Origin of the sequence: Bacillus yunxiaonensis (assembly GCF_037104695.1) — a bacterium.
GTDB classification, from domain to species: Bacteria; Bacillota; Bacilli; order Bacillales; family Bacillaceae_G; genus Bacillus_A; species Bacillus_A yunxiaonensis.
This window is the reverse complement of the sequence record NZ_JBAWSV010000014.1, coordinates 1-56,535: the sequence shown is the minus strand read 5'-3', so window position 1 is coordinate 56,535 and position 56,535 is coordinate 1. Positions and strand designations below refer to the sequence as shown.

General features: G+C 39.3%; 71 protein-coding genes, 1 rRNA gene and 2 other annotated features (1 of these 74 only partly in view). Of the genes, 1 reads left to right on the top strand and 71 read right to left on the bottom strand.

Features of this window, described 5'->3' with window-relative positions; all coding sequences use genetic code 11:
- Window positions 1-52: the 5' portion of a KinB-signaling pathway activation protein gene (locus tag WAX78_RS24395; protein WP_336484585.1), read on the bottom strand. It extends 551 nt beyond the left edge of the window; the window shows 52 of its 603 coding nt (coding positions 1-52); it begins with the start codon at window positions 50-52; the stop codon falls past the left edge of the window.
- 137 nt (window positions 53-189) lie between these two features.
- Here WAX78_RS24395 and gerD point away from each other — a divergent pair, with 137 nt between their 5' ends.
- A complete protein-coding gene (gene gerD, locus WAX78_RS24390; RefSeq protein ID WP_336484584.1) occupies window positions 190-798 on the top strand; it encodes a spore germination lipoprotein GerD in 609 nt (202 codons plus the stop codon).
- A 15-nt stretch (window positions 799-813) separates the two neighbouring features.
- Here the strand turns inward: gerD and WAX78_RS24385 are convergent, their stop codons facing one another.
- The 70 genes from WAX78_RS24385 to rrf all read right to left on the bottom strand — a co-directional run bounded on the left by WAX78_RS24385 (window position 814) and on the right by rrf (window position 56,492).
- Window positions 814-1,875, bottom strand: a complete 1,062-nt coding sequence (locus WAX78_RS24385) for an Mrp/NBP35 family ATP-binding protein (RefSeq protein WP_336484583.1) — start codon at window positions 1,873-1,875, stop codon at window positions 814-816.
- A 150-nt stretch (window positions 1,876-2,025) separates the two neighbouring features.
- Window positions 2,026-2,739: an N-acetylmuramoyl-L-alanine amidase CwlD gene (gene cwlD / locus WAX78_RS24380; RefSeq protein WP_336484582.1), complete on the bottom strand. Its 714-nt coding sequence runs from the start codon at window positions 2,737-2,739 to the stop codon at window positions 2,026-2,028.
- A 66-nt stretch (window positions 2,740-2,805) separates the two neighbouring features.
- On the bottom strand, window positions 2,806-3,234 hold the full coding sequence (locus tag WAX78_RS24375) for a DUF2521 family protein (RefSeq protein WP_336484581.1): 429 nt from the start codon (window positions 3,232-3,234) through the stop codon (window positions 2,806-2,808).
- Between the two features lie 164 nt (window positions 3,235-3,398).
- On the bottom strand, window positions 3,399-3,791 hold the full coding sequence (gene rpsI / locus WAX78_RS24370; RefSeq protein WP_020063209.1) for a 30S ribosomal protein S9: 393 nt from the start codon (window positions 3,789-3,791) through the stop codon (window positions 3,399-3,401).
- 21 nt (window positions 3,792-3,812) lie between these two features.
- Window positions 3,813-4,250, bottom strand: a complete 438-nt coding sequence (gene rplM / locus WAX78_RS24365; protein WP_336484580.1) for a 50S ribosomal protein L13 — start codon at window positions 4,248-4,250, stop codon at window positions 3,813-3,815.
- Between the two features lie 156 nt (window positions 4,251-4,406).
- Entirely contained in the window at window positions 4,407-5,150 is a 744-nt protein-coding gene (gene truA, locus WAX78_RS24360) for a tRNA pseudouridine(38-40) synthase TruA (protein ID WP_336484579.1), read from the bottom strand.
- A gap of 14 nt (window positions 5,151-5,164) precedes the next feature.
- Window positions 5,165-5,959 carry an energy-coupling factor transporter transmembrane component T family protein gene (locus WAX78_RS24355; RefSeq protein WP_336484578.1) on the bottom strand — a complete coding sequence of 265 codons (795 nt, stop codon included), beginning with the start codon at window positions 5,957-5,959 and terminating at the stop codon, window positions 5,165-5,167.
- Window positions 5,947-6,828: an energy-coupling factor ABC transporter ATP-binding protein gene (locus tag WAX78_RS24350; RefSeq protein WP_336484577.1), complete on the bottom strand. Its 882-nt coding sequence runs from the start codon at window positions 6,826-6,828 to the stop codon at window positions 5,947-5,949. Before WAX78_RS24350 ends, WAX78_RS24355 begins: the two co-directional genes overlap by 13 nt.
- On the bottom strand, window positions 6,804-7,646 hold the full coding sequence (locus tag WAX78_RS24345; RefSeq protein WP_336484576.1) for an energy-coupling factor ABC transporter ATP-binding protein: 843 nt from the start codon (window positions 7,644-7,646) through the stop codon (window positions 6,804-6,806). Before WAX78_RS24345 ends, WAX78_RS24350 begins: the two co-directional genes overlap by 25 nt.
- A gap of 261 nt (window positions 7,647-7,907) precedes the next feature.
- Window positions 7,908-8,270 carry a 50S ribosomal protein L17 gene (gene rplQ / locus WAX78_RS24340; protein ID WP_098310011.1) on the bottom strand — a complete coding sequence of 121 codons (363 nt, stop codon included), beginning with the start codon at window positions 8,268-8,270 and terminating at the stop codon, window positions 7,908-7,910.
- 35 nt (window positions 8,271-8,305) lie between these two features.
- Complete coding sequence (locus tag WAX78_RS24335; RefSeq protein WP_000569645.1) at window positions 8,306-9,250, bottom strand: DNA-directed RNA polymerase subunit alpha; 945 nt, start codon at window positions 9,248-9,250, stop codon at window positions 8,306-8,308.
- 181 nt (window positions 9,251-9,431) lie between these two features.
- On the bottom strand, window positions 9,432-9,821 hold the full coding sequence (gene rpsK, locus WAX78_RS24330) for a 30S ribosomal protein S11 (protein ID WP_336484575.1): 390 nt from the start codon (window positions 9,819-9,821) through the stop codon (window positions 9,432-9,434).
- A 24-nt stretch (window positions 9,822-9,845) separates the two neighbouring features.
- Window positions 9,846-10,211, bottom strand: a complete 366-nt coding sequence (rpsM, locus tag WAX78_RS24325; RefSeq protein WP_035433696.1) for a 30S ribosomal protein S13 — start codon at window positions 10,209-10,211, stop codon at window positions 9,846-9,848.
- Between the two features lie 21 nt (window positions 10,212-10,232).
- Complete coding sequence (rpmJ, locus tag WAX78_RS24320; protein WP_000868344.1) at window positions 10,233-10,346, bottom strand: 50S ribosomal protein L36; 114 nt, start codon at window positions 10,344-10,346, stop codon at window positions 10,233-10,235.
- Between the two features lie 35 nt (window positions 10,347-10,381).
- Complete coding sequence (gene infA, locus WAX78_RS24315; RefSeq protein WP_020062312.1) at window positions 10,382-10,600, bottom strand: translation initiation factor IF-1; 219 nt, start codon at window positions 10,598-10,600, stop codon at window positions 10,382-10,384.
- Between the two features lie 67 nt (window positions 10,601-10,667).
- Window positions 10,668-11,414 (bottom strand): type I methionyl aminopeptidase, encoded by a 747-nt coding sequence (gene map / locus WAX78_RS24310; RefSeq protein ID WP_336484574.1) that lies wholly within the window; start codon window positions 11,412-11,414, stop codon window positions 10,668-10,670.
- Window positions 11,414-12,064, bottom strand: coding sequence for an adenylate kinase (locus WAX78_RS24305; protein WP_098310009.1), 651 nt, complete (start codon window positions 12,062-12,064; stop codon window positions 11,414-11,416). Before WAX78_RS24305 ends, map begins: the two co-directional genes overlap by 1 nt.
- A gap of 53 nt (window positions 12,065-12,117) precedes the next feature.
- Entirely contained in the window at window positions 12,118-13,416 is a 1,299-nt protein-coding gene (secY, locus tag WAX78_RS24300; protein WP_336484573.1) for a preprotein translocase subunit SecY, read from the bottom strand.
- Window positions 13,416-13,856 carry a 50S ribosomal protein L15 gene (gene rplO, locus WAX78_RS24295; protein ID WP_098310007.1) on the bottom strand — a complete coding sequence of 147 codons (441 nt, stop codon included), beginning with the start codon at window positions 13,854-13,856 and terminating at the stop codon, window positions 13,416-13,418. Before rplO ends, secY begins: the two co-directional genes overlap by 1 nt.
- A gap of 33 nt (window positions 13,857-13,889) precedes the next feature.
- Window positions 13,890-14,072 (bottom strand): 50S ribosomal protein L30, encoded by a 183-nt coding sequence (gene rpmD, locus WAX78_RS24290; RefSeq protein ID WP_020062307.1) that lies wholly within the window; start codon window positions 14,070-14,072, stop codon window positions 13,890-13,892.
- Window positions 14,073-14,089: 17 nt separating this feature from the next.
- On the bottom strand, window positions 14,090-14,590 hold the full coding sequence (gene rpsE / locus WAX78_RS24285) for a 30S ribosomal protein S5 (protein WP_336484572.1): 501 nt from the start codon (window positions 14,588-14,590) through the stop codon (window positions 14,090-14,092).
- Between the two features lie 21 nt (window positions 14,591-14,611).
- A complete protein-coding gene (gene rplR, locus WAX78_RS24280) occupies window positions 14,612-14,974 on the bottom strand; it encodes a 50S ribosomal protein L18 (protein ID WP_336484571.1) in 363 nt (120 codons plus the stop codon).
- 31 nt (window positions 14,975-15,005) lie between these two features.
- On the bottom strand, window positions 15,006-15,545 hold the full coding sequence (gene rplF, locus WAX78_RS24275) for a 50S ribosomal protein L6 (protein ID WP_336484570.1): 540 nt from the start codon (window positions 15,543-15,545) through the stop codon (window positions 15,006-15,008).
- Window positions 15,546-15,576: 31 nt separating this feature from the next.
- Window positions 15,577-15,975: a 30S ribosomal protein S8 gene (gene rpsH / locus WAX78_RS24270; RefSeq protein ID WP_020062303.1), complete on the bottom strand. Its 399-nt coding sequence runs from the start codon at window positions 15,973-15,975 to the stop codon at window positions 15,577-15,579.
- Window positions 15,976-16,004: 29 nt separating this feature from the next.
- Entirely contained in the window at window positions 16,005-16,190 is a 186-nt protein-coding gene (rpsN, locus tag WAX78_RS24265; protein WP_020062302.1) for a 30S ribosomal protein S14, read from the bottom strand.
- Between the two features lie 33 nt (window positions 16,191-16,223).
- Entirely contained in the window at window positions 16,224-16,763 is a 540-nt protein-coding gene (gene rplE / locus WAX78_RS24260) for a 50S ribosomal protein L5 (protein ID WP_098917215.1), read from the bottom strand.
- Between the two features lie 26 nt (window positions 16,764-16,789).
- The gene (rplX, locus tag WAX78_RS24255) at window positions 16,790-17,101 is read right to left on the bottom strand and encodes a 50S ribosomal protein L24 (protein WP_090918562.1); all 312 of its coding nucleotides are present in this window, start codon (window positions 17,099-17,101) and stop codon (window positions 16,790-16,792) included.
- Window positions 17,102-17,139: 38 nt separating this feature from the next.
- Complete coding sequence (gene rplN / locus WAX78_RS24250; protein WP_035433708.1) at window positions 17,140-17,508, bottom strand: 50S ribosomal protein L14; 369 nt, start codon at window positions 17,506-17,508, stop codon at window positions 17,140-17,142.
- A 43-nt stretch (window positions 17,509-17,551) separates the two neighbouring features.
- On the bottom strand, window positions 17,552-17,815 hold the full coding sequence (gene rpsQ, locus WAX78_RS24245; RefSeq protein WP_011983253.1) for a 30S ribosomal protein S17: 264 nt from the start codon (window positions 17,813-17,815) through the stop codon (window positions 17,552-17,554).
- A gap of 20 nt (window positions 17,816-17,835) precedes the next feature.
- Window positions 17,836-18,036, bottom strand: a complete 201-nt coding sequence (gene rpmC, locus WAX78_RS24240; protein ID WP_000855718.1) for a 50S ribosomal protein L29 — start codon at window positions 18,034-18,036, stop codon at window positions 17,836-17,838.
- Complete coding sequence (gene rplP, locus WAX78_RS24235) at window positions 18,026-18,460, bottom strand: 50S ribosomal protein L16 (protein ID WP_020062298.1); 435 nt, start codon at window positions 18,458-18,460, stop codon at window positions 18,026-18,028. The genes rpmC and rplP overlap by 11 nt, the downstream gene beginning before the upstream one ends.
- Before the next feature lies 1 nt (window position 18,461).
- Window positions 18,462-19,121 (bottom strand): 30S ribosomal protein S3, encoded by a 660-nt coding sequence (gene rpsC / locus WAX78_RS24230; protein ID WP_020062297.1) that lies wholly within the window; start codon window positions 19,119-19,121, stop codon window positions 18,462-18,464.
- A 3-nt stretch (window positions 19,122-19,124) separates the two neighbouring features.
- Window positions 19,125-19,466: a 50S ribosomal protein L22 gene (gene rplV / locus WAX78_RS24225; protein ID WP_011983250.1), complete on the bottom strand. Its 342-nt coding sequence runs from the start codon at window positions 19,464-19,466 to the stop codon at window positions 19,125-19,127.
- 17 nt (window positions 19,467-19,483) lie between these two features.
- Window positions 19,484-19,762 (bottom strand): 30S ribosomal protein S19, encoded by a 279-nt coding sequence (gene rpsS, locus WAX78_RS24220; protein ID WP_020062296.1) that lies wholly within the window; start codon window positions 19,760-19,762, stop codon window positions 19,484-19,486.
- Window positions 19,763-19,822: 60 nt separating this feature from the next.
- Window positions 19,823-20,653: a 50S ribosomal protein L2 gene (gene rplB, locus WAX78_RS24215; protein ID WP_098310002.1), complete on the bottom strand. Its 831-nt coding sequence runs from the start codon at window positions 20,651-20,653 to the stop codon at window positions 19,823-19,825.
- A 28-nt stretch (window positions 20,654-20,681) separates the two neighbouring features.
- Window positions 20,682-20,972: a 50S ribosomal protein L23 gene (gene rplW / locus WAX78_RS24210; RefSeq protein WP_098310001.1), complete on the bottom strand. Its 291-nt coding sequence runs from the start codon at window positions 20,970-20,972 to the stop codon at window positions 20,682-20,684.
- Complete coding sequence (rplD, locus tag WAX78_RS24205; RefSeq protein WP_154710857.1) at window positions 20,972-21,595, bottom strand: 50S ribosomal protein L4; 624 nt, start codon at window positions 21,593-21,595, stop codon at window positions 20,972-20,974. The genes rplW and rplD overlap by 1 nt, the downstream gene beginning before the upstream one ends.
- A 26-nt stretch (window positions 21,596-21,621) precedes the next feature.
- Window positions 21,622-22,254 (bottom strand): 50S ribosomal protein L3, encoded by a 633-nt coding sequence (gene rplC / locus WAX78_RS24200; RefSeq protein WP_253628363.1) that lies wholly within the window; start codon window positions 22,252-22,254, stop codon window positions 21,622-21,624.
- A gap of 33 nt (window positions 22,255-22,287) precedes the next feature.
- Window positions 22,288-22,596 (bottom strand): 30S ribosomal protein S10, encoded by a 309-nt coding sequence (gene rpsJ / locus WAX78_RS24195; protein ID WP_001040596.1) that lies wholly within the window; start codon window positions 22,594-22,596, stop codon window positions 22,288-22,290.
- Between the two features lie 487 nt (window positions 22,597-23,083).
- Window positions 23,084-24,271, bottom strand: coding sequence for an elongation factor Tu (gene tuf / locus WAX78_RS24190; protein WP_336484569.1), 1,188 nt, complete (start codon window positions 24,269-24,271; stop codon window positions 23,084-23,086).
- A gap of 121 nt (window positions 24,272-24,392) precedes the next feature.
- Window positions 24,393-26,471, bottom strand: a complete 2,079-nt coding sequence (fusA, locus tag WAX78_RS24185; protein WP_336484568.1) for an elongation factor G — start codon at window positions 26,469-26,471, stop codon at window positions 24,393-24,395.
- Window positions 26,472-26,679: 208 nt separating this feature from the next.
- A complete protein-coding gene (rpsG, locus tag WAX78_RS24180) occupies window positions 26,680-27,150 on the bottom strand; it encodes a 30S ribosomal protein S7 (RefSeq protein ID WP_035433720.1) in 471 nt (156 codons plus the stop codon).
- 29 nt (window positions 27,151-27,179) lie between these two features.
- Window positions 27,180-27,602 carry a 30S ribosomal protein S12 gene (rpsL, locus tag WAX78_RS24175; RefSeq protein ID WP_098309996.1) on the bottom strand — a complete coding sequence of 141 codons (423 nt, stop codon included), beginning with the start codon at window positions 27,600-27,602 and terminating at the stop codon, window positions 27,180-27,182.
- Between the two features lie 352 nt (window positions 27,603-27,954).
- Window positions 27,955-31,566, bottom strand: coding sequence for a DNA-directed RNA polymerase subunit beta' (gene rpoC, locus WAX78_RS24170; RefSeq protein ID WP_336484567.1), 3,612 nt, complete (start codon window positions 31,564-31,566; stop codon window positions 27,955-27,957).
- Window positions 31,567-31,603: 37 nt separating this feature from the next.
- Window positions 31,604-35,137, bottom strand: coding sequence for a DNA-directed RNA polymerase subunit beta (gene rpoB, locus WAX78_RS24165; protein WP_336484566.1), 3,534 nt, complete (start codon window positions 35,135-35,137; stop codon window positions 31,604-31,606).
- Window positions 35,138-35,429: 292 nt separating this feature from the next.
- Window positions 35,430-36,029 (bottom strand): class I SAM-dependent methyltransferase, encoded by a 600-nt coding sequence (locus tag WAX78_RS24160; protein WP_336484565.1) that lies wholly within the window; start codon window positions 36,027-36,029, stop codon window positions 35,430-35,432.
- A gap of 76 nt (window positions 36,030-36,105) precedes the next feature.
- The gene (gene rplL, locus WAX78_RS24155; protein ID WP_336484564.1) at window positions 36,106-36,465 is read right to left on the bottom strand and encodes a 50S ribosomal protein L7/L12; all 360 of its coding nucleotides are present in this window, start codon (window positions 36,463-36,465) and stop codon (window positions 36,106-36,108) included.
- 67 nt (window positions 36,466-36,532) lie between these two features.
- Entirely contained in the window at window positions 36,533-37,033 is a 501-nt protein-coding gene (gene rplJ / locus WAX78_RS24150; RefSeq protein WP_336484563.1) for a 50S ribosomal protein L10, read from the bottom strand.
- A gap of 40 nt (window positions 37,034-37,073) precedes the next feature.
- Window positions 37,074-37,216, bottom strand: a sequence feature (ribosomal protein L10 leader region).
- Window positions 37,217-37,265: 49 nt separating this feature from the next.
- Window positions 37,266-37,958: a 50S ribosomal protein L1 gene (gene rplA, locus WAX78_RS24145; protein ID WP_098309990.1), complete on the bottom strand. Its 693-nt coding sequence runs from the start codon at window positions 37,956-37,958 to the stop codon at window positions 37,266-37,268.
- A gap of 183 nt (window positions 37,959-38,141) precedes the next feature.
- Window positions 38,142-38,567 carry a 50S ribosomal protein L11 gene (gene rplK, locus WAX78_RS24140; RefSeq protein ID WP_001085872.1) on the bottom strand — a complete coding sequence of 142 codons (426 nt, stop codon included), beginning with the start codon at window positions 38,565-38,567 and terminating at the stop codon, window positions 38,142-38,144.
- Window positions 38,568-38,737: 170 nt separating this feature from the next.
- Window positions 38,738-39,271, bottom strand: a complete 534-nt coding sequence (gene nusG / locus WAX78_RS24135; protein ID WP_336484562.1) for a transcription termination/antitermination protein NusG — start codon at window positions 39,269-39,271, stop codon at window positions 38,738-38,740.
- Between the two features lie 132 nt (window positions 39,272-39,403).
- On the bottom strand, window positions 39,404-39,583 hold the full coding sequence (gene secE, locus WAX78_RS24130; protein WP_098309988.1) for a preprotein translocase subunit SecE: 180 nt from the start codon (window positions 39,581-39,583) through the stop codon (window positions 39,404-39,406).
- A 32-nt stretch (window positions 39,584-39,615) separates the two neighbouring features.
- Window positions 39,616-39,762: a 50S ribosomal protein L33 gene (gene rpmG / locus WAX78_RS24125; RefSeq protein ID WP_336484561.1), complete on the bottom strand. Its 147-nt coding sequence runs from the start codon at window positions 39,760-39,762 to the stop codon at window positions 39,616-39,618.
- 167 nt (window positions 39,763-39,929) lie between these two features.
- The gene (locus WAX78_RS24120; RefSeq protein WP_336484560.1) at window positions 39,930-40,604 is read right to left on the bottom strand and encodes an RNA polymerase factor sigma-70; all 675 of its coding nucleotides are present in this window, start codon (window positions 40,602-40,604) and stop codon (window positions 39,930-39,932) included.
- Window positions 40,605-40,671: 67 nt separating this feature from the next.
- Window positions 40,672-41,184, bottom strand: coding sequence for an NYN domain-containing protein (locus WAX78_RS24115; RefSeq protein ID WP_336484559.1), 513 nt, complete (start codon window positions 41,182-41,184; stop codon window positions 40,672-40,674).
- Between the two features lie 2 nt (window positions 41,185-41,186).
- On the bottom strand, window positions 41,187-41,930 hold the full coding sequence (rlmB, locus tag WAX78_RS24110) for a 23S rRNA (guanosine(2251)-2'-O)-methyltransferase RlmB (RefSeq protein WP_336484558.1): 744 nt from the start codon (window positions 41,928-41,930) through the stop codon (window positions 41,187-41,189).
- A gap of 2 nt (window positions 41,931-41,932) precedes the next feature.
- On the bottom strand, window positions 41,933-42,334 hold the full coding sequence (locus WAX78_RS24105; RefSeq protein ID WP_336484557.1) for a Mini-ribonuclease 3: 402 nt from the start codon (window positions 42,332-42,334) through the stop codon (window positions 41,933-41,935).
- A gap of 2 nt (window positions 42,335-42,336) precedes the next feature.
- Window positions 42,337-43,734: a cysteine--tRNA ligase gene (cysS, locus tag WAX78_RS24100; protein ID WP_336484556.1), complete on the bottom strand. Its 1,398-nt coding sequence runs from the start codon at window positions 43,732-43,734 to the stop codon at window positions 42,337-42,339.
- The gene (gene cysE, locus WAX78_RS24095) at window positions 43,715-44,380 is read right to left on the bottom strand and encodes a serine O-acetyltransferase (RefSeq protein ID WP_336484555.1); all 666 of its coding nucleotides are present in this window, start codon (window positions 44,378-44,380) and stop codon (window positions 43,715-43,717) included. The genes cysS and cysE overlap by 20 nt, the downstream gene beginning before the upstream one ends.
- A 178-nt stretch (window positions 44,381-44,558) precedes the next feature.
- Window positions 44,559-44,808: a binding site (T-box leader), on the bottom strand.
- 48 nt (window positions 44,809-44,856) lie between these two features.
- Window positions 44,857-46,314 (bottom strand): glutamate--tRNA ligase, encoded by a 1,458-nt coding sequence (gene gltX, locus WAX78_RS24090; protein WP_336484554.1) that lies wholly within the window; start codon window positions 46,312-46,314, stop codon window positions 44,857-44,859.
- Between the two features lie 89 nt (window positions 46,315-46,403).
- The gene (gene ispF, locus WAX78_RS24085; protein WP_336484553.1) at window positions 46,404-46,880 is read right to left on the bottom strand and encodes a 2-C-methyl-D-erythritol 2,4-cyclodiphosphate synthase; all 477 of its coding nucleotides are present in this window, start codon (window positions 46,878-46,880) and stop codon (window positions 46,404-46,406) included.
- 134 nt (window positions 46,881-47,014) lie between these two features.
- Window positions 47,015-47,698 (bottom strand): 2-C-methyl-D-erythritol 4-phosphate cytidylyltransferase, encoded by a 684-nt coding sequence (ispD, locus tag WAX78_RS24080; RefSeq protein WP_336484552.1) that lies wholly within the window; start codon window positions 47,696-47,698, stop codon window positions 47,015-47,017.
- 16 nt (window positions 47,699-47,714) lie between these two features.
- Entirely contained in the window at window positions 47,715-48,815 is a 1,101-nt protein-coding gene (locus tag WAX78_RS24075) for a PIN/TRAM domain-containing protein (RefSeq protein WP_336484551.1), read from the bottom strand.
- Between the two features lie 160 nt (window positions 48,816-48,975).
- Entirely contained in the window at window positions 48,976-50,049 is a 1,074-nt protein-coding gene (gene disA / locus WAX78_RS24070) for a DNA integrity scanning diadenylate cyclase DisA (protein ID WP_336484550.1), read from the bottom strand.
- A gap of 3 nt (window positions 50,050-50,052) precedes the next feature.
- On the bottom strand, window positions 50,053-51,429 hold the full coding sequence (radA, locus tag WAX78_RS24065; protein ID WP_336484549.1) for a DNA repair protein RadA: 1,377 nt from the start codon (window positions 51,427-51,429) through the stop codon (window positions 50,053-50,055).
- 99 nt (window positions 51,430-51,528) lie between these two features.
- Complete coding sequence (clpC, locus tag WAX78_RS24060) at window positions 51,529-53,964, bottom strand: ATP-dependent protease ATP-binding subunit ClpC (protein WP_336484588.1); 2,436 nt, start codon at window positions 53,962-53,964, stop codon at window positions 51,529-51,531.
- Window positions 53,965-53,977: 13 nt separating this feature from the next.
- Complete coding sequence (locus WAX78_RS24055; protein ID WP_336484548.1) at window positions 53,978-55,051, bottom strand: protein arginine kinase; 1,074 nt, start codon at window positions 55,049-55,051, stop codon at window positions 53,978-53,980.
- A 4-nt stretch (window positions 55,052-55,055) separates the two neighbouring features.
- Window positions 55,056-55,604, bottom strand: a complete 549-nt coding sequence (locus tag WAX78_RS24050; RefSeq protein WP_336484547.1) for a UvrB/UvrC motif-containing protein — start codon at window positions 55,602-55,604, stop codon at window positions 55,056-55,058.
- A gap of 101 nt (window positions 55,605-55,705) precedes the next feature.
- Window positions 55,706-56,167, bottom strand: coding sequence for a CtsR family transcriptional regulator (locus WAX78_RS24045; protein WP_336484546.1), 462 nt, complete (start codon window positions 56,165-56,167; stop codon window positions 55,706-55,708).
- A 209-nt stretch (window positions 56,168-56,376) separates the two neighbouring features.
- A 5S ribosomal RNA gene (gene rrf, locus WAX78_RS24040) occupies window positions 56,377-56,492 on the bottom strand.
- Between the last annotated feature and the right edge of the window lie 43 nt (window positions 56,493-56,535).

Sequence of the window (56,535 nt, the reverse complement as noted above, 5' to 3'; positions counted from 1 at the left end):
CCCCAAGAACCAATGTCGTCAAAAAGAGTCGTACCCATTTTCGGCTATTCACAGACATATCCCCCATTATCTATATATTTCTACTTAAATTGTAACAATCTCATTTTTAAAAAGCTAGCCATCAATATGTATAAATTCCTTCAAGATATTTATATTAAAAAGAGAAATATGCGAAAGGAGCCCCGGCTGATGAAACGGAATCTGCTCATTTTGGTCTCTTTCATCCTTTTTATCGGAATAGTTGCATGTGCACCACAAAAAGAAGCAAAATCCCAATTAGACTATGATCAAACGAAAAAAATGATTATTGATATTTTAAAAACGGATCAGGGCAAAAAAGCAATCCAAGATGTACTAACCGATGAAAAAATGAAACAAGCTCTTATTTTAGATGAATCTGTAGTAAAAAAAACGATCGAAGATACTATGGTATCAGACAAAGGGCAACAATTTTGGGAAAAAGCATTTAAAGATCCTGAGTTCGCCGCTAAATTTGCAAAAAGCATTGAGAAAGAGCAAACAAATTTAATGAAAACATTATTAAAAGATCCTGAGTATCAAGCAGGTGTTATAGAAATCATGAAGAATCCAGAAGTTGGGAAAATCATGATGCAAACAATGAAAAGTAAAGAGTATCGTCAATATTTACAGCAAGTCATAACTGAAACTGCCGAAAGCCCACTATTTCAAACAAAAATGATTGATATTATTAGTAAAGGTGTTGAAAAGGCTCAGAAAAGTGGCGGTGAGCAGAAAAAAGAAGGCGGAGCAGGAGAAGGAAAAAAAGCACAAAAATAACCCTCGTACTGAGGGTTATTTTTGTTCAATCGCTGCTCTCTCAATTACTTGCTTAGCAATTTGTTTATAAATTACTCCAACTCGATGCTCCTCATCGTATACAGATGGAGCAAATTCTTCTGTATTCCAATCTGGCTGCTGGAGAGGAATTTGTCCAAGTACTACTGTACGAAGTTCTTCTGCTAGCTTTTCTCCTCCACCTTTTCCAAAAACATATTCTTTTTCACCAGTTACTTTACTTTCGAAATAAGACATATTTTCCACAACACCAATGATCTCATGCTCTGTGCGAAGTGCCATTGCACCAGCTCTAGCTGCTACAAAAGCTGCTGTTGGATGAGGCGTTGTCACAATGATTTCCTTACAAGATGGAAGCATAGAATGTACATCTAATGCTACATCACCTGTACCAGGAGGTAAGTCCAATACTAAGTAATCTAAATCACCCCACTCTACTTCTGTGAAGAAATGATTTAACATTTTCCCAAGCATTGGTCCTCTCCAAATAACAGGCGCATTGTCTTCTACGAAAAAGCCCATAGAAATAACCTTCACTCCCAAACGCTCCACTGGGATAATTTTATCACCTCGTACAATAGGACGTTTTTCAATTCCCATCATATCCGGTACACTAAATCCATATATGTCAGCATCAACGATTCCAACTTTTTTCCCTAATCTAGCAAGAGAAACCGCTAAGTTTACAGAAACCGTCGATTTTCCAACGCCGCCTTTTCCACTTGCTACTGCTAGGAAAGTTGTTTTTGAATGCGGTGATAACAAAGATTCACCCTGCTCTTCTTGCGGAGCAAATTGTAATTGTTCTTCTTCCGTAAATTCTGTAAAACGCAGACCAACTGTTGCTGCTCCTAATTCTTTCACTAATTTCACAATTGTTCCTTGCAACTGCATTTGTTCCGCTGTTCCTGTTTTCACAATCGCAATCTTAATGCTCACATGTTCTTTCTCCGGTTTCACAGCGACTTCTTTAATAGCATTTGTCTCTTTTAATGTTTTATTTAGAAAAGGATCTACAATCCCTTCAAGTGCTCCCACTACTTGTTCTTTCGTTACCATAATCTGTCCCGCCCCCTGTACAAAAATAAGATGAAATAATTCAAACTAAGTTCTTACTAGCATGTAATAACTCAGCCGAACGAAATAAATGCGTTTTCATTGTAAGTATAGCATATTTTCGGAAAACTCCGTTACAAAGAAGAACCCTCCTTAATCGGGAGGGTTTCCTTTCTCAGTAAAATATCGCAGGACCCCGCGATATATAGCAGCAGCAACTTTTTGCTGATATTTCTCTGAGTTTAATAAATATCTTTCATTTACATTAGATAAAAAGCCAGCTTCAACTAACGCACCAGGTGTTTTTGCATGCTTCAATAAATAAACATGAGAAATTGTCTTTGCAGAACGTTTCGTATTCTCGAGACTTGTTCGTAGTTCAGCTTGAATAAATTTTGCTGCCCGCTCGTTTTCTACTAAAGAACGATAATAAAATGTTTGTGCCCCTTTCGAATCGCCACTTGGGAGGGCATTCAAATGCACACTAACAAAAAAGTCAATATCAGACTTATTAATGATATCAACACGTTTTTTTAAGTCCTCTGCTTTGCGGCGACTATATCCCTTTGTACTTTTGTCTGCTAAATCATAATCTCCATTGCGCGTTAAAATAACGAGCGCTCCTTGTTCTTGTAAATAATCTCGTACTTTTTTTGTAATTTCCAATGTAATATCTTTTTCAACAATATCTTCTCCGCCAACCGCTCCTCCATCCGGGCCGCCATGACCAGCATCTAGTACAATAATTTTTCCAGACAAAGGCAAATTCCAAGCTCTCCATGATTTTGTAATTTGAAAATCCTGCTTCGCCAAGAAAAAGAGTACAACCGCCGCTAACATAAAAGAAATAATCCGAATTCTTTTCATACCTTTCCCCCTCTAGCTAGTCCCTCTACTTACTTATATGGGACAAGAGGAAAGTTTATGATTTTCTTAATGCAGCTTCATGCGATATCTTTTCTCACCCTTTTCATATCCTTGTTGCCACCAAGCACTAATAAAGTGCTGACATAACGTATATAAGTGATCATCTTCGTTTTCTTCTAAAGTATGCAAAGGAACACTCGTCAAAAAATGAAATAGCATTTCTGTTAATTGAATTTCCTCATGAGACGCTCTGCTTTTCACATCTAAAAGTGATTCTCCATAATAGCCAAACTTACTATACCTAGCTCCTAATAAATAAGATTCAATACCTAACTCTATACAATAATCTTCATAATGACGATGGAATGTATCCATACAAAAGCAATCACGAATATTTTCTCTGAGTTTTTGTAATGATAACTCACGCAGTATGTTACGTTCATACTTCAGCTGCTTTTCTCTTTGTTTTTCTTTCAGGCTCACAATAACATTCATAGTACTTAAAACCTCCCTATGTACGTATTAGTCTAAACTTCTCAGTAGGAAGCATACACAAGAAGACAGCACTAAAATATTCCAAAGAAGGGGATGCTAACAGAAGATGTTTAAGAACATAAAAAAACCCCAGCCCAAAGGCTGAGGTTTGAAGTTCGCAAAAATTAACGTTTTGAGAACTGAGGTGCACGACGAGCACCTTTAAGACCGTATTTTTTACGCTCTTTCATACGTGCGTCACGAGTTAATAGACCTGCACGTTTTAATGTTAAACGGTATTCTGGATCAGCTTTTAATAAAGCGCGAGAAATACCGTGACGGATAGCACCAGCTTGACCAGTGTATCCACCGCCATGTACATTTACAAGTACATCGTAGTTACCTAAAGTTTCTGTTGCAACTAGAGGTTGTTTCACTACTTCACGTAATGCAGCAAATGGGATATAGTTTTCAAAATCACGACCGTTAATGATAACGCGTCCTTCGCCTGGAACTAGGCGTACGCGTGCTACTGAACTCTTACGACGTCCAGTACCATTGTATTGTACCTGTGCCAAAGTAAGCCCTCCTTTAATTAATTATCCGCGAAGTTCGTAAACTTCTGGTTTTTGTGCTTGGTGTGGATGCTCAGATCCAGCATACACATTTAATTTTTTAGACATTTGACGTCCTAAACGTCCTTTTGGAAGCATGCCTTTAATAGCAAGCTCTAACATTTGTACAGGGTAGTTTGTACGCATTTCTAGAGCTGTTCTTTGCTTAAGTCCACCTGGGTGGTTAGTGTGACGGTAGTAAATTTTATCGTTTAATTTATTACCTGTTAAGTGAACTTTCTCAGCGTTAATAATAATTACATGATCACCAGTATCAATATGTGGTGTAAATGTTGGTTTGTTTTTACCACGTAAAATGGATGCTACTTCAGTAGCAAGGCGACCTAAAGTTTTACCTTCAGCATCAACCACATACCATTTACGCTCAACTTCGTTAGCTTTTGCCATAAAAGTCGTACGCATTTGTTTCCCTCCTACTCAATATCTTTTCCATAGAAAAAATTCTATTGTTTATCTTAAACACGATTTCCTTCCGGGGCTAATCGCGGTTTTAGAAACAATACCATATGTTATGATATCCTTTTGAGTTTCTAATGTCAAGCAAATGTTACACCAGGATTAGTTGTTATAGTTTACCTCCCATAAATACAGGCCTTGCCCCGGTACCATCTTCCCAGCAAAACGACGGTCTTGTTTTTTTAAAATATCTGGAATACTTTCAGGAGAAATTTTTCCTTGACCGACGCTAAGCAGCGTACCGACAATAATTCGAACCATGTTATATAAAAAACCATTTCCAACAAAGCGAAAGATTAGCTCATCACCTTGTTCTATTAAATCTAGTTCATAAATTGTTCGCACTTTATCCTTTTTATCAGTTTTTGCCGAACAAAATGAAGTAAAATCATGCGTTCCAATAAAATAAGGAATCGCTTTTCGAATGGATTCTATTTGTAATGCATATGGGTATTGATATACATAATGTCTACGAAATACATCAGCTTTTTTAGATAATAATACACGATAGCGATATTCTTTTTTTACAACACCGTATCGTGCATGAAAGTCTAAAGTTTTTTTCTCGGCCTGCTGCACAACAATATCATCTGGAAGCATTGTATTTAAAGCTGCCATCCATTGCTCTCCTGTTAATGATAACGGTGTATCAAAATGAATGACTTGGCCTTTGGCATGGACAGTGGAATCCGTTCTTCCTGATGCTTGTACACGAACAGGCTCTCCTTTATGCACCTTTTGCAAGGCTTTCTCTATTTCTTGTTGAACAGTACGTTGATTCGGTTGAATTTGGTATCCACAAAAATTCATTCCATCATACGCGACTGTGCATTTTATTCTTTGCATATTCATACTCTCCATTACGATCGAACTAAAATTAAAATACAAGCTAAACCACATAGACTCAAGAGTGTTAATGTATCAAGCCATTTCCATTCTAATTGCCGGAATTTCGTACGGTATCCATTACTTTGATAACCTCGTGCTTCCATAGCAATCGCTAAGTCCTCTGCACGTTTAAACGCACTAATAAATAGTGGTACAAGTAACGAGATAATCGCTTTCAACCTGTCTTTTATTGGACCACCTGCAAAGTCTATACCACGAGAAGCTTGTGCTTTCATAATTTTACTCGTTTCATCCATCAAAGTCGGAATAAAGCGCAACGAAATAGACATCATAAGTGCAATTTCATGAACAGGGACTTTTAAACGTTTTAAAGGATGCAATAGTGTCTCCATGCCATCTGTAATTTCAATTGGTGTTGTTGTTAACGTTAAGAGAGTGGTCATTAAAATAATGACCAAAAAACGAATGGAAATATAAATTCCCTGCTGAAGCCCTTTCTCATATATAGAAAACCATCCAAATTGAACGAGCACAGCACCCTCTTTTGTTGTAAAAATATGCAGAAAGAACGTGAATAAAAAAATCCATAAAATAGGCTTTAATCCTGACAGAATATAACGAATCGGCACTTTTGCAAAAAACAAAGCAATGAGTGCATACAAAAATAGCAAGCCATATGAAATTGCATTATTTGCTAAAAATACAACAAATACATATAAAAAAACAATTAACAGTTTTGTACGAGGATCCAGTCTATGAATAGCAGATTCTCCCGGAATATATCTTCCGATAATTAGCTGCTGCATAATGAATCCCCACCTTTTCTAAACAGTTGTATGACTTCATCTGCTAAATCTTCTAAAGACAAGGTGGCTTTCGGTATAGAAATGCCTAATTTCTCTTCAATTTCCCGCTTATACTTCAGCGACATCGGAAGAGACACACCAATTTGTTCAAGTTCGTCTGCATGCGTAAAGACTTCCTCTGATGTTCCTTGCAAAAAGACCGTTCCTTTATGCATGACAACAATGCTTTCTGCGTATTTTGCAGCATCCTCCATATTATGTGTCACAAGAATCACCGTAAGGTCTTTTTGCTGGTGAAGATGATAAAACATCTCCATAAGCTCATTCTGGCCCTTTGGATCAAGTCCTGCTGTTGGTTCATCTAATACTAATACCTCAGGCTCCATCGCTAATACACCCGCTATAGCAACACGTCTCATTTGCCCTCCGCTTAATTCAAATGGAGATCGTTCTAATAGTTCTTCTGATAGCCCAACCAATCGAATAGCATCTTTTGCCTTTTGTTTCGCTTCATGCTCAGACACACCAAAATTTAAAGGACCAAAACAGATATCTTTTTCCACTGTTTCTTCAAATAACTGATGTTCTGGAAATTGAAAAACAACCCCAACTTTTTTTCGAAGAGGTTTTAATTTTTTTACTTTCTTTTGAGAAGATATTGTATACTCTCCAATGCGAACAGTTCCACTCGTTGGTTGTAATAAACCATTTAAATGTTGGATCATCGTTGACTTACCCGAACCCGTATGACCAATAATCGCATAATATCCGCCACTAGGAAACGCAATATCTATGTCGTAAAGGGCTCGTTTTTCAAATGGGGTTTTATATTGATAACGATGCTCTACTTTTTGGAATGTAATCTCCAAAGTTCGTTCACCAAACTTTCCATTGTAAGATGCATTGATTGTAAAGGAATTTCATTGCTTTTCAACAATTCTGCCATTTTCACAGAAAATGGTACGTCTAAACCGATTTCTTTCAGCATTTTCGGTGATCGAAAAATATGCTCAGGCGTTCCTTCTTCTAATATTTCTCCACGATTTAAAATAATAATACGATCCGACTGCGCTGCTTCCTCTAAATCGTGAGTAATCGAAAGAACTGTAACCCCTTTTGTACGAACAAGATCTCTTACTGTTTCTACCACTTCTCTACGGCCTTGTGGGTCAAGCATAGATGTTGCTTCATCTAGTACTAAAATAGAAGGCTGAAGTGCCAATACACCCGCAATTGCAACGCGTTGCTTTTGCCCACCTGATAAATAATGAGGTTCTTCATTTTGAAACTCTTCCATTCGAACGAGCTCCAAAGCGTGCTTCATACGCTCTATCATCAGTTCCCTGGGCATTCCTATATTTTCAAGTCCAAAGACAACGTCATCCTGTACAGTTGTTCCAACAAATTGATTATCTGGATTTTGAAAGACCATTCCAATCTGTTTCCGAATATCCCATACAGTTTCTTCAGATAAAACAAGAGTTTCATTTACAGTAATTGTTCCTGCTGATGGTAAGAACAAGCCATTTAATAACTTTGCAAGCGTGGATTTTCCTGACCCGTTTTGCCCAATAACAGATACCCATTCTCCTTCATATAAAGAGAATGAAACGTCACGCAGGGCGTAAGAAGCAGCTTGAGGATATTGAAATGATATGTTCTCAGCACGGAGCTTCTCTTTTTTCACTCGTGGGCACCCTCTTCCATTATTCAGCCAAATAAAATAAAACTTCCATCAGTGTTTTTTCATCCCGCACTGATGGAAAGCTCTCACCAATCGGACTTTTACGGGCAGTTATCTCCCACCTAACTTCCCCGCTTCTCTCTGAATCTTGAAGTGTGGGTCTTACTGCCCGCAAATAGCGGGATAAACGTTTTCTTCTATACTTAAAAAAAAAGGGCCATGACCAGTTACTTAAAAAGTACTGTCCTGCCCTTTTGCTTGTCATTATACTAACTCGATAATTACCATTGGTGCAGCGTCACCGCGACGTGGACCAATTTTTGCAATACGAGTGTATCCGCCTTGACGCTCAGCATAGCGTGGAGCTACATCAGCGAATAATTTTTGTAATGCATCTTGACCAGTCTCAGCATTAGCAACTTCATTACGAATGTAAGAAGCTGCTTGACGACGAGCATGAAGATCTCCGCGTTTACCTAAAGTGATCATTTTTTCCACTACAGAACGAAGTTCTTTTGCACGAGTTTCTGTCGTTTGGATGCGCTCGTTGATAATTAAATCAGTAGCTAAGTCACGTAACATAGCTTTACGTTGCGCACTTGTACGGCCTAATTTTCTGTATGCCATTCGTAGTTCCCTCCTTTGTTGATGAGTTTAAATCCTCAGTCGTCTTTACGTAAGCCTAAACCTAGTTCTTCTAGCTTATGCTTAACTTCTTCTAAGGATTTACGTCCTAAGTTACGAACTTTCATCATATCTTCTTCTGTTTTGTTCGCAAGCTCTTGTACAGTGTTAATACCTGCACGTTTTAAGCAATTATAAGAACGAACAGAAAGATCAAGTTCTTCAATTGTCATTTCTAGAACTTTTTCTTTTTGATCTTCTTCCTTTTCGACCATAATCTCAGCATTTTGCGCTTCGTCAGTTAAACCAACAAAGATGTTTAAATGCTCTGTTAAGATTTTGGCACCTAAAGAGATAGCTTCTTTTGGCCCGATGCTTCCATCCGTCCATACATCAAGCGTAAGCTTATCATAATTTGCCACTTGTCCAACACGTGTCTTTTCCACTTGGTAAGTCACACGTGATACTGGAGTATAAATAGAATCAATAGGAATTACACCTATTGGTTGATCCTCGCTCTTATTTGCATCAGCTGGCGTATACCCACGGCCACGCTTTGCAGTTAAACGCACGCGGAAATGCGCATCCTTTGCTAACGTTGCAATGTATAAATCCGGATTTAAGATTTCAACATCACTATCATGAGTAATATCAGCAGCTGTGACAATACCTTCGCCCTGTACATCGATTTCGAGCGTCTTCTCTTCTTCAGAGTAGATTTTGAGAGCTAACTTTTTCAAGTTTAAGATGATCGTTGTAACATCTTCTACTACACCCTCAACTGTCGAAAATTCGTGTAATACGCCATCGATTTGGATGGCAGTAACAGCGGCACCAGGGAGTGAGGATAAAAGAATACGACGTAAGGAGTTACCCAAAGTAGTACCATATCCACGCTCAAGCGGTTCAATAACGAATTTACCATACTTAGCATCTTCGTTAAGCTCAACCGTTTCGATTTTTGGTTTTTCAATTTCAATCATTTATTAAACCCTCCTTCAAAACGTCGAAACCTCGGTTAGACATAGGAAATCACCTCTATCTAACCGAAAGTCCCCCTTAGGCAGTTCCCGATTGTGCACAACAAGCGATGTTTCTGTACGAAATTTCTCGATAATGCATCATATCCATTATAGACAATAGGGAAAAATCTATACAGAAAAATTATACACGACGACGTTTTGGCGGACGACATCCATTATGAGGTACTGGAGTAACATCTCTAATTGCTGTTACTTCTAGACCTGCAGCTTGAAGCGAACGAATTGCAGCTTCACGACCAGCACCAGGGCCTTTTACAGTAACCTCTAAAGTTTTTAAACCATGCTCCATTGCAACTTTAGCAGCAGTTTCAGCAGCCATTTGTGCAGCGAATGGAGTAGATTTACGAGACCCACGGAAACCAAGTGCACCAGCACTAGACCAAGAAAGCGCGTTACCATGAGTATCTGTAAGAGTTACGATTGTGTTGTTGAAAGTAGAACGAATATGAGCGATACCAGATTCAATATTCTTTTTCACACGTTTTTTACGAGTGTTTGTTTTACGTGCCATTGTTAGTTCAACCTCCTTTACTTATTATTTCTTTTTATTTGCTACTGTACGACGTGGACCTTTACGTGTACGAGCATTGTTTTTAGAGTTTTGACCACGAACTGGTAAACCACGACGGTGACGAAGACCACGGTAAGAACCGATCTCCATTAGACGTTTAATGTTAAGAGAAACTTCACGACGAAGGTCTCCTTCAACTTTGATACGATCGACGATATCACGGATACGTCCTAATTCGTCTTCAGTTAAATCGCGAACTCGTGTTTCTTCAGAAACACCAGCTTCAGCAAGAATTTTTTCAGCAGTTGTGCGACCAATGCCGAATACGTAAGTTAAAGAAATAACAACGCGTTTGTCACGAGGAATATCTACACCTGCGATACGTGCCATTCCGAATGCACCTCCTTCTGATTAACCTTGTTTTTGTTTATGTTTAGGGTTTTCACAAATAACCATTACTTTTCCACGTCTACGAATAACTTTACATTTTTCGCAGATCGGCTTAACTGACGGTCTTACTTTCATGTCTCGAACCTCCTTAAAGATTACGGAGTGCTATATTATTTAAAGCGGTACGTGATACGACCACGATTTAAATCATACGGAGATAATTCTACCGTAACTTTATCTCCTGGTAAAATACGAATGAAGTTCATACGGATTTTACCAGAAACGTGAGCCAATACAACATGCCCATTCTCTAATTCTACTTTGAACATAGCATTTGGCAACGTTTCAATAACGGTACCTTCGACTTCAATTACATCATCTTTAGCCATTCAATGTTCTCCCTTCTTCAAATCAGTAACATTCTACACTGTTCTGAAATTCCGGAGAGCCAGCTACCTATAAAGTGGTAAGGATTTCGTATCCTGCTTCTGTAAGAGCAATCGTGTGCTCAAAATGTGCACACCATTTACCATCTACCGTTACCACTGTCCAGTCATCAGATAGTGTTTTTACATATCGTCTTCCTTGGTTCACCATCGGCTCAACACAAATGACCATTCCCGGTTTTAATCTAGGGCCTTGATTCGGTGGACCATAGTGCGGGATTTGTGGGTCTTCATGTAAGTCTTGCCCGATTCCGTGACCGACATACTCCCTAACGATCGAGAATCCATTATCTTCAACATACGTTTGAATCGCATGTGAAACATTAGATAATCGTTCGCCCGGTTTTGCGTGTTCTAGACCAAGATACAACGATTTTTCTGTGACATCAAGTAGCTTTTGAACAGATTCGGAAATGTTTCCTACTGGATACGTCCATGCAGAATCTCCATGGTATCCATTATATTTCGCACCAATATCGATACTAATAATATCGCCTTCTTGGAGCTTGCGCTTTCCTGGAATCCCGTGTACAAGCTCTTCGTTTACCGAAGCACAAATGCTTCCCGGAAATCCGTTGTATCCTTTAAAAGATGGCGTGGCGCCATATTTTAGAATCGTTTTTTCCGCTATTTGATCGAGCTCTTTCGTTGTAATTCCTGGGGCAATATGCTTTTTTAACTCTTGATGAGTTAAAGCAACAATCTTGCCAGCTTCTCGCATAATCTCGATTTCGCGAGGAGTTTTGCAAATAATCATTACGCTAAGCCTCCGATGAGAAGATCGACATCAGCAAATACTTTATCGATATCTTGCTCACCATTAATGCTTTTTAAGTAACCAAGCTCTTCGTAGAAATCAAGCAACGGCTTTGTTTGCTTAATATTCACTTCTAAACGATTTGCTACAGTTTCTTCGTTATCATCAGAACGCTGATATAACTCGCCACCACATTTATCACATACGCCCTCTTTTGCTGGCGGATTGAATTCTAAGTGGTAAGTCGCACCGCACTCTTTACAAATGCGACGGCCTGTTAAACGTTTTAACAGCAATCCTGAATCCACATTAATGTTTAAAACATAATTGATCTTTTTGCCAAGATCTTTCATGATTTCTTCAAGAGCTGACGCTTGTGCAACTGTTCGTGGAAAACCATCTAATAAGAAGCCTTTTACGCAGTCTTCTTGGCTTAAACGCTCACGCACGATTCCGATTGTAACTTCATCTGGTACAAGTGCTCCTTTATCAATAAAGGACTTCGCTTGTAAACCAAGTTCAGTTTCATCTTTCATAGCAGCACGGAACATATCTCCTGTTGAAATGTGAGGGATGTCATACTTGGCAACAATCTTTTCGGCTTGTGTGCCTTTACCAGCACCTGGAAGCCCCATTAGAATTAAGTTCATCTGTATTCCCCCTCATCAATGAGCATGTAGGGAAGATGCCTCTTCCCACTTACTCACTGTTTGATAAACCCTTTGTAATGGCGTTTTACTAATTGACTTTCGAGCTGTTTCATTGTCTCTAAAGCAACACCGACAACAATTAGTAAACTCGTTCCACCAATCTGAGCAGATTGTGGCAGATTTGCAATTTGAATAAATAAAACAGGTAGAATTGCAATTGCCGCTAAGAAAATTGCACCTACAAAGGTCAAACGATACAAGATCTTTGTTAGATATTGTTCTGTATTCTTACCCGGACGAATACCAGGAACATATCCACCTTGTTTATTTAAGTTTTCAGCCATCTGTTCAGGATTCACTTGAACAAATGCATAGAAATATGCAAAGGCAATAATTAGTGTAACATATATGATCATACCCACTGGATGAGTATAGTTAAAGTTCTTAATAATCCACTGCGATATTTCATATTTCGGGAAAAACTGTGCAATAGTCGGAGGCGTAATCAAGAATGAAACAGCAAAAATTACTGGAATAACACCAGCACTATTTACCTTAAGTGGTAAATGAGTGTTTTGTGCTCCAGTATAACCACCATTTCCAGTTACGCGCTTCGCATATTGAATCGGGATCTTTCTAACAGCTTGTTGAATGTAAATAACACCAACAATAACCGCTAACACAGCTAACAAAATTAAACCAACTTTTACGATACGGATGAACAAGTCTTCTCCGGCATTTTGGAACTGCTGTGCATACACTTGACTTATAGTATTTGGGATAGCTGCGGTAATACCTGCAAAGATAATAATAGAAATACCGTTTCCTACTCCCTTTGCAGTAATCTGCTCACCTAACCACATTAGAAATGCAGTTCCGGCAGTCAGCACCGTAGCAATATATAAGTATGTTGACCAGCTAGGATCCGTAATTAACTGTCCACCTGCCATACCGTTAAAACCGATTGACATACCGAGTGCTTGAATAAAAGCAAGAACAATTGTAAAGTAGCGGGTAAACTGATTTAACTTACGACGACCCATTTCCCCTTGTTTTGACCATTCCGTAAATTTAGGAACAACATCCATCTGCAATAATTGCACGATGATGGATGCTGTAATGTACGGCATGATTCCCATCGCAAAGATGGAGAATTTTTTCAAGGCTCCGCCGCCAAATGTATTCAGAATACCCAATACATTCAACTGGTCTTGCGCTCTCAGTACATCTGCATTTGTATGAGGCACTGGGATGAACGTGCCAATCCGAAACACGATTAACATCGCTAAAGTGAACAATATTTTATTTCTTATCTCAGCAACGCGCATAAAGTTGGAGATTGTGCGAAACATTAGATCACCTCAACTGTTCCGCCAGCCGCTTCAATCGCTTCTTTTGCAGTTGAAGAGAATTTGTGAGCTTTAACAGTAAGCTTTTTCTCTACTGCACCGTTTGCAAGAATTTTAACACCGTCATTTAATTTGCTGATAACGCCAGTCTCAAGCAATAATTCAGGTGTTACTTCTGTACCGTCTTCAAAACGATTTAACGTTGTTAAGTTAACGATAGCAAACTCTTTACGGTTAATGTTTGTGAAGCCGCGTTTTGGTAAACGACGGAATAATGGAGTTTGACCACCTTCAAAACCAAGACGAACACCGCCACCAGAACGTGCGTTTTGTCCTTTATGACCTTTTCCAGCAGTTTTACCATTACCAGAACCGATACCACGACCTACACGGTTACGAACTTTACGAGAACCTTCTGCAGGTTGTAATTCATGAAGTTTCATTCCAAGGCACCTCCTTATATTGATGAGTTATCATTAAGCTTCTTTTACAGTTACAAGGTGAGAAACTTTGTTGATCATACCGCGAATAGCAGGAGTTTCTTCCTTAACTACAGTTGAATTCAACTTTTTAAGACCTAAAGCTTCTACAGTCGCACGTTGATCTTGTGGACGACCAATTACACTACGAGTGAGGGTAATTTCTAACTTTTTCGCCATTATGTTTTCCCTCCTTCTTAACCTAGTAGCTCTTCTACAGATTTACCGCGTAATTTTGCAACATCTTCAGCACGCTTAAGATCTTTTAATCCATTTACAGTAGCACGGATCATGTTAATTGGTGTGTTAGAACCAAGAGATTTAGAAAGAATATCTTGTACACCAGCTAATTCAAGAACCGCACGAACTGGACCACCAGCGATAACTCCAGTACCTTCTGCAGCAGGTTTTAAGAATACTTCACCCGCTCCAAATTGACCGATGATTTCGTGTGGAATTGATGTACCAACTAATGGTACTTCGATTAAGTTTTTCTTAGCATCTTCGATAGCCTTGCGGATTGCATCTGGTACCTCTTGCGCTTTACCAGTACCGAATCCAACATGACCGTTTTTATCACCAACTACAACCAGTGCAGCGAAGCGGAAACGACGACCACCCTTAACAACTTTCGCAACACGGTTTATCGTAACTACACGCTCTTCAAGTTCAAATTTACTTGGGTCAATGCGACGCATCTATTTTCCCTCCTTTGACCATTAAAATTGTAAGCCAGCCTCACGAGCAGCTTCAGCTAAAGCTTTAACACGACCATGGTATAAGTAACCGCCGCGATCAAATACTACTTCTTTAACGCCTTTCTCTACAGCACGTTTAGCAACTAATTCGCCAACTTTAGTAGCAGCATCAGTGTTGCCTGTACCGTTAAGAGTAAGTTCTTTATCAAGAGTAGACGCGCTTGCTAATGTTACACCGTTTACATCATCAATTACTTGAGCGTAAATGTGTTGATTAGAACGGAACACGTTTAAACGTGGACGCTCAGCAGTACCAGCAAGCTTTGCACGTACACGTGCGTGTCTTTTCTTACGAACCGCATTTTTATCAGGTTTAGTGATCATTCTTGTCACTCCTTTCTTTCACCTAACGGGTTTACTTAGCAGTTTTACCTTCTTTACGACGTACAACTTCGCCTTCGTAACGAATACCTTTGCCTTTATATGGCTCTGGAGCACGTACAGCGCGAACGTTAGCAGCGAATTCGCCAACACGTTGCTTGTCGATACCTTTGATTACGATCTTTGTAGGAGCAGGAACTTCAACTTCAAGACCAGCTTCTGGAGTCATCTCAACTGGGTGAGAGTAACCTACGTTTAATACAAGTTTGTCACCTTGTTTTTGTGCACGGTAACCTACACCGATTAATTCAAGTCCGCGAGCGAAACCTGCTGTTACACCTTCAACCATGTTTCCAAGAAGAGCACGAGTTGTTCCGTGTAATGCACGGTGTTCCTTCTGTTCAGAAGGACGTTCTACTGTTAAGATATTTTCTTCAATTTTGATAACCATATCAGCATTGAAAGTACGAGTTAATTCACCTTTAGGGCCTTTTACAGTCACAGTATTATTTTCTGCTACTGTAACTGTAACACCTGCAGGGATTTCAAGAATCTTTTTACCAATACGAGACATGTGGTCACACCTCCGTTCGTTTAAATATATATTACCAAACGTATGCTACTACTTCTCCACCAGTTTGTAATTGACGAGCATCTTTGTCAGTCATTACGCCCTTAGATGTAGAAACAAGTGCAATACCTAATCCGTTAAGTACACGTGGTACTTCATCAGCTTTTGCATAAACGCGTAAGCCAGGCTTACTGATACGCTTTAATCCAGTGATTACACGCTCATTGTTTACACCGTATTTTAGGAAAATACGAAGGATACCTTGTTTGTTATCCTCGATGTATTCCACATCACGAATGAAACCTTCACGTTTTAGGATTTCAGCGATTTCTTTTTTGATTTTAGAAGCAGGAACTTCTAATTTCTCATGACGTACCATGTTCGCATTACGGATGCGAGTAAGCATATCTGCAATTGGATCTGTCATCACCATGTGTTTTACCTCCTTCCCATTTGTGGGTATTACCAACTAGCTTTTTTAACACCAGGAATTTGTCCTTTATATGCAAGTTCACGGAAACAAATACGGCAAAGTTTAAATTTGCGGTATACAGAATGCGGACGACCGCAGCGCTCGCAACGTGTATAATCTTGCACTTTAAACTTAGGAGTACGCTTTTGTTTCGCAATCATAGATTTTTTAGCCACGTTTTCGCCTCCTCTACTTAGCGTTGGCTTCCATTATTTTTGGAATGGCATACCGAATTGTGTTAAAAGTTCACGAGCTTCTTCATCAGTTTTCGCTGTAGTAACGATTACGATGTCCATACCACGAACTTTGCTTACTTTATCATAATCAATCTCAGGGAAAATTAATTGCTCTTTAACACCTAATGTGTAGTTACCACGACCATCGAAAGATTTCTTAGAAACACCACGGAAATCACGTACACGTGGTAAAGAAACTGATACTAATTTGTCGAAGAACTCATACATTTGCTCGCCGCGTAAAGTAACCTTTGCACCGATAGGCATACCCTCACGAAGACGGAAACCTGCGATAGATTTTTTAGCGCGAGTTACAACAGGCTTTTGACCTGCGATTTGTGTTAATTCTTCTACAGCACTGTCTAATGCTTTAGAATTGGATACCGCGTCACCAACACCAGTGTTGATTACGATCTTTTCGATTTTCGGTACTTCCATTACAGATTTATAGTTAAACTTGCTCACAAGAGCAGGAGTAATTTCTTTTTGGAATTTCTCTTTAAGGCGATTCAATGAAGGGACCTCCTTTCATATAGAACTTATTTATCTAATAATTCACCAGATTTTTTTGCAACACGAACTTTTTTACCATCTTCCACTTTGTAACCTACGCGAGTAGGTACACCTGTTTTAGGATCTAATGGCATAACATTAGATACGTGGATAGGTGCTTCTTTCGTGATAATTCCACCTTGTGGATTTAACTGAGATGGCTTAGAGTGCTTCTTAACGATGTTAACACCCTCAACGATAACACGGTTTTCTTTTGGGAAAGCTGCAAGGATAACACCTTGTTTTCCTTTGTCTTTACCACTGATTACCTGTACTTTATCACCTTTTTTTACATGCATCTTACTTCTGCACCTCCTTAGCAAGGCAAGACCTTAAATTATAGAACTTCTGGAGCTAAAGAAACGATCTTCATGAAGTTGTTATCACGTAATTCACGAGCTACTGGTCCGAAGATACGAGTACCACGTGGGCTCTTATCATCTTTAATGATAACCGCTGCGTTTTCATCAAATTTGATATAAGAACCGTCTGGACGACGAGCACCGCTCTTCGTACGTACTACTACTGCTTTAACAACGTCACCTTTTTTAACAACGCCACCTGGTGTTGCTTGTTTTACCGTAGCAACGATAATATCACCGATGTTTGCGTATTTACGACCAGAGCCGCCTAATACTTTAATTGTTAAAAGTTCACGTGCGCCAGAGTTGTCAGCTACTTTTAAACGAGATTCTTGTTGGATCATGTTATGAAACCTCCCTTCGGACTTAAAATTCCGATTCGTCTATTTAGATAATAACCGCTTCTTCAACGATTTCAACTAAACGGAAACGCTTAGTAGCAGAAAGCGGGCGAGTTTCCATGATTTTTACGATATCGCCAACTTTTGCTTGGTTTTGCTCATCATGGGCTTTGTACTTCTTAGAATACTTAACGCGCTTTCCATACAAGGAATGAGTTTTGTAAGTTTCAACTAAAACTGTAATCGTTTTGTCCATTTTGTCAGAAACAACACGACCAGTGTAAACTTTGCGTTGGTTACGTTCGCTCACTTTGCAAACCTCCCCTCAATTTATCGATTAATTCCGATCTCTCTTTCACGAACTACAGTTTTCATACGAGCAATCGCTTTACGCACTTCACGGATGCGTGTTGGATTCTCTAATTGTCCTGTAGCAAGCTGGAAGCGAAGATTAAACAACTCTTCCTTTAAAGCTTTAACTTTTGTTTCGATTTCGGCAGTGGTTAATTCACGAATATCATTAGTTTTCATTAGATTCACCACCATTTTCTTCACGTTTTACGAATTTACATTTCACTGGTAATTTGTGAGCTGCAAGACGTAATGCTTCGCGTGCTACCTCTTCAGATACACCCGCAATTTCAAACATAACCTTTCCAGGTTTTACTACTGCTACCCAACCTTCTGGAGCCCCTTTACCGGAACCCATACGTACTTCTAGAGGTTTAGCAGTGTAAGGTTTAGAAGGGAAAATTTTAATCCAAACTTTACCGCCACGTTTCATATAACGAGTCATTGCACGACGAGCTGCTTCGATTTGACGGTTTGTAATCCAAGAAGCTTCTTGAGATTGTAAACCAAACTCACCAAAATGTACTTCAGCGCCACCTTTTGCACGACCACGCATTTTACCACGATGCTCTCTACGATATTTTACGCGTTTAGGCATTAACATATTATTTTCCTCCTTCCTCAGAAGCTTTCTTTTTTGTAGGAAGGACTTCTCCACGGTAGATCCATACTTTTACGCCTAATTTACCGTACGTTGTATCAGCTTCAGCTGTTGCATAGTCAATATCAGCGCGAAGTGTATGAAGTGGAACAGTTCCTTCACTGTAAGATTCTGCACGAGCGATATCAGCTCCGCCAAGACGACCAGAAACCTGTGTTTTAATACCTTTAGCTCCTGCACGCATAGCACGTTGAATTGCTTGCTTTTGTGCACGACGGAAAGATACACGGTTTTCTAATTGACGAGCGATGTTTTCGCCTACTAATTTAGCGTCAAGATCAGCTCTCTTAACTTCTAAAATGTTGATGTGTACACGTTTACCTGTCAATTGGTTAAGAGCTTTACGAAGTGCTTCAACTTCTGTACCACCTTTACCAATTACCATACCAGGTTTTGCAGTGTGAATTGTAACATTTACACGATTTGCCGCACGCTCGATTTCTACTTTAGAAACAGCAGAATCTTTTAAGCGAACGTTGATGTATTCACGAATTTTGATGTCTTCATGTAAGAATGTAGCGTAATCTTTTTCAGCGTACCAACGAGATTCCCAATCACGAATGATACCGACACGAAGACCAACTGGACTAACCTTTTGACCCATCGATTATCCCTCCTTCTTTTCTGATACCACAACTGTGATGTGGCTTGTGCGTTTGTTAATTTGGCTTGCACGACCCATTGCACGTGGACGGAAACGTTTTAACGTTGGACCTTCGTCAACGAAAACTTTTTCAACAACTAAGTTGTTTACATCCATTTCATAGTTATGTTCTGCATTTGCAATTGCAGATTTCAAAACTTTTTCTACAACTGGAGAAGCAGTTTTTGGTGTGTGGTTAAGGATAGCAATCGCTTCACCCACTTGCTTACCTCGGATTAAGTCTACTACTAAACGAACTTTACGAGGAGCAATACGAACTGTTCTCGCTACTGCTTTAGCTTGCATTGAAGTGCCTCCTCTCATTATCTTCTAGTTTTCTTATCGTCAGCATCATGACCTTTGTACGTACGAGTTGGTGCGAACTCACCTAACTTGTGGCCAACCATATCCTCAGTTACGTATACAGGAACGTGTTTACGACCATCATATACAGCGATTGTATGACCAATAAACTGTGGGAAGATCGTTGAACGACGAGACCAAGTTTTTACAACTTGTTTTTGCTCAGTTTCATTTAACTTTGCAATTTTGTTCATTAAATGATCATCAACAAATGGTCCTTTTTTCAAGCTACGAGCCATTTTGGTGCCTCCCTTCGTGATTGCCGTACGGTTCTAGAAATGAACCGTACTACAACCCCATTATTTTTTACGACGACGAACGATGAATTTGTCAGACGCTTTATTTTTCTTACGAGTTTTGAATCCAAGAGTTGGTTTACCCCATGGAGACATTGGAGACTTACGTCCGATTGGTGAGCGACCTTCACCACCACCGTGTGGGTGATCAACTGGGTTCATTACAGAACCACGAACAGTTGGGCGCTTGCCTAACCAGCGAGAACGACCCGCTTTACCAATTTTAATAAGTTCATGGTGCTCATTACCTACTTGACCTACTGTAGCACGGCAAGTAGCTAGAACTAAGCGTACTTCACCAGAAGTTAAACGTACAAGTACGTATTTACCTTCTTTACCAAGTACTTGAGCAGATGTACCAGCAGAACGAACTAATTGTCCACCGCGGCCTGGTTTAAGCTCGATGTTATGAACAACTGTACCTACTGGAATGTTGATTAATGGTAATGCGTTACCGATTTTAATGTCCGCTTCTGGGCCAGACATGATTTCCATACCTACTTCTAAGTTTTTAGGAGCAAGGATGTAACGTTTTTCACCGTCAACGTAGTTAATTAATGCGATATTCGCAGAGCGGTTTGGATCGTATTCGATCGTAGCAACGCGTCCAGGAATTCCATCTTTGTTACGTTTGAAGTCGATGATACGGTATTGACGCTTGTGTCCGCCACCTTGGTGACGTACAGTGATTTTACCTTGGTTATTACGTCCAGCCTTTTTGCTTAAAGGCGCAAGTAATGATTTTTCCGGTCTATCAGTCGTGATTTCAGCGAAATCATTCGTAGTCATGTTACGACGACCGTTAGTAGTTGGATTATACTTTTTGATTGCCATCTGATTTTCCCTCCTTCTTTAGTAAGAATTAAACTCCTTGGAAGATCTCGATTTCTTTGCTGTCAGCAGTAAGCTTAACGATTGCTTTACGACGACGGTTAGTGAAACCAGCGTGACGACCCACACGTTTTGCTTTTGGTTTGTAGTTCATGATATTTACTTTATCAACTTCAACACCAAAGATAGCTTCTACAGCATCTTTAACTTCCGTTTTATTAGCTTTAACGTCCACATCGAACGTGTATTTTTTTTCAGCCATCATTTCCATAGAACGTTCAGTGACAACTGGGCGCTTAATGATATCACGAGGATCTTTCATTATGCAAGCACCTCCTCTACTTTTTCCACTGCCGCTTTTGTCATGATTAGCTTATCATGATGAAGCACGTCTAAAACGTTTACGCCATCAGCAGTGATTACTGTTACTCCAGGAATATTGCGAGCAGATAACTCAACTGCTTCGTTTACATCAGCAGTTACGATAAGAGCTTTCTTCTCAACAGTTAATCCTTTAAGAACTGCTACCATGTCTTTTGTTTTTGGTGCATTTAACACTAAGTCTTCAAGAACTACGATGTTGTTCTCAACTACTTTAGTAGCTAATGCAGATTTAATAGCTAAGCGACGAACTTTTTTAGGTAGTTTGTATGCATAGCTTCTTGGTGTAGGTCCGAATACCGTACCACCACCACGCCATTGAGGAGAGCGGATAGAACCTTGACGAGCACGTCCAGTTCCTTTTTGACGCCATGGTTTACGACCTCCACCGCGCACTTCAGAGCGAGTTTTTACTTTATGTGTACCTTGACGTAAAGATGCACGTTGCATCATTACTGCTTCAAAAAGTACAGCTTCATTTGGTTCGATACCGAAAACAGTTTCAGCTAATTGGATTTCACCAACTTCAGAACCAGTTTGGTTAAATAACTTTACTTTTGGCATTGGGGTTCCTCCTTTCTTATAGAGAATTATTTGCTAGCCTTAACAGCACTACGAACAACTACAAGAGATTTCTTAGCGCCAGGAACGTTGCCTTTTACTAACAGTAAGTTGCGTTCTACGTCAACTTGAACGATTTCTAAGTTTTGGATAGTAACTTGGTCTCCACCCATACGTCCAGCAAGCTTTTTGCCTTTAAATACACGGTTCGGAGCAACAGGGCCCATTGAACCAGGACGACGGTGATAACGAGAACCGTGAGACATAGGTCCGCGAGATTGTCCGTGGCGTTTAATAGCACCTTGGAAACCTTTACCTTTAGAAATACCTGTTACGTCTACAGTTTCACCTGCAGCGAAAACTTCTACTTTTACCTCTTGACCAACTTCTTGTCCTTCCACGTCTGCATCGCGAAGTTCGCGAATGAAGCGCTTAGGAGCAGTAGTTGCTTTAGCAACGTGACCTTGTTCAGGTTTGTTAGCTAATTTTTCGCGCTTGTCATCAAAACCTAACTGAATTGCATTGTAGCCATCAGTTTCAACAGTTTTCTTTTGAAGAACAACGTTTGGAGTTGCTTCGATAACAGTTACAGGAATTAGCTCGCCGTTTTCAGCAAATACTTGAGTCATACCGATCTTTTTTCCTAAGATTCCTTTGGTCATGAGTTACACCTCCTACATTTTAACTTATATAAATTATAGTTTGATTTCGATATCTACACCAGATGGTAAGTCTAAACGCATTAAAGAGTCTACTGTTTGTGGAGTAGGGCTCACGATGTCGATTAGACGTTTGTGCGTGCGCATTTCGAATTGCTCACGAGAATCTTTGTATTTATGAACCGCACGAAGAATCGTGTAAACAGTTTTTTCAGTTGGTAATGGGATTGGACCAGAAACTGTCGCCCCAGAACGCTTAGCTGTTTCTACGATTTTCTCAGCTGACTGATCAAGAATACGGTGATCGTAAGCTTTTAAACGAATACGAATTTTTTCTTTTGCCATTATTTTCCCTCCTTCGTTCGCCTATTTTAAAAATAGACATTCTCCATGGAAATTTCCACACACTCGCCATGGCAAAGCGGCCGGGTGTGTCAGCAACCTTCCACTTCATCGCAGTCAAAGACCAACATTGTTTATTATACAATGTTATTCGTCCAGATGCAAGCATTTTTTTGTTTGCATCTGCTTTTCTCTACTTTTGCTATTATACATGGCACTTTAAATAATTTCAAGTTTTCATCTGCTGTAATTCTTTTTACAGTTTTTGGTTGGATGGTTTTGTAGTTTATATATTATAGAAGAAACTCGTCAAAGCTTAAAAATAGATCTTTATCTATTATAAATTGAAACTTCCATCAGTAGGTTTTCTTCCTCTGCCCGTCTTCCTCACTTCTCTCTCAATTTTGAGGTGAGGGCTTCCTACTCACAAATAGCCGGATAAATAAAAAACCCAAGGGAAAATCCCTTGGGTTTCATATATCAGTTAAGATTACTCAACGATAGTTGCAACTACACCGTAACCTACAGTACGTCCACCTTCACGAATAGAGAACTTAGTTCCCTCTTCGATCGCGATTGGAGCGATAAGTTCGATAGTCATTTCGATGTTGTCACCAGGCATTACCATTTCAGTACCTTCTGGTAATTGGATGATACCAGTTACGTCAGTTGTACGGAAATAGAATTGTGGGCGGTAGTTAGCGAAGAATGGAGTGTGACGTCCACCTTCTTCTTTAGATAAAACGAAAACTTCAGCTTTGAATTTAGCGTGAGCTTTTACAGAGCCAGTTTTAGCAAGAACTTGTCCACGTTGGATTTCTTCACGAGCAACCCCACGAAGTAGAGCACCGATGTTGTCTCCAGCTTGAGCTTGGTCAAGAAGCTTACGGAACATTTCTACACCAGTTACAGTTGTAGATTTGTTTTCTTCAGTGAAACCGATGATTTCTACTACGTCACCAACTTTAACGATACCGCGCTCTACGCGACCAGTAGCAACTGTACCACGACCTGTGATAGAGAATACGTCCTCAACAGGCATTAAGAATGCTTTTTCAGTGTCACGTTCTGGAGTTGGGATGTAAGCATCAACTTCGTTCATTAATTCAATGATTTTTGCTTCCCACTCAGCATCTCCTTGAAGAGCTTTAAGAGCAGAACCTTTAACTACAGGGATATCATCGCCTGGGAAGTCGTATTCAGATAATAGATCGCGAACTTCCATTTCTACTAATTCTAATAACTCTTCGTCGTCAACCATGTCGCATTTGTTTAAGAATACAACGATGTAAGGAACACCTACTTGACGAGAAAGAAGGATGTGCTCACGAGTTTGAGGCATTGGGCCATCAGCAGCAGATACTACTAAGATACCGCCGTCCATTTGAGCAGCACCAGTGATCATGTTTTTAACATAGTCAGCGTGACCTGGGCAGTCAACGTGTGCATAGTGACGAGTTTCAGTTTCGTACTCAACGTGTGCAGTTGAGATTGTGATACCGCGCTCTCTTTCTTCTGGAGCAGCATCGATTTGGTCGTAACCTTTCGCTTCAGCACCACCAGCTTTTGCAAGAACTGTAGTGATAGCAGCAGTTAATGTAGTTTTACCATGGTCAACGTGGCCGATTGTACCAATGTTAACATGTGGTTTAGAACGTTCGAATTTAGCTTTTCCCATTCTAAATTCCTCCTTAGTTATATAGGTTATTTTATATTCAGACTAGAAAGTAAGGGGCCTAAGCCCCGCTTCTTTCTAAGCTTACATAAGTAGTTATACTTGAACAATCGATAAAAATCAATTATTCACCTTTATTTTTTTTAATAATTTCTTCTGAAACAGACTTCGGTACTTCTTCATAATGATCAAATGTCATTGAGAATGTTCCGCGTCCTTGAGTGTTAGAACGTAATGCCGTTGCATAACCGAACATTTCAGAAAGTGGAACCATAGCGCGAACAACTTGTGCGTTACCGCGAGCTTCCATACCTTCTACACGTCCACGACGAGATGTTACGTCACCCATAATGTCACCCATGTACTCTTCAGGAATTACAACTTCAACTTTCATCATTGGCTCAAGAATTACTGGGCTACATTTAGAAACCGCAGCTTTAAGGGCCATAGATGCAGCGATTTTGAACGCCATCTCAGAGGAGTCAACATCATGGTAAGATCCGTCAACTAATGCAGCTTTAATGTCTACTACAGGATATCCTGCAAGTACACCATTTTTAAGCGCATCTTCAAGACCTGCTCCTACAGCTGGGATGTATTCACGTGGAACTACACCACCGACGATCTTGTTTTGGAATTCGAATCCTTTACCTTCTTCGTTAGGTTCAAACTCAATCCAAACGTGACCGAATTGTCCACGACCACCAGATTGACGAGCGAACTTACCTTCAACTTTCGCAGAAGCGCGGAAAGTCTCACGGTATGCTACCTGAGGAGCACCAACGTTTGCTTCCACTTTGAATTCACGGCGCATACGGTCAACGATGATATCAAGGTGAAGTTCACCCATACCAGCGATGATTGTTTGGCCAGTTTCTTGGTCAGTGTGAGCACGGAATGTTGGATCTTCTTCAGAAAGCTTAGATAATGCTGTACCCATTTTATCTTGGTCAGCTTTAGATTTTGGTTCGATAGCTACAGAGATAACCGGCTCTGGGAATTCCATAGACTCAAGGATAACAAGGCTCTTCTCGTCACAAAGAGTATCACCAGTTGTAGTATCTTTTAACCCTACAGCAGCAGCGATGTCACCAGCATAAACTGTTGAAATCTCTTCACGGCTGTTTGCGTGCATTTGTAGGATACGACCTACACGCTCACGCTTACCTTTAGTTGAGTTTTTCACGTATGATCCAGAGTTTAATGTACCAGAGTACACACGGAAGAACGTTAATTTACCAACATAAGGGTCAGTCATGATTTTGAATGCTAAAGCTGCGAATGGTTCTTCATCGCTAGATTTACGTTCTACTTCTTCATCTGTATCCGGAATGATACCTTTAATAGCAGGTACGTCAAGTGGAGATGGAAGGTAGTCGATAACTGCATCTAACAGAATTTGAACACCTTTGTTTTTGAATGCTGAACCACAGATTACTGGGAAGAATTCAACAGAAGTTGTAGCCTTACGGATACCAGCTTTAAGCTCTTCTACAGTGATTTCTTCACCTTCTAGGTACTTCATCATCATTTCTTCATCAAGCTCTGCTACCGCTTCGATAAGTTTTCCACGGTATTCATCAGCTAATTCTTTATGTTCTGCAGGAATTTCAATACGTTGGATATCTGTTCCTAAGTCGTTTGTGTACATGTATGCACACTCTTCTACTAGGTCGATAATTCCCGTAAATTGATCTTCAGCACCGATTGGTAACTGAATTGGATGAGCGTTTGCTTGTAAACGGTCATGAATTGTTCCTACAGAGTATAAGAAGTCTGCACCGATCTTGTCCATTTTGTTAACGAACACGATACGTGGTACACCGTAAGTAGTAGCCTGACGCCAAACAGTTTCTGTTTGTGGTTCTACACCAGATTGCGCGTCAAGTACTGCTACAGCACCGTCAAGTACGCGTAAAGAACGTTCTACTTCTACAGTGAAGTCTACGTGTCCTGGAGTGTCAATGATGTTTACACGGTGACCCTTCCATTGAGCAGTAGTTGCTGCAGAAGTAATTGTGATACCACGCTCTTGCTCTTGCTCCATCCAGTCCATCTGAGATGCACCTTCGTGAGTTTCACCGATTTTGTGAATGCGGCCTGTGTAGTACAGGATACGCTCAGTTGCTGTTGTTTTACCAGCATCGATGTGAGCCATGATACCAATATTACGAGTGTTTTCTAAGGAGAACTCTCTAGTCATTTGGTGTCTTTCTCCTTCCTAATACGGATTGGATTTTTTTATTTTAAGTAGCAAAAAAGCCACTTTATTTTGTTACATATGTCAGTATGTCTAGTACCCTCATTATGTAAAACGAGCGCCCATTGAAAGGGAGAGGTATTCTCCCTCTCCACACTTCCATAAGCGACAAATAAAGCGGTTTATGCTTATAGTTATTTTTCGTTGAATCCTACCAACGGTAATGAGCAAATGCTTTGTTAGCTTCTGCCATTTTGTGAGTGTCTTCACGTTTCTTAACAGATGCACCACTATTGTTAGCTGCATCTAAGATTTCGTAAGCTAAACGCTCTTCCATAGTTTTTTCACCACGAAGACGAGCATAGTTTACTAACCAACGAAGACCTAAAGTTGTACGGCGTTCCGGACGAACCTCAACTGGAACTTGGTAGTTAGCACCACCAACACGACGAGCGCGTACTTCAAGAACAGGCATGATGTTCTTAAGAGCTTGCTCGAATACTTCCATTGGTTCGTTACCAGTACGTTCACGAACGATATCGAACGCATTATAAAGAATTGTTTGAGATTTACCTTTTTTACCGTCAACCATCATTTTGTTGATTAGGCGTGTTACAAGTTTAGAATTGTACATTGGATCTGGTAACACGTCACGTTTCGCAACAGGTCCTTTACGAGGCATATTGAGTTCCTCCTTTCAGTTCAGTTTTATTATTTCTTAGCAGCTTTTGGTCTCTTAGTACCATATTTAGAACGTCCTTGCATACGTTTGTCAACACCAGCAGTGTCAAGCGCACCACGAACGATGTGGTAACGTACCCCTGGTAAGTCTTTTACACGACCACCGCGAATTAATACTACGCTGTGTTCTTGTAGGTTATGACCGATACCTGGGATGTAAGCAGTAACCTCGATACCATTTGTTAAACGTACACGAGCGTATTTACGTAACGCTGAGTTCGGTTTCTTTGGAGTCATTGTACCAACACGAGTACATACACCACGTTTTTGAGGTGCAGAGATATCAGTTGCTTTTTTCTTTAAAGAGTTGAAACCTTTGTTTAACGCAGGTGATTTAGATTTCCATACTTTATCAGTACGTCCATTTCTCACTAATTGGTTAATAGTAGGCATTAATTTATCCTCCCTTCGCACGTTTGTATGACCACATATCCAGGTGGTTCATTATTAGTTGAAAACAAAGTTTTTGCAAGGGAGAGCAAATGCTCTCTCCTCACAAAAACAGTTTTAACTTGTTATTCCTATCGCTGAAGCTCCTACCGCATCTCATTCATTTTCATGCTGAGATCCAGTTTTTAAAAAGTACGTTATGTTGCACTGCAAAAGCTACTGCAACGTTCTAACTATACCGTGTTGAATTACATTCAACGTTTATTTAGGAGCAACCTTGCTTATATTAACATTTCGCATTGCATAATGTCAACTAGGATTATCTGTTTTTATACAAAATTTACGACGGAAAATTTTAGTTTTCTACGTAAACCTCGTCATTTTCTACATTTATTTCTTCTTTTGCTGTTTTTACAAGATCTACTCTGCGGTAACGATTCATACCTGTACCAGCCGGAACAAGTTTACCGATAATAACATTTTCTTTCAGACCAAGAAGTTCATCGCGCTTACCTTTAATTGCCGCATCAGTTAACACACGAGTTGTTTCCTGGAATGATGCTGCAGATAAGAATGAATCTGTTTCAAGTGAAGCCTTTGTAATACCAAGAAGGATTGGACGTGCTGTTGCTGGTTGTTTACCTTTAAGCAACACTTTCGCATTTGCATCTGTGAACTGATGAATATCCAGTAATGTTCCTGGTAATACATCTGTTTCACCAGCATCGATTACACGAACTTTGCGAAGCATTTGACGAACCATTACTTCAACGTGTTTATCTCCAATTTCTACCCCTTGCATACGGTATACTTTTTGTACTTCACGAAGCAGGTATTCTTGGACTGCTGTAATATCTGTTACTTTCAGTAATTCTTTCGGATCGATAGAACCTTCTGTAAGTTCTTTACCGTGTTCAATGCGGTGTCCTGGAGCTACTTTTAGACGAGCGCCATAAGGAATTACATACGTACGAGCTTCTACATCACCTTGTACAACAACCTCTTGGCGATCTTTCACATCGTTAATCGCTGCAACAACACCGTCGATTTCACTGATAACCGCTTGACCTTTCGGATTACGCGCTTCGAAAATCTCTTGAATACGCGGTAAACCTTGTGTGATATCGTCTCCAGCAACCCCACCTGTATGGAATGTACGCATCGTTAACTGTGTACCTGGCTCACCGATAGATTGAGCTGCGATAATACCAACCGCTTCGCCTACTTCTACATCTGTACCAGTAGCTAAGTTGCGACCGTAACATTTCTTACATACGCCGTGGCGTGTGTTACATGTAAATGCAGAACGGATGTACAATTGTTCAACGCCTGCTTTTTCAATGATATGAGCGATATCTTCTGTAATTAATTCATTTTCACGAACTAACACTTCGCCTGTTTCTGGATGCTTCACAGTTTTTCTTGCGAAACGTCCTACAAGACGATCGTATAAGGACTCGATAATTTCGTTTCCTTCTTTAATTGCGCCAATTAATAAGCCGCGGTCTGTTCCACAATCGTCTTCACGAACGATAACATCTTGTGCAACGTCAACAAGACGACGAGTTAAGTAACCAGAATCCGCAGTCTTAAGTGCTGTATCGGCAAGACCTTTACGCGCACCGTGTGTAGAGATGAAGTACTCGAGTACCGTTAAACCTTCGCGGAAACTTGATTTGATTGGAAGTTCGATAATACGACCAGATGGGTTAGCCATCAAACCACGCATACCAGCAAGCTGAGTGAAGTTCGATGCGTTACCACGGGCACCAGAGTCACTCATCATGAAGATCGGATTGCGCTTATCTAAGGTTTTCATCAGTTTTCCTTGGATAACATCTTTTGCATTACTCCAAATAGAGATAACACGATCATAACGTTCTTCCTCTGTAATTAAACCGCGACGGAATTGCTTAATTACTGTATCTACTTTTGCTTGCGCTTCATGCAAGATTTCTTCTTTTTCACCTAATACAAGGATATCCGCCACACCAACTGTAATACCAGCTTTTGTAGAGTATTTAAATCCTAGGTTTTTCATGCGGTCAAGCATGCGAGATGTTTCAGTAATTTTGAAACGTTTAAATACTTCAGCAATGATATTACCAAGAATTTTCTTGCTAAATGGTGCCACTTCTTCGCGACTAGCAATAATTTCTCTTACGTTAGCGCCTTTTTCAACAAAGTATTCCACTGGAGTTTCTTTCTCCAAGTTTGTTTTTGTTGGTTCGTTAATGTAAGGGAAAGATTTCGGTAAGATTTCATTGAATATTAACTTACCAACTGTTGTTAACAACAGTTTGCTGTTTTGCTCTTCTGTAAACGTTTCGTTGTTTACAGAGCTTGCTGCAACAGCAACACGAGTATGCAAGTGTACATATCCGTTTTGGTATGCAATTAATGCTTCGTTCGTATCTTTGAAAACCATACCTTCACCAATTGCATCTGCACGTTCAAGCGTTAGGTAGTAGTTACCTAATACCATATCCTGAGATGGTGTAACAACTGGTTTTCCGTCTTTCGGGTTCAAGATATTTTGTGCAGCTAACATAAGAAGACGAGCTTCTGCTTGTGCTTCTGATGATAACGGAACGTGAACCGCCATTTGGTCACCGTCAAAGTCCGCGTTGTATGCAGTACATACAAGTGGATGAAGACGAATTGCACGACCTTCTACTAATGTAGGTTCAAACGCTTGAATACCAAGACGGTGAAGCGTTGGAGCACGGTTTAGAAGTACAGGGTGTTCTTTAATTACAGACTCTAAAACATCCCAAACTTCAGGCTGTACTCGCTCAATTTTACGTTTAGCACTCTTAATGTTGTGTGCTAATCCTTTTCCTACCAACTCTTTCATTACAAAAGGTTTGAACAATTCAAGCGCCATTTCTTTTGGCAGACCGCATTGGTACATTTTTAAGTTCGGTCCTACAACGATAACGGAACGACCAGAGTAGTCAACACGTTTACCTAATAAGTTTTGACGGAAGCGTCCTTGCTTACCTTTTAACATATGAGAAAGAGATTTTAATGGACGGTTACCAGGTCCAGTAACTGGACGGCCACGACGACCATTATCAATTAAAGCATCTACTGCTTCTTGTAACATACGCTTTTCGTTTTGGACGATGATGCTTGGTGCACCTAAGTCTAATAAACGTTTTAAACGATTGTTACGGTTAATTACACGACGGTATAAGTCGTTTAAGTCAGAAGTTGCAAAACGTCCACCATCTAGCTGTACCATTGGACGAAGCTCTGGTGGGATAACTGGAAGAACATCTAGAATCATCCAAGATGGTTCGTTTCCAGAGTTACGGAATGCTTCTAATACTTCTAGACGTTTAATAGCACGAGTACGACGTTGTCCTTGTGCTGTTTTTAACTCTTCTTTTAAGAAGTCTACTTCTTTATCTAAATCGATATCTTGTAATAACTTCTTAATTGCCTCTGCGCCCATAGAAGCTTGGAAAGAGTTTCCGTATCTATCGCGATACGCACGGTATTCCTTCTCCGAAAGAAGTTGCTTCTTATCAAGCGGTGTATCACCGCTTTCTGTTACCACATAAGAAGCGAAATAAATTACTTCTTCAAGCGCGCGAGGGGACATGTCTAAGACAAGTCCCATGCGGCTTGGGATACCTTTGAAATACCAAATATGAGATACAGGAGCAGCTAATTCGATATGACCCATACGTTCACGACGAACTTTCGCACGCGTTACTTCAACACCGCATCGATCACAAACTACACCTTTATAACGGACACGTTTATATTTACCACAATGACATTCCCAGTCTTTTGTTGGACCGAAAATACGCTCACAGAACAAACCGTCTTTCTCTGGTTTCAATGTACGATAGTTAATCGTCTCGGGTTTTTTTACTTCCCCATATGACCAAGAGCGAATTTTGTCTGGTGATGCAAGTCCAATCTTCATATATTCAAAGTTGTTTACATCTATCAAGGGGCCTACCTCCCTTTTAGTCTACAGGTTATCCCAATTATTCCTTCGTTGTCTCAACTTCGACATTTAATTTATCTGCAGATTGATGATCATCATCGTCATCAGTATCACGCATTTCAATTTCAGTATCGTCGCTAGACATCATCTTAACATCCATACCTAAGCTTTGTAATTCCTTAATCAATACTTTGAATGATTCAGGAACACCTGGTTCTGGAACGTTTTCGCCTTTTACAATCGATTCATACGTTTTCACACGACCAACAACATCATCCGACTTAACTGTTAAGATTTCTTGAAGAGTATAAGCAGCACCGTAAGCTTCAAGTGCCCAAACCTCCATCTCACCGAAACGTTGTCCACCGAACTGTGCTTTACCTCCAAGAGGCTGTTGCGTTACAAGTGAGTATGGTCCAGTAGAACGAGCATGAAGTTTATCATCAACCATGTGTGCAAGTTTAATCATGTACATGACACCAACAGATACACGGTTGTCGAATGGTTCACCAGTACGTCCATCGTATAGAATTGTCTTTGCATCACGTGCCATACCAGCTTCTTCGATTGTTCCCCACACATCTTCCTCGCGAGCGCCATCGAATACTGGTGTTGCAACGTGGATACCAAGATATCTTGCTGCCATACCAAGATGAAGCTCTAGCACCTGACCGATATTCATACGAGATGGTACCCCTAATGGGTTTAACATGATATCGATTGGTGTGCCATCTGGTAAGTAAGGCATATCTTCTTCCGGTAAAATACGGGAGATAACACCTTTGTTACCGTGACGACCGGCCATCTTGTCACCTTCAGAAATTTTACGTTTTTGAACGATATATGCACGTACAAGTTGATTCACGCCTGGTGGTAATTCATCGCCATCTTCACGGTTGAATACTTTTACGTCTAAGATAATACCGCCGCCGCCGTGTGGTACACGTAGTGATGTATCACGTACTTCACGAGCTTTCTCACCGAAGATTGCATGTAATAGACGCTCTTCTGCTGTTAATTCCGTTACACCTTTTGGCGTTACTTTACCAACAAGAAGGTCTCCGTCTTTTACTTCTGCACCGATGCGAATAATACCGCGCTCATCAAGATTGCGAAGCGCATCTTCCCCTACGTTTGGAATGTCTCGTGTAATTTCTTCTGGTCCTAGTTTTGTATCACGAGCTTCAGATTCATATTCTTCAATATGAATAGAAGTATACACGTCATCTTTTACAAGGCGCTCACTCATAATGATCGCATCCTCGTAGTTATAACCATCCCATGTCATAAAGCCAACAAGCACGTTACGACCAAGTGCAAGTTCACCTTTTTCCATAGAAGGACCGTCTGCAAGAATTTCACCTTTTACAACTTCATCTCCAACACTTACGATTGGGCGTTGGTTGTAACAAGTTCCTTGGTTAGAACGAACGAATTTTAACATTTTATAGCGATCTAAATCAGCTTTTACTTTTTGGCCGTCTACTTCGATGTAACGACGTACCCAAACTTCGCGAGCTTCTACGCGTTCAACGATACCAGGGTGTTTACAGATCACTGCAGCTCCTGAGTCTTTCGCTGATACGTACTCCATACCAGTACCTACAATTGGAGATTCTGGGTTCATAAGTGGAACTGCTTGACGTTGCATGTTCGCACCCATTAGCGCACGGTTCGAGTCATCGTTTTCTAAGAACGGAATACAAGCTGTCGCAGCAGACACAACCTGTTTTGGAGAGATATCCATGTAGTCTATGCGTTCGCGTTTTACTACAACGTTCTCGTCACGGAAACGCGCTACAACATCTTCATCAAGGAAGTCTCCTTCTTCAGATAAACGTGCATTTGCTTGGGCAACAACATAGTTGTCTTGTTCATCAGCTGTTAAATAATCCACACGCGTTGTTACACGTCCAGTTTCTGGATCAACGCGACGGTATGGTGTTTCAATGAAACCAAATTCATTTACTTTTGCAAATGAAGATAAAGAGTTAATCAAACCAATGTTTGGTCCCTCTGGCGTTTCAATCGGACACATACGACCATAGTGAGAGTAGTGAACGTCACGCACTTCAAAGCCTGCGCGCTCACGCGTTAAACCACCAGGTCCTAATGCAGATAGTCTTCGTTTATGCGTTAACTCCGCTAATGGGTTTGTTTGATCCATAAACTGAGATAACTGCGAGCTGCCGAAGAACTCTTTAATAGATGCAATAACCGGACGAATGTTAATTAATGCTTGCGGTGTAATTGCATTTGTATCTTGAATCGACATTCTCTCACGAACAACACGCTCCATACGAGAAAGACCGATACGGAATTGGTTTTGTAACAATTCCCCTACAGAACGTAGACGACGGTTTCCTAAATGGTCAATATCATCCGTGTCTCCTACTTTATATAGAAGGTTAAAGAAATAGCTAATAGATGCAATAATATCGCCTGGTGTAATATGTTTTACATCGCGATCAATGTTCGCATTACCAATAATATTGATAGAACGCTCTCCATCTGCATCCGGAGCATAAATCTTAATAGATTGCAATTCAACATTGCCTTCTACCACTCCACCCATCGGCTTCGCAGTTTTAAAGCCAATGTTCTTTTCTAAGTAAGGTAACATACGATCTAATGTACGACGATCTAAGATTGTTCCTTCTGCCGCTAAAATTTCGCCTGTTTCAGGATCCACCAATGTTTCAGCTAAGCGTTGGTTAAACAATCTGTTTTTAATGTGTAATTTCTTATTAATTTTGTAACGACCTACATTTGCTAGATCATAACGCTTTGGATCAAAGAAGCGAGAAACAAGCAAGCTCTTCGCATTTTCTACTGTTGGTGGTTCACCTGGACGTAGACGCTCATAAATTTCAAGCAATGCTTTTTCTGTGCTATCCGTGTTATCTTTTTCTAGCGTATTGCTTAAGTACTCGTTATCACCTATAAGCTCGGTGATTTCTTGATCAGAGCCAAACCCTAATGCGCGTAACAAAACAGTTACAGGTAGTTTGCGCGTACGGTCGATACGCACATAAACAACATCCTTAGCATCTGTTTCATACTCTAACCAAGCTCCGCGGTTTGGAATTACAGTGGCAGTAAATCCGCGTTTTCCGTTTTTGTCCACCTTGCCGCTGTAGTATACACTTGGTGAACGAACTAACTGAGAAACAATAACGCGTTCTGCACCGTTAATTACGAATGTTCCTGTCTCTGTCATGAGTGGGAAATCTCCCATGAACACATCTTGTTCTTTCACTTCGCCAGTTTCTTTATTGATTAGACGCACTTTTACACGAAGTGGTGCTGCATACGTCACATCACGCTCTTTACATTCTTCTACAGAATATTTCGGTTCGCCTAAACTGTAGTCGATAAACTCAAGCGATAGATTTCCCGTAAAGTCTTCAATCGGAGAAATGTCTTGGAACATTTCTCGCAAACCCTCATCAAGAAACCACTGATAAGAAGAGGTTTGAATTTCGATAAGATTTGGTAATTCTAATACCTCACTAATACGGGCATAACTTCTTCGTTGGCGGTGGCGTCCGTATTGAACTAGTTGACCTGTCAACTGCTTCACCCCTCAAATCATGAGTATTATAAAATAAATGCACAAAAATGTGCAAAATCACAACTAAATACGGCTAACACAAATTGCGTAGCCTTTTTCTCTACAAAGATAGATACGTTGAGTATTTCTAACTGCTCAAAAAGAAAAATGGCTTCTATAAGAAAACCATCATTCTGTTTCATAATCTGCTGATTTTACTATCTTTTCCAAGAGAAGCAAAAATATACATCGTTCTCAACGCAGAAAATCATATATTGGCATTTTATAATGCTAACACAAACCAAAAAAACCGTCAACGTTTTTTTGATTTTATGATATAATATCCTTTTTTCTTTTCTACAACTTCCACAAAATCGAACGCTTCTTCTAACTTTTTCATCGCGGATGGTGCACCTTGTTTCTTTTGAATCACAATCCAAAGCTCACCGCCTGGCACAAGATAGTCCACGGCTTTTTCTAGAATCTCATGTACTACTTGTTTCCCTGCACGAATTGGCGGATTAGATAGAATAGCAGCATATTGTCCACTTACATTTTCATATACACTACTTTGATAAATCTGGACATTCCCAATTCTATTATTAGCGGCATTTTCTTTCGCAAGCTCAAGTGCTCTTTCATTCACATCCACCATATGAACTGTACGCTCTTGAAACTCTTTTGCTAAAGATAAACCAATTGGACCATATCCACATCCTACATCTAACACATCACCTTGGACATCCGGTACCTGAAATGCTTCGATTAAAAGACGAGAACCAAAGTCCACTTCATTTTTCGAAAACACCCCGTGGTCAGATAAGAAAACAAATTGAGATCCTCTCAACTTATATTCCCAACGTTTACGATCACTTTTGCTAGAGGGATCGTTAGAAAAATAATGGTCTGCCATATGGCCACCTCTTTTCTTTACAGTTAAAAAAAAAGCTCGCATGAGAGCGAGCTTTTTTTAAAGCTTCAAAAGTTAATTACTTAACTTCTACAGCAGCGCCAACTTCTTCAAGTTTAGCTTTGATTTCTTCAGCTTCTTCTTTAGAAACGCCTTCTTTAACTGCTTTTGGAGTGTTGTCAGCTAATTCTTTAGCTTCTTTTAAGCCAAGACCAGTGATTTCACGAACAACTTTGATAACTTTGATTTTTTGAGCGCCTGCATTAGCAAGTACAACATCAAATTCAGTTTTCTCAGCAGCAGCTTCAGCAGCGCCACCAGCTACAGCTACAGGAGCAGCAGCAGTTACGCCGAATTCTTCCTCGATAGCTTTTACTAAGTCGTTAAGTTCTAATACAGTCATAGATTTAACTGCTTCAATGATTTGTTCTTTAGTCATTGTAAATATCCTCCCTTAAATAGGTTTGTATTGTTTTATCGATAACACGTAATTATCTTTTAAAAAATTAAGCGCCTTGCTCTTCTTTTTGATCTGCAACTGCTTTAGTAGCGATTGCAAGACCGCGCATTGGAGCTTGAAGAACGCTAAGAAGCATAGAAAGTAAGCCTTCACGTGATGGAAGAGTAGCGATAGCTTTAACCTCATCAAGTGATACAAGTTTACCTTCGATTACGCCTGCTTTAATTTCTAAAGCTTCATGATCTTTAGCGAAGTCGTTTAATACTTTCGCAGGAGCAATTACATCCTCGTTACTGAACGCGATTGCGTTTGGTCCTGTTAAGAATTCGTTTAACTCAGCTAGTTCAGCAGTTTCTGCAGCACGACGAGTTAAAGAGTTTTTGTAAACTTTGAACTCAACGCCAGCTTCACGTAATGCTTTACGTAATTCTGTTACTTCAGATACTGTTAAACCACGGTAGTCAACAACGATTGTTGATTTACTTTCGCTAAGTTTAGCAGCGATTTCAGTTACAACATGTTGTTTTGCTTCGATTGCTTTAGTCATGTTATTACACCTCCTGTAGATTATATAGAAGATGTACCGAAAGTGCACTAAAAAACCTCCATGCCCAATTGTAGACATGGAGGCATATAGTCACAGAAAAAATTCCGTTTCGTATATTCACACCTAGGTAGGAAATTAAGCCACATTGGCGCCTACTGTCTACGGTACACTATTTAAATTCACAACATAAATGATTATATTAAAACTTCTTCACGAAGTCAACTTCCAAATTTTACGCGATAGTAGAAACTTCAACGCGTACGCCAGGTCCCATTGTAGAAGCAACTGTTACGTTCTTCATGTAAGTACCTTTTGCAGCAGCTGGCTTAGCTTTTAGAAGAGCATCAGCAACTGTCTCTAAGTTTTCAACTAATTTTGCATCTTCGAAAGATACTTTACCGATTGGCACATGAATGTTACCAGCTTTATCAACGCGGTATTCTACTTTACCAGCTTTGATTTCGTTAACTGCTTTTGTTACGTCGAAAGTAACTGTTCCAGTTTTAGGGTTTGGCATTAAACCTTTAGGTCCTAATACACGACCAAGTTTACCAACTTCACCCATCATATCAGGAGTTGCTACTACTACGTCAAAGTCAAACCAACCTTGTTGGATTTTGTTGATGTAGTCTGTATCACCTACGAAGTCTGCTCCAGCAGCTTCAGCTTCTTTTAGTTTTTCGCCTTTAGCGAATACTAATACACGTTGTACTTTACCAGTACCGTGTGGAAGAACAACTGCACCACGAATTTGTTGGTCAGCTTTCTTAGGGTCAACACCTAAACGAAATGCAGCTTCTACAGTTGCATCAAATTTAGCTGTGTTTGTTTTCTTTACTAATTCTACTGCTTCCGTTGCAGAGTAAGCAGTTGTACGATCAACAAGCTTCGCAGCTTCTACGTACTTTTTACCTCTTTTAGCCATTTTTATTTCCTCCTCGATGTGGTTTTAGCGGAATAACCTCCCACGTTTACGCCTTCTTTTCGATACAATCGAGGATGTGCGCCCATCCTTTTATTTTAAAAAAACGACATTCATTTACGATAATAAAGGTTGCGAATTGGAATTCCAGACCCGCAACCTCTTTTACAAAAAAAACAAATCGAATTAGTCTTCGATAACAATGCCCATACTGCGTGCAGTACCTTCAACCATACGCATTGCAGCTTCTACGCTAGCAGCGTTTAGGTCAGGCATTTTAGTTTCAGCGATTTCGCGAACTTTATCACGCTTAACAGTTGCCACTTTATTACGGTTTGGTTCACCAGAACCAGACTCAATACCAGCTACTTTCTTAAGAAGAACAGCAGCAGGAGGAGTTTTAGTAATGAAAGTGAATGAACGGTCTTCAAATACTGTAATTTCAACAGGAATGATTAGACCAGCTTGATCTGCTGTACGAGCGTTGAACTCTTTACAGAAGCCCATGATGTTAACACCCGCTTGTCCTAATGCTGGACCAACTGGTGGAGCTGGGTTAGCTTTACCTGCAGGAATTTGAAGTTTTACCATTTTAATTACCTTTTTAGCCACGAGACACACCTCCTTAAGTCCGTGATGTGGTCAATTGGGCAGTGATTTGCCCTCCCACTTCATAATTTTATCTTTAGCGATAAAATCTTTCTCAAAAAACGTCTCCGTTTCCGAAGACGTACTGACTTAAAAGATATTATCACTTTTTACAATTCATTTCAAGTTTCATTTTATAATTTTTCAATTTGGTGGAAATCTAGTTCAACTGAAGTTTCGCGACCAAACATATCAACAAGTACTGTTACTCTTTGTTTTTCTAGGTCAATTTCATTAATAGCACCTGTGTAATTCGCAAATGGACCTTCGTTCACACGTACAGTCTCATGAAGTTCAAAGTCAAAGTCAACTACTTCATTGTCCATTCCCATGTGTTTTAAGATTGTAACCACTTCTTCTTCTAATAAAGGAGATGGCTTCGAACCCGATCCAGAAGATCCAACGAATCCTGTTACACCTGGTGTATTACGAACAACATACCAAGAATCATCTGTCATGATGATTTCTACCAACACGTAACCAGGAAACACTTTCCTCTTTGTTATTTTTTCTTTTCCGTTTTTCATTTCTACTTCTGTTTCCTCTGGAACAATAACACGGAAAATTTTATCTTGCATAGCCATTGATTCTACGCGTTTCTCTAGGTTTGTTTTTACTTTATTTTCATATCCAGAATAAGTATGGACAACATACCAACGTTTTTCCATTAATTTAGGACGACCGTCCTTCCCTCCCTGACGTACATTTTTTTGTGCAAATGAAAAAACCCGTTCACCGGGCTTTTACACAGTTCGTATAAATAACATTAACATTAACATTATATCATGTATAAGCGCTTCTTATTCAAGAATTAAACGAATTAAAGAAGAAATCCCCATATCCACTACCGCAAAGAAAATTGCACAGAAAGCAACTGTTGCAATTACAGTAAGTGTCGAACGGATTAATTCATCTTTTTTCGGCCAGCTTACTTTTTTCATTTCGCGACCTACATCGCCAAAAAAGTTCGTCAAACGCATTTCCGGGACCTCCAGTGCATAATTACAATTATTTATTTTGTTTCCTTATGAACCATATGCGCATTACACGTTTTACAAAATTTCTTTATCTCAAGACGCTCTACTGAGCTTGTATCTTTCATTGTTGAATAGTTTCGATTATTGCATTTTTCACATGCAAGTACAACTTTTTTTCTCACCTGTTACACCAGCCTTGTAACATTATTTCCTTAAAAATGTATCATACAATAAAAGGCAATGTCAATGACGCTTCCCCCCTACTGCAAAAAGAAAAGGAGAGGAAAAAACCTCTCTTTTATATTTCTCTATTAACCTAATACATTTTTAACTCTCAAACTTAAACACCTTAACGCTTAAGTGAAGGTGAGTGGACAGCTGCTGTTTCTCTCATTTCCATATAACGCTCAAGCTTCCGTTTCACTCGCTGCAGGGCATTATCAATGGATTTCACATGACGATTCAATTGCTCTGAAATCTCTTGATACGATCTTCCGTCTAAATATAAAGAAAGCACCTTTCTTTCTAAATCGCTTAATAATTCAGATATTTTTAATTCTATGTCAACATACTCTTCCTGACTAATAATCATTTCTTCAGGATCCGTCACCTTTGCTTCAGATATAACATCTAACAGAGTTCGATCGGATTCTTCATCATAAATTGGTTTATCTAAAGAAACATATGAATTTAAAGGGATATGTTTTTGTCTTGTCGCTGTTTTAATCGCAGTGATAATTTGACGTGTAATACACAATTCCGCAAAAGCTTTAAAGGAAGACAGCTTGTCCTCTTTATAATCACGAATCGCCTTAAATAATCCAATCATACCTTCTTGGATAATATCTTCACGATCAGCGCCAACCAAAAAGTAAGATCTTGATTTTGCACGAACAAAATTTTTGTACTTATGAATTAAATACTCTAGCGCATCAACATTACCTTGTCGTACTAATTCAACCATCTCTTCATCCTCTAAACTACTAAATGTAACATTGTTGCCGCTTACGAAGTCTGTTTCCAATCTGATCCCTCCGACCGCTAGTTATTTAGCAATATTATACAGTAAGCACTTGAAGAGCGTCAATGTTTCAACGCCCTCCTCGTCTTAATTTTTCTAACTTTTCTGTAACTTCTTCACTAAATATCGTCCGCATCGCCGGTTGTTCTTCTTTTGTTTTCTTCGTTTCACGACGCACTCTTCGTTCCATCGCCTGAACTTCTATCTCTAACTCACGCGCTGATTTACGCAGAGCACCCTGCCCAAAAATGGCCCACTGCTCTGTGTAATCAGACGTCGCAACATAAATCCGTGTATTAATATTACGCAGCTCAATTGCGAGCTGCTCAATTTTTTCATCCGCCGTTTGGTTTTTCCTTGTAAAGATTACATCTACACGCGCTTGCTTCATCTTCTTTTCAATTCCATAAACAGAATATGCATCAAAAACAATCATTACTTTCGTGCCTGTATACCCTTGATAATCGGCCATTTTGTCAATAAGCAAATCTCGTGAAGCCTGTAAGTCTACATCCCTTAGCTTTTTCAAGTCTACCCAAGCTCCAATAATATTGTAACCGTCAACGATTAAAATATCATTCATTTTTATTCACCGATTGGGTGACGTTTCCGATACACTTCATACATTAACAAGCTAGCAGCAACTGAAGCATTTAAGGAGGTAACTTTACCAGCCATCGGTAAATGAATCAAGAAGTCACATTTCTCGCCGATAAGGCGGCTCATGCCTTTCCCTTCACTTCCAATCACTAAACCAATTGGCATCTTTCCATCTAAGTTACGATAGTCATCTTTCCCTTTTGCATCTGTACCGGCAATCCAAAGCCCGCGCTCTTTCAATTCATCAATCGTTCTTGATAGATTTGTAACGCGAGCTACAGGAACATACTCAATCGCGCCCGTAGAAGCCTTTGCAACTGCCGCTGTTAAACCAACCGCTCTGCGCTTTGGAATAATAATACCATGCGCTCCTACTGCATCTGCCGTACGCATAATAGAGCCTAGATTGTGCGGATCTTCAATCTCATCCAGAATTAAGAAAAATGGATCCTCATTGCGCTTAGCTGCCAACGCAAATAAATCCTCTAAGTCCGCATATTCATATGCTGCCACTTGTGCGATTACACCTTGATGATTCCCCTCTACAAGTTGATCTAATTTTTTCTTCGGTGAATTCTGCACTAAAATTTTGTTTTCTTTCGCTAATGCTAGTACAATTTGCACTTGCCCTTTCGCAGCACCTTCTGCAATCCAAATTTTATTAATATCACGACCTGCTCTCAATGCTTCAATTACAGGGTTACGTCCAATAATATATTCACTGTTCACGCTCACGCGCCTCCTTCCTTATCCTCTAATACACGAATTGCTTCAAATACAATCTCTTCTATTCGTGTTTGTTCATTCAATAAATAATGATATCCAATCAGCGCCTCAAAAGCAGTACTATATCGATATGTTTGTACATCTGTATTTTTCGGAACAGAACCTGATTTTGCATTGCGCCCTCTTCTTAATACTGCTTCCTCTTCTTCAGTAAGAAATGCTGTCTCTAGTAAATGATGAACAACTTTCGCTTGCGCTTTTGCAGAAACAAAGCTTGTCCCCAAACGATGTAATTGATTTGGACGAACTGTTCCTTTTTGAAGCAGGTGATAGCGGATATATTGTTCGTATACCGCATCACCCATATATGCTAACGCTAAGCTGTTTAATTGCTTTGCATCAATCATGTTTAGCCTCTTTTCCATCTTGTACCTTGTGGTGTATCTTCTAAAATAATGTTACGCTCTTTCAATTCATCGCGAATTTGATCAGACAGTGCAAAATCACGATTTTTACGAGCCTCAATACGCTTTTGGATTAGTGCTTCAATTTCTTCATCAAGCAATTCTTCTTTTGTTAATTCTAACCCTAAAATGCCAAACAATGTTTCAAGTTGTTTTACATACGCTTCAATGACAACTTTTGACGTATGCTCTTCTAATAAATATTGATTCGCATGATTTGCTAAATTATATAACTCAGTTATTGCATTTGCTGTATTGAAGTCATCATCCATCGCTTCTTCAAATGCCGCTTGGAATTTATCCATTTCAGTTAACCATTTCTCATTATGGTCCGTTAAATCCGTACTGCTTTCCATACGATGTTTTAAGTTCCCATAAGCCGTTTTAATTCTCTCTAATCCATTATTCGTACTTTGCAGTAACTCTTCACTAAAGTTGATTGGATGACGATAGTGTACAGATAACATAAAGAATCGGATTAACTGTGGATCATACTGTTTAATAATATCGTGAACTAAAATAAAGTTTCCTAACGACTTAGACATCTTTTCATTGTTAATATTAATATATCCATTATGCATCCAGTAACGTGCAAATGTTTTTCCAGTCAAAGCCTCTGATTGTGCAATCTCATTTTCATGATGTGGGAATGTTAAATCTTGACCACCAGCATGAATATCAATTGTATCACCTAAATATTTACGCGCCATTGCAGAGCATTCGATATGCCATCCTGGACGACCTTTCCCCCAAGGGCTCTCCCAGAAGATTTCTCCTTCTTTTGCTGCTTTCCATAATGCAAAGTCAAGCGGATCGTGTTTCTTTTCCCCAACTTCAATACGTGCACCATGACGCAGGTCTGCAATTGGCTGATGTGATAATTTACCGTAACCTTCAAATTCCTTTGTTTTGTAATACACATCGCCTTCAGATTCATATGCATATCCTTTATTCACAAGTTCCTGAATAAACTCAATAATGATATCCATATTTTCTGTTACACGAGGATGAACTGTCGCATGTTTGCAACCTAGTGCCGTTACATCTTCAAAGTACGCTTCAACAAAGCGATCTGCAATCGTTGGAACATCTTCTCCTAGCTCATTCGCCGCTTTAATTAATTTATCATCTACATCAGTAAAGTTAGAAACATATTGTACATCGTACCCTTTATGTTCTAAATAACGACGTACTGTGTCAAATACCATAGGTGGTCTTGCATTCCCAATATGGATGTAGTTGTATACCGTAGGACCGCATACATACATTTTCACCTTATTTTCCTCTAATGGAATAAACTCTTCTTTTTGACGCGTTAGCGTATTATAAATGTGAATAGTCATTTTTATCCTTCCTTTCTGTTTTCACTACCATTTGTTTTTTCAATTGTTCGAGTTCTTCTTCTACTGCTTTCAACTTATCAAAAATCGGATCCGGAAGATCACAGTGATTTAATTCTTGACCTACTTTTACCCCATTTTGAATCACGACGCGACCAGGAATACCTACAACTGTAGAATGTGCAGGTACTTCTTTTAACACAACCGAACCAGCACCAACTTTAGAATTTTCTCCAACCGTAATCGATCCAAGCACTTTCGCACCTGTCGCAATCAACACATTGTCTTTAATTGTTGGATGACGTTTCCCTTTTTCTTTTCCCGTACCACCTAACGTAACACCTTGATAAATTGTCACGTTATCTCCAATTTCACACGTTTCTCCAATTACAACTCCCATGCCATGATCAATAAAAAACTTACGACCAATTGTTGCCCCTGGATGAATTTCAATACCCGTAAAAAAACGACTCATTTGCGAGATAACACGAGCAAAAAAGAAAAACTTTCGTTTATAAAAAGCATGTGCAATACGATGCGCCCAAATTGCGTGCAATCCAGAGTAAGTTAAAATTACTTCGATGTAACTTCTCGCTGCTGGATCCTGTTCAAAGACGACTTCAATATCCTCCCGAAGCCTCTTAAACATTTTTGTTCCCCCTTTTTGTTTAAAGTGAAACTTCCATCAGTGGATCTCTTTACCACTAATAGTGAGTTGAACCAATAAGGTTTTTCATTTCTACTTCCTTACAAAGTTTTTCCGACTATTTATACCAAAAACTCTCCCCCATACCTGTAGGTATAGAAAAAAGGCGTCTCTGTCTATAGACAGAGACGCCTTACTAGCGCGGTTCCACTCTGTTTAGGCCTCAAAAAAGCCTCAAACTCAAACATGATAACGGTGTATACCGCTTCTGCTTACTTTGCGTCAATATGACATTTCTCGAAATATATTCGTTGTTCAGCAGAAGACTCAAAGGGGCACTTCAAAAACCTGCTTTTAAACCACTTCCAGCCAAATGGTGGTTTTCTCTGTGAAAAGCATGATTTTCTACTTCTCCTTCTCGTCGCTTTCTTTTATTTCATTTTAAAGTATTCTTATTATATTTCTAAATCCGTAAAATGTTAACCAATTACTTTACGAACACGATTTAAAACTTTTTCTTTTCCAAGAAGTGCAATTGCATTTGGAAGTTCTGGTCCGTGTGTTTGACCAGTTGTCGCAACGCGAATTGGCATGAATAAATTTTTCCCTTTTTGACCTGTTTGCTTTTGAACAGCTTTAATTGCTGTCTTGATTGCTGCAGGTTCTACTTCTTCTAATGCTTCTAACTCTGCCGCAAACGCACGAAGAACTTCTGGTACTTGTTCGCCTTTTAATACTTCTTGTCCTTCTTCTTCATAATCCACATGATCTTTAAAGAACATATCAGACAATTCCACAATCTCAGCCCCAAAGCTCATTTGATCGTGATATAAAGCGATGACATCGCGAATCCAAGCTAGTTCTTGTTCACTTGGGTTTTCACTTACACGACCAGCTTTCACTAAATGCGGTAAGCTTAATTCAACAACGCAATCTAAGTCTTGCTTTTTCATATATTGGTTGTTCATCCATTTTAATTTTTGAGAATCGAATAATGCTGGTGATTTCGATAAACGAGCTGCATCAAACATTTCAATAAACTCATCTTTAGAGAAGATTTCTTCTTCCCCTACTGGTGACCAACCTAGTAATGCAATAAAGTTAAAGATTGCTTCTGGAAGATATCCTAACGCTTCATATTGTTCAATAAATTGAATGATAGATTCATCACGTTTACTTAATTTTTTACGGCTTTCATTTACAATTAACGTCATATGACCAAATTGTGGTATATCCCAACCAAATGCTTCATAAATCATCATTTGTTTTGGTGTATTCGAAATATGGTCATCACCACGAAGAACGTGTGAGATTTCCATGAAATGATCATCTGCCGCTACTGCAAAGTTGTAAGTTGGGATGCCATCTTTCTTCACGATAACGAAATCGCCGAAATCGTTTGAGTTGAAAGATACGTCTCCTTTTACAATATCATTAAATACATATTCACGGTTTTCAGGTACACGGAAACGAATACTTGGAATGCGTCCTTCTTCCTCGAATTGTTTTACTTGCTCATTTGTTAAATCACGGTGACAACCCGCATAACGAGGCGTTTCACCACGAGCGATTTGTCCTTCACGTTCTGCTTCTAACTCTTCTTCTGTCATATAGCACTTATACGCTAAGCCACGCTCTAATAAATCTTCATATAACTTTTTATAAATATCTAAACGCTCCATTTGACGGTACGGACCATATTCACCACCAACATCGATGCTTTCATCCCAGTCCATGCCAAGCCATTTTAAATATGTTAATTGGCTTTCTTCGCCGCCAGCAATATTACGCTTTACGTCTGTATCTTCAATACGGATAATAAATTTACCGTTTTGACTACGAGCGAATAAATAGTTAAATAATGCCGTACGTGCATTTCCGATATGTAAGTGTCCTGTTGGACTTGGCGCATAGCGCACTCTCACTTGCTTTTCCATAGTTGGTACACCTTCCATTCTTAATGTCAACAGATTCTTTAATTGTACACCAAAAAATTACGATTATCCATCTTGCGAATCAAAAACAACTATTTTTTCTGTAATAATACAATAGCCTGCGAAGCAATTCCTTCTTCTCGCCCTGTAAATCCTAATTTTTCTGTCGTCGTTGCCTTCACATTGACATTCTCCACGTCTGCTTGCAACAGCTCGCTAATTCTCTTGCGCATACTTTCAATATGCGGTGCCATTTTTGGCTTTTGGGCAATAATTGTACAATCTAAGTTTCCGAGTACATACCCTTGCTCTGTCACAAACTCCCACACTTTCTGCAAAAGCACAGCTGAATCTGCATCTTTAAATGCAGGATCTGTATCTGGAAAATGTTTACCGATATCACCAGCAGCAATCGCCCCTAAACAAGCATCAGCAATAGTATGCAAAAGGACATCCGCATCAGAATGCCCAAGTAATCCTTTTTCATATGGAATTGTAATTCCACCAATAATTAACGGTCTTCCTTCTGCAAATGCATGTACATCAAAACCTTGTCCAATCCGAAACATTTCCAATTCCTCCTCAAACTACACTAGTAAACTTTATATCATTCTTACGGGCATATAAAGGCTCCACCCGTTGAAGTTTTTGCTCTATATATAGAAAAGCCCGGTAGCCACCGGGCTTTTCTATTATAACATTGCTACTGTATTTTCAAAACTCGCAGAAAGCTTTCAGCAATTACTAGATCTTCAGGTGTTGTCACCTTTATATTGTGATAGCTTCCTTCTACAACTCCTACCTCTTTAAGAAGGCGTTCCACCAGACTGGCATCGTCAGTTCCGAGAAAGCCCGCTTGTTTTGCACTCTCATGTGCCTCTAACAGAATAGGAACATGAAATCCTTGCGGCGTTTGAACTGCTTGCAGATGAGAACGTTCTACGGTTTCAACAACAGTATCATGTGTCACTTTTTTAATTGTATCTTTCACAGGTACCGCACAAATGGAAGCACCTTTTTCTTTCGCCATTTGCAATACATCTTCAATCATCTTTTTCGTTACAAATGGACGTGCCCCGTCGTGAACAAGTACATATTCTACATCTCTTACATACATAAGAGCGTTATATACACTATCCTGACGCTCACATCCACCTTGAATAAGTTGGATGTCTTTTTGAATATGATAAGTTTGAAGAAGTTCCTCAAAATAAGAACGCTCTTCTTCGTTAATCGCTAAAATAACATGCTTACATTGCTCATCTTTTTCAAAAGCTCGTAATGTATGAATGATAATGGGAACAGAATCAATTTGTAAAAATAATTTATTTTTTCCCGCTCCCATACGCTTACCTTGTCCTGCTGCAGGAATAATTAATGTATACATCACCATAGTCTCCTACTTATAACGCTTTCTCTAGCAGTTTGCGCTTAGCAAAAATCATTCGGCCCGCAGATGTTTGCAGTACACTTGTAACAAGTACATCAAGCTGGGAACCAACATGCTCTCTACCATCTTCGACTACGATCATTGTACCGTCATCTAAATAAGCAACGCCTTGATTCTGCTCTTTTCCATCCTTCACAACGTATACGCTTAACTCTTCACCCGGAAGTACAACAGGCTTAATAGCATTTGCTAAGTCATTAATGTTTAAAACTGTCACACCTTGCAATTCAGAAACTTTATTTAAGTTAAAATCATTCGTAACAACAGTGCCGCCTGTTAATTTTGCTAACTTCACAAGCTTACTATCAACTTCTTGAATATCTTCAAAATCACCTTCATAAATTTCTACTGGAATAGATAACTCTTTTTGAATACGATTTAAAATATCCAAACCTCTTCGTCCGCGATTACGCTTTAATGCATCCGAAGAATCAGCAATATGCTGTAGTTCCTCTAACACAAATTGCGGAATGACAATTGTACCTTCCAAAAACTTCGTTTGACAAATATCCGCGATACGGCCATCAATAATAACACTGGTATCTAGTATTTTCCATCCGGAAGTTAACGGTTCTACTTCCTCGTTTTCACTATTCGTATTTTTTTTCTTTCCTCCGCGTTGCGCCAATGTAAACAATCCTAACAATTCATTCCTCTTTTTAAACCCTACTTGGAACCCTAAGTAACCAAGTAATAGCGTGAAAAAGATTTGCAATACTGTACTAATGACTGGAATGGTAAATTCGCGAATCGGAATCAAGATTAAATACGCAACAATTAGTCCTGAGATTAATCCTAATGTTCCAAATAACACATCTGTAACAGGTGCTTTTACAAGCGCTTCCTCAATATGTTTAATAAGCTGAACAATATAATCTACAAGCCAAAATGTTGTTAAAAATAAAATGATTGCACCAATAATTGCACGAATATAAGAACCTTCAAGCCAAGGAACTGCACCTATATCCAAAACATTAATCACTTTTGGAATAAGAAAAATTCCTAATGCTCCTCCAATAACTAAAAAGAAAAGCTGTACGATTCGTTTTAACATTCAACCACCTCCTACTCATTATTAACCATTACTTCGCCACTCAAAACGTCGAGTGAAAAAGTGGACGTGTTTTTTTATAATTTGTTTTATTTACCAATATATCATATCATATATAAAAAATCTTTGAGTGTCGCTATATTGTGAAATCAATGTAATATTCTTAATTGTGTCTGCTCATATACAAGTGTTCTTGAATTCGTTTTAAACCCTCTCGTATCTTTTTCGCCCGTACTTCTCCAATTCCTTCCACATCATCCAAATCCGCAATAGTTGCACGGCAAATTCCTTGCAAGTTCTTAAAACGATTAATTAAGTTCTCAATAATAAGAGGTGGAACTCTAGAAATTTTACTCGCAATTCGATAGCCTCTTGGTGTAATACTTTCTTCTAATTTCATTTGTCCGGAGTATCCAAGTAATTTCACTAAATCGCTATCTTCTAGAAGTTGCGCATTCGCAAGCTCTTGTAATTTTTTTAAAATTTGATAGTGATCTTGTGTTTTTTCATGATAATAATCTTTAATTAATAGTGCAGCCTCTGCTTCCACGTCAGCAAGCAATTCTGTCAATTGTAAACGAATGAGCCTTCCTTCTGTTCCTAATTCATGAATGTAACTGAAGATTTCATTTTTAATCCGCAGCATCATTTCAACGCTATGTAGTACATGCACAACTTCAGACATTGTAACCACTTCTTCAAATTCTAAAATACCAAGGTTCGTTATGCCGTCATTCCATACAGCCTTATATTTTTCTAATGTTTGAATCGCTTGGTTTGCCTTTGTTAAAATAACCCCAATATCTTTTAATGTATAACGTAAGTTTCCTTGATATAACGTAATTACATTTCGTCTTTGTGAAATGGCAACAACAAGACTACCCGTTTGCTTCGCCACTCGCTCTGCTGTTCGATGGCGCATACCTGTTTCAATAGAGTCAATAGATGAATCAGGAACCAGCTGTCCATTGGCGATTAAAATTTTACTTCCCGTTTCATTTAAAATAAGAGCCCCATCCATTTTTGCTAGTTCATACAGACTAGCAGGAGAAAAAGCACAATTAATATGAAATCCTCCATCAACAATGCTTTTAATTTGTTCGTTGTATCCGAGTACAATAAGACCACCCGTTTGTGCCCGGAGCACATTATCAATTCCTTCTCTTAATGGTGTCCCCGGTGCAACAAGCTGTAAAATATTAATAATACTTTTGGAACGTTGCTTGTTTTCTTCCATATCTTATCCTCCTAGTGCAGATCGAAGAGCCTCTCCTATATTCGATACTCCAACTACTTCAATTCCTTCTGGAATCGTCCATCCACCTAAATTCTTCCTCGGGATAATAACACGCTGAAATCCTAATTTTGCTGCTTCTTGTACACGTTGTTCAATGCGAGAAACACGACGAACTTCTCCCGTTAAACCAACTTCACCAATGACCGCATCACCTGGAAAAGTCGGTTTATCACGAAAACTTGATGCGATACTTAAAGCAACCGCCAAATCAACTGCTGGCTCATCTAATTTAATTCCCCCGGCAACTTTTAAATAAGCATCTTGATTTTGAAGCAATAATCCTGCTCTTTTTTCTAGTACCGCCATAATAAGAGAAACACGATTATGGTCAATTCCTGTTGCCATTCTTCTTGGGTTCCCAAAACTTGTAGGAGAAATTAATGCTTGTATTTCTACTAAAACAGGCCTTGTTCCTTCCATAGAAGCAACAACCGTTGAACCAGCAGCACCTACGGGTCTTTCTTCCAGAAAAATTTCAGAAGGATTTAACACCTCTGAAAGGCCAAGCTCCTTCATCTCAAAAATCCCCATCTCATTAGTTGAACCAAAACGGTTTTTCACCGCTCGTAAAATTCGATATGTATGATGACGATCTCCTTCAAAATAAAGAACAGCATCCACCATATGCTCTAACATACGTGGACCCGCTATAGCTCCTTCTTTCGTTACATGCCCTACAATAAAAATAGGGATTCCTTTCGTTTTTGCAAGCTTCATAAGTTCTGCTGTACATTCACGTACTTGCGCTACACTTCCTGGTGCTGAAGTTACTTCCGGTAAATGAATGGTTTGAATAGAATCAATTACTACAAATGATGGATTCATTTCATCTATATATGCTGCAATTCGTTGTAAATCTGTTTCTGATACAACAAATAAATTATCTCCATTTACATGAAGACGATCTGCCCTAAGTTTAATTTGTTTTGCAGATTCCTCACCTGATATGTATAAAACATCATACGTACGATCTGCTAGCTGTGATGATATTTGCAGTAATAATGTTGATTTCCCAATACCAGGATCTCCTCCTATGAGCACGAGAGAGCCATCTACAATTCCACCACCAAGCACCCGGTTAAATTCTTGAAAACTTGTTTCAATGCGCGCCTCTGTTTTCGTTTCCACTTCTTTCAGGCGGCGAGGCTTCGTTAATTCAGTTTGGATTGCACTTGCATAGTTCAGGCGGCGTGATGATACAACTGGCTCCATCTCTTCCACCAGTGTATTCCATTGTCCGCACCCCGGACACTTTCCCATATACTTTGGTGACTGATAACCACATTCTTGACATGTAAATTTTGTTTTCTTCTTAGCCATCGTTTTTTATACTTCACTTCGCTTTCATATGGAACAAAAATATTTCTTTTTTGTACAAGAAAGAGGGCTATTGTTTAGCCCCCTTTTGTTTGTCTATACTTATTTTACCTTTTCTGCACTACGAATGACAAATGATTCCCCTTCTGCATCAAAAACAACTTTTTGACCTTTCTCAATAACTCCTTTAAGAAGTTCTTCTGATAATCGATCCTCTACATGTTTTTGAATTGCACGGCGTAGTGGACGAGCACCATATTCTGGATCAAATCCTTTATCAGCAATCGCTTCAATTGCTGCATCCGTTAACCCTAAATCAATATCTTGTTCTTTTAAACGTTTAACCAACTGTTCTACCATAAGTGTAACAATTTCTTTAATATGTTTCTTCTCTAATGTATGGAAAACAATAATTTCGTCAATACGGTTTAAGAACTCAGGGCGGAATGCTTTTTTCAACTCATCCATTACTTTGCCCTTCATATCCGCATAATCACGACTTTCATCTTGTACATTAAATCCAAGATGTTTGTTTCGTTTTAATGCATCTGCACCTACGTTCGAAGTCATAATAACAATTGTATTACGGAAATCAACTGTACGACCCTTTGAATCTGTTAAACGACCATCTTCTAGCACTTGCAGTAAAATATTAAATACATCTGGATGCGCCTTTTCCACCTCGTCAAGTAAGACAACAGAGTATGGTTTGCGACGAACCTTTTCTGTTAACTGGCCGCCTTCTTCATATCCAACATATCCTGGAGGAGAACCAACTAAACGAGAAGTAGAGTGTTTCTCCATGTACTCCGACATATCAATACGAATCATTGCATCTTCGTCACCAAACATGGATTCTGCTAATGCGCGTGCAAGTTCCGTTTTCCCAACACCAGTTGGTCCTAAGAAAATAAAAGAACCGATTGGACGTTTTGGATCTTTCAAACCTGCTCTTGCGCGGCGAACTGCTTTTGCAACTGCAACAACTGCTTCATCTTGCCCAATTAAACGGTCATGTAAAATATTTTCTAAGTTCAATAGTTTATCTGTTTCTGTTTGAGCTAGCTTAGAAACCGGAATACGCGTCCATGTTGAAACAACATTTGCAATATCCTCTACTGTTACTTCCGAATTCTCTTTACCTTGTTGCTCTTTCCATTGACGCTTCGTATCTTCTAATTTTTCACGTAAGCGTTGTTCCATATCACGTAAAGAAGCTGCTTTCTCAAATTCTTGGCTTTGTACTGCCGCATCTTTTTCTTTTCTTACTTCTTCTAGCTTCGATTCAAGTTCTTTTAAATTTGGTGGTGTTGTATAAGAACGTAAACGAACTTTTGAAGCTGCTTCATCAATTAAGTCAATCGCTTTATCAGGTAAGAAACGATCCGTAATGTAACGATCAGATAATTTCACAGCGGCATCAATTGCATCGTCTGAGATAGAAACACGGTGATGCGCTTCATAACGGTCACGTAATCCTTTTAAAATTTGAATCGATTCTTCTAAGCTTGGTTCATCAACGTGAATCGGTTGAAAACGTCGCTCTAATGCCGCATCTTTTTCAATATATTTACGATACTCATCTAGCGTTGTCGCCCCAATACATTGTAGCTCTCCGCGCGCTAATGATGGCTTTAAAATATTCGATGCGTCGATCGCCCCTTCTGCACCGCCTGCACCAATTAATGTATGAAGCTCATCAATGAATAAAATAATATTACCAGCTTGACGAATTTCATCCATGACTTTCTTTAAACGGTCTTCAAACTCACCGCGATATTTCGTACCAGCAACTACAGTCCCCATATCTAATGTCATAACACGCTTATCGCGTAAAGTCTCTGGAACTTCGTTGTTTACAATTTGTTGTGCTAATCCCTCAGCAATTGCTGTTTTACCAACACCGGGTTCTCCAATTAACACAGGATTATTTTTTGTTCTTCTACTTAATACTTCAATTACACGTTGAATCTCTTTGCTACGACCAATTACTGGATCTAAACGCCCTTCACGCGCTACAGCTGTTAAGTCGCGAGCTAAACTATCAAGCGTCGGTGTATTTGCATTAGCCGAGCCACCACCTTGATGACCCGAAGCCGTCTCGTTACTACCAAGAAGCTGCAATACTTGTTGACGCGCTTTATTTAAACTTACACCTAAATTATTTAAAACACGGGCCGCAACGCCTTCTCCTTCACGAATAAGCCCAAGTAAAATATGCTCTGTTCCCACGTAAGAATGACCAAGTTTACGCGCCTCATCCATTGATAACTCTATTACTTTTTTTGCACGCGGTGTGTAGTGAACCGTTTGGGACATCTCCGTGCCGCGCCCAATTAGTGCTTCTACTTCTTTTTGAACTTTCTCTGGGCTTAATCCAAGTGCGACCAATGCTTTTGCAGCAATTCCTTCTCCTTCGCGTACAAGGCCGAGTAAAATATGCTCTGTGCCGATATTATTATGGCCAATACGAATTGCTTCTTCTTGGGATAACGCTAATACCTTTTGTGCTCGCTCTGTAAATCTTCCAAACATCATATGAATCACACTCCTACTTCGCTCGATTTTGTTCAATTCGTAATCTTTCACGAATAAGTGCTGCTCTGCGATAATCTCTTTCATCAGATTGTAATGGGCCTCCAGCATATTGCTGTAAGATTCCAGGCTGTGTAAGTACCATTAACTCTGTTAAGATATTCCTAGGTATATTCTCAATATACCCAAGGTCAATACCAAGTCGAACATCCGATAAACACGTTGCTGCCTCAGCAGATTCAATTAAACGGCTATTCTCTAATACACCATAAGAACGATATACCTTATCTTCAAGCTCAATACTTGAACTTTTCATAATTGATTCTCTTGCTGTTCGTTCTTGTTGAATAAGTTGCTGAACAACACTCTTCAAATCTTCTACAATATCTTCTTCAGGTTTTCCTAATGTCATTTGATTAGAAAGTTGAAATATATTCCCTAACACTTCGCTACCTTCACCATATATCCCTCTCACAACTAAACCAAGTTGATTAATTGCTTGAACGATACGGTTCATTTGTCCTGTTAAAACGAGGGCTGGCAAATGTATCATCACTGAAGCTCGTAAACCTGTTCCTATATTTGTAGGACAGCTCGTTATATAACCAACTTGTTCATCAAATGCATATTCAACCTGACTTTCTATCCAATCATCAATTTGATTTGCACTATGCAGCGCTTCTGATAGTTGTAATCCCGGAAATAAACATTGAATCCGAATATGATCTTCTTCATTAAGCATAATACTTACTTGTTCATTCTCAGATAATAAACAAGCACCATATTCTGTTCCCACAAGATCCGGACTTACAAGGTGCTTTTCTACCAATACTCTGCGCTGCAAAGGTTGAATCCTATTCATTTGTAACAGTTCAAATCCCCCGAAAGGTTCAACTTTTTGATTAGCAAAATTTTCTTGAAATACATGAATTATTTGCTCTGCTTCCTCATTTGTTAGCATAGTCGGGAACTGATAATCTCGTAAATTCCGAGCCAATCGAACACGACTGCTTAAAACAATATCGGAATCAGGGCCTTCTTCCCTCATCCATGGACTAATTGCTTCATTCATAATACGATCGAGTGACATAGAATTATTCCCCCTCTCTATGCTCACGAAGCTGACTTTCTATGCTGCGAATTTTATCTCGGACTTCAGCAGCCTGTTCAAACTCTTCTTGTTGTATGCACTCCTGCAATTTTAGTTTTAACTCATCTAATTCTTTTTTTAGATGAATATTTCCTCCTATACGGTTAGGAATTTTTCCATGGTGCTTTGTATGTCCACCATGAACTCGTTTTAGCGTTGATTGTAATTGTCCTTTAAACGTTTCATAACAAGTCGAACAACCAAACCTTCCGATCTTTGCAAATTTTTGATACGTCATATTGCATTTCGGACATTGCAAAGGCTGTTCACTCGAAACATTATTTGCTTTTTTCTCAGATGCAGGTTGCTCAACATGTAATAGTCCTGCTAATAAATTATGAAATGACAAACTAGACTTATTTGATTGAAAGAAAGACGTATATCCATTTTCTTGCGCGCATTGCTCGCAAAGATGAATCTCCGTCTTTTCTCCATTGATTGCTTTTGTAAAATGCAGCGTTGCTGATCGTGAACTACAGTTTTGACAAATCAACTTATTTCCCCACCTTTACAATAGGAAAGAATTATTAATTTACAATCTTATTTGTTCAACTCATTCTTAAGAGACAAAGTATTCCTAAGGAAAGTTTCACTTTACTTATACTTCAATGTTCTAAGCATCGCCTGAAGCATACGCGCTCGTAATTCATCTCGAAATGGTAAATCTGTTAGTAAAACAGATCGATCTAATACACTAAACATAAGCTTTGCTTCCCTACTCGTAACAATACCCTCTTCTAATAAACGCCTTATTATACTCTCAGCGCTTGATTGAGTAATACTATACTGAATCATTTGTAACATTTGATTAATAATGTCTATATCATCATGCAATTTGACTTTTATAATGCGAATATAACCTCCGCCACCTCGTTTACTTTCTACTACAAATCCTCTTTCTATAGTAAAACGAGTATTAATAACGTAGTTAATTTGAGATGGCACACAATCAAACTTATCAGCAATTTCACTTCTTTTAATTTCAATTGCATTATTATTACTTAAGTCAATAACTTGCTTTAGATATTGTTCAATAATATCAGATATATTTCTCATTTATCCTCCACCTTTATTGACTTTGACTATCTTTGACTTTAATTATATACGTATTAAAAAATTTTGCAACTCTTTTGCTTCCTTCTCTATCCTATCCACATTTTCTCCCATTTAATCAACCGTTCTTTATTTTATGAATAAGGAATATAAAGTTTCCTATATAAAAAAGAATGCAAAAAAAGACGAGTCCAATGACTCGTCTTTCGTTTGCCTGGCAACGTCCTACTCTCACAGGGACAAGGTCCCAACTACCATCGGCGCTAGAGAGCTTAACTTCCGTGTTCGGTATGGGAACGGGTGTGACCTCTCTGCCATCATTACCAGACTTTTATTATTATACACATTCTTTTCAGAATGTCAACAGGAAT

What these genes read in the sequence shown, in the direction of transcription:
- rplJ (WP_336484563.1), bottom strand. Translation starts at nt 37,033, where the DNA reads ATGACTAAAGCAATCGAAGCAAAACAACATGTTGTAACTGAAATCGCT.
- rpsG (WP_035433720.1), bottom strand. Translation starts at nt 27,150, where the DNA reads ATGCCTCGTAAAGGACCTGTTGCGAAACGTGACGTGTTACCAGATCCA.
- rplN (WP_035433708.1), bottom strand. Translation starts at nt 17,508, where the DNA reads ATGATCCAACAAGAATCTCGTTTAAAAGTAGCTGACAACTCTGGCGCA.
- radA (WP_336484549.1), bottom strand. Translation starts at nt 51,429, where the DNA reads ATGGCTAAGAAGAAAACAAAATTTACATGTCAAGAATGTGGTTATCAG.
- rplM (WP_336484580.1), bottom strand. Translation starts at nt 4,250, where the DNA reads ATGCGTACGACTTTTATGGCAAAAGCTAACGAAGTTGAGCGTAAATGG.
- truA (WP_336484579.1), bottom strand. Translation starts at nt 5,150, where the DNA reads ATGCAAAGAATAAAATGCACAGTCGCGTATGATGGAATGAATTTTTGT.
- rplB (WP_098310002.1), bottom strand. Translation starts at nt 20,653, where the DNA reads ATGGCAATCAAAAAGTATAATCCAACTACTAACGGTCGTCGTAACATG.
- nusG (WP_336484562.1), bottom strand. Translation starts at nt 39,271, where the DNA reads ATGGAAAAACGTTGGTATGTTGTCCATACTTATTCTGGATATGAAAAT.
- gerD (WP_336484584.1), top strand. Translation starts at nt 190, where the DNA reads ATGAAACGGAATCTGCTCATTTTGGTCTCTTTCATCCTTTTTATCGGA.
- rplQ (WP_098310011.1), bottom strand. Translation starts at nt 8,270, where the DNA reads ATGGCATACAGAAAATTAGGCCGTACAAGTGCGCAACGTAAAGCTATG.
- cysE (WP_336484555.1), bottom strand. Translation starts at nt 44,380, where the DNA reads ATGTTTAAGAGGCTTCGGGAGGATATTGAAGTCGTCTTTGAACAGGAT.
- rplR (WP_336484571.1), bottom strand. Translation starts at nt 14,974, where the DNA reads ATGATCACTAAACCTGATAAAAATGCGGTTCGTAAGAAAAGACACGCA.
- fusA (WP_336484568.1), bottom strand. Translation starts at nt 26,471, where the DNA reads ATGACTAGAGAGTTCTCCTTAGAAAACACTCGTAATATTGGTATCATG.
- secY (WP_336484573.1), bottom strand. Translation starts at nt 13,416, where the DNA reads ATGTTTCGCACAATCTCCAACTTTATGCGCGTTGCTGAGATAAGAAAT.
- rplD (WP_154710857.1), bottom strand. Translation starts at nt 21,595, where the DNA reads ATGCCAAAAGTAAAGTTATTTAACCAAACTGGTTCTGAAGTTGGTGAA.
- WAX78_RS24045 (WP_336484546.1), bottom strand. Translation starts at nt 56,167, where the DNA reads ATGAGAAATATATCTGATATTATTGAACAATATCTAAAGCAAGTTATT.
- tuf (WP_336484569.1), bottom strand. Translation starts at nt 24,271, where the DNA reads ATGGGAAAAGCTAAATTCGAACGTTCTAAACCACATGTTAACATTGGT.
- WAX78_RS24075 (WP_336484551.1), bottom strand. Translation starts at nt 48,815, where the DNA reads ATGTTAAAACGAATCGTACAGCTTTTCTTTTTAGTTATTGGAGGAGCA.
- rplL (WP_336484564.1), bottom strand. Translation starts at nt 36,465, where the DNA reads ATGACTAAAGAACAAATCATTGAAGCAGTTAAATCTATGACTGTATTA.
- rplW (WP_098310001.1), bottom strand. Translation starts at nt 20,972, where the DNA reads ATGAAAGATCCTCGTGATATCATTAAGCGCCCAGTTGTCACTGAACGT.
- rpmC (WP_000855718.1), bottom strand. Translation starts at nt 18,036, where the DNA reads ATGAAAACTAATGATATTCGTGAATTAACCACTGCCGAAATCGAAACA.
- rpsS (WP_020062296.1), bottom strand. Translation starts at nt 19,762, where the DNA reads ATGGCTCGTAGCTTGAAAAAAGGACCATTTGTTGATGATCATTTAATG.
- secE (WP_098309988.1), bottom strand. Translation starts at nt 39,583, where the DNA reads ATGCGTTTGACGAACTTTTTTGGCGATGTAGGTCGCGAAATGAAAAAA.
- rplC (WP_253628363.1), bottom strand. Translation starts at nt 22,254, where the DNA reads ATGACCAAAGGAATCTTAGGAAAAAAGATCGGTATGACTCAAGTATTT.
- infA (WP_020062312.1), bottom strand. Translation starts at nt 10,600, where the DNA reads ATGGCTAAAGATGATGTAATTGAAGTCGAAGGTACCGTTATTGAAACG.
- rpsH (WP_020062303.1), bottom strand. Translation starts at nt 15,975, where the DNA reads ATGGTGATGACAGATCCAATTGCAGATATGCTTACTCGCATCCGTAAT.
- disA (WP_336484550.1), bottom strand. Translation starts at nt 50,049, where the DNA reads ATGGAAGAAAACAAGCAACGTTCCAAAAGTATTATTAATATTTTACAG.
- WAX78_RS24355 (WP_336484578.1), bottom strand. Translation starts at nt 5,959, where the DNA reads ATGCAGCAGCTAATTATCGGAAGATATATTCCGGGAGAATCTGCTATT.
- rpmJ (WP_000868344.1), bottom strand. Translation starts at nt 10,346, where the DNA reads ATGAAAGTAAGACCGTCAGTTAAGCCGATCTGCGAAAAATGTAAAGTT.
- rpsC (WP_020062297.1), bottom strand. Translation starts at nt 19,121, where the DNA reads ATGGGTCAAAAGGTTAGTCCAGTTGGTCTTCGTGTCGGTATCATTCGT.
- WAX78_RS24335 (WP_000569645.1), bottom strand. Translation starts at nt 9,250, where the DNA reads ATGATTGAAATTGAAAAACCAAAAATCGAAACGGTTGAGCTTAACGAA.
- WAX78_RS24385 (WP_336484583.1), bottom strand. Translation starts at nt 1,875, where the DNA reads ATGGTAACGAAAGAACAAGTAGTGGGAGCACTTGAAGGGATTGTAGAT.
- rpsL (WP_098309996.1), bottom strand. Translation starts at nt 27,602, where the DNA reads ATGCCTACTATTAACCAATTAGTGAGAAATGGACGTACTGATAAAGTA.
- WAX78_RS24055 (WP_336484548.1), bottom strand. Translation starts at nt 55,051, where the DNA reads ATGTCACTCGATCGTATTATGAATGAAGCAATTAGTCCATGGATGAGG.
- WAX78_RS24115 (WP_336484559.1), bottom strand. Translation starts at nt 41,184, where the DNA reads ATGAATGATATTTTAATCGTTGACGGTTACAATATTATTGGAGCTTGG.
- rpmD (WP_020062307.1), bottom strand. Translation starts at nt 14,072, where the DNA reads ATGGCGAAAAAGTTAGAAATTACCCTCACTCGTAGTGTAATTGGTCGT.
- rpsM (WP_035433696.1), bottom strand. Translation starts at nt 10,211, where the DNA reads ATGGCACGTATCGCAGGTGTAGATATTCCTCGTGACAAACGCGTTGTT.
- WAX78_RS24160 (WP_336484565.1), bottom strand. Translation starts at nt 36,029, where the DNA reads ATGGCAGACCATTATTTTTCTAACGATCCCTCTAGCAAAAGTGATCGT.
- rplA (WP_098309990.1), bottom strand. Translation starts at nt 37,958, where the DNA reads ATGGCTAAAAGAGGTAAAAAGTACGTAGAAGCTGCGAAGCTTGTTGAT.
- rplO (WP_098310007.1), bottom strand. Translation starts at nt 13,856, where the DNA reads ATGAAACTTCATGAATTACAACCTGCAGAAGGTTCTCGTAAAGTTCGT.
- WAX78_RS24105 (WP_336484557.1), bottom strand. Translation starts at nt 42,334, where the DNA reads ATGATTGATGCAAAGCAATTAAACAGCTTAGCGTTAGCATATATGGGT.
- rpsE (WP_336484572.1), bottom strand. Translation starts at nt 14,590, where the DNA reads ATGCGTCGCATTGACCCAAGTAAATTTGAACTTGAAGAGCGTGTAGTT.
- map (WP_336484574.1), bottom strand. Translation starts at nt 11,414, where the DNA reads ATGATTATTTGCAAAACTCCTCGCGAAATCGAGATTATGCGAGAAGCT.
- WAX78_RS24305 (WP_098310009.1), bottom strand. Translation starts at nt 12,064, where the DNA reads ATGAACTTAATTCTAATGGGGCTTCCAGGTGCTGGTAAAGGCACACAA.
- rpsJ (WP_001040596.1), bottom strand. Translation starts at nt 22,596, where the DNA reads ATGGCAAAAGAAAAAATTCGTATTCGTTTAAAAGCTTACGATCACCGT.
- rplF (WP_336484570.1), bottom strand. Translation starts at nt 15,545, where the DNA reads ATGTCTCGTATTGGTAAAAAGATTCTTGAAATCCCTGCAGGTGTTACA.
- cysS (WP_336484556.1), bottom strand. Translation starts at nt 43,734, where the DNA reads ATGACTATTCACATTTATAATACGCTAACGCGTCAAAAAGAAGAGTTT.
- cwlD (WP_336484582.1), bottom strand. Translation starts at nt 2,739, where the DNA reads ATGAAAAGAATTCGGATTATTTCTTTTATGTTAGCGGCGGTTGTACTC.
- gltX (WP_336484554.1), bottom strand. Translation starts at nt 46,314, where the DNA reads ATGGAAAAGCAAGTGAGAGTGCGCTATGCGCCAAGTCCAACAGGACAC.
- ispD (WP_336484552.1), bottom strand. Translation starts at nt 47,698, where the DNA reads ATGTATACATTAATTATTCCTGCAGCAGGACAAGGTAAGCGTATGGGA.
- clpC (WP_336484588.1), bottom strand. Translation starts at nt 53,964, where the DNA reads ATGATGTTTGGAAGATTTACAGAGCGAGCACAAAAGGTATTAGCGTTA.
- rplV (WP_011983250.1), bottom strand. Translation starts at nt 19,466, where the DNA reads ATGCAAGCTAAAGCAGTAGCGAGAACAGTTCGTATTGCTCCTCGTAAA.
- rplP (WP_020062298.1), bottom strand. Translation starts at nt 18,460, where the DNA reads ATGTTAATGCCTAAACGCGTAAAATATCGTAGAGAGCATCGTGGTAAA.
- WAX78_RS24375 (WP_336484581.1), bottom strand. Translation starts at nt 3,234, where the DNA reads ATGAATGTTATTGTGAGCCTGAAAGAAAAACAAAGAGAAAAGCAGCTG.
- rplX (WP_090918562.1), bottom strand. Translation starts at nt 17,101, where the DNA reads ATGCATGTAAAAAAAGGTGATAAAGTACAGGTAATCAGTGGTAAAGAC.
- ispF (WP_336484553.1), bottom strand. Translation starts at nt 46,880, where the DNA reads ATGTTTCGGATTGGACAAGGTTTTGATGTACATGCATTTGCAGAAGGA.
- rpsK (WP_336484575.1), bottom strand. Translation starts at nt 9,821, where the DNA reads ATGGCACGTAAAACAAACACTCGTAAAAAACGTGTGAAAAAGAATATT.